Origin of the sequence: Curtobacterium sp. MCPF17_003, assembly GCF_003224385.1 — a bacterium.
Taxonomy (GTDB): Bacteria; Actinomycetota; Actinomycetes; order Actinomycetales; family Microbacteriaceae; genus Curtobacterium; species Curtobacterium flaccumfaciens.
Genome location: NZ_QKLC01000024.1, coordinates 1 through 40,686, shown reverse-complemented (window position 1 = coordinate 40,686; position 40,686 = coordinate 1). Strand labels below are relative to the sequence as shown.

Here is a 40,686-nt window from a genome sequence, read left to right as displayed (position 1 = left end):
AGATGTGTATAAGAGACAGTACCTGGCGAGATCGGGCGTACCTGGTCGGATCAACACACCAGGTACGCCCGGAACGACCAGGTACCCGAGGTCCACCGTGCGGGATCGGGCGTACCTGGCACGATCGGGCGTACTTGGCGAGATCGGGCACACCTGGTCCGATCAACACACCAGGTACGCCCGGAACGACCAGGCACCCGAAGTCCACCGTGCGCGAGCGGGCGTACCTGGCACGATCGGGCACACCTGGCGAGATCGGGTGTACCTGGTCGGATCAACAAACCAGGTACGCCCGGAACGACCAGGTACCCGAAGTCCACCGTGCGGGATCGGGCGTACCTGGCAAGATCGGGCGTACCTCGCGAGATCGGGCATACCTGGCGAGATCGTGCATACCTCGTCGGATCAACACATCGGGTACGCCGGAACGACCAGGTACCCGAGGTCCACCGTGCGCGAACGGGCGTACATGGGCGGAACGTGCAGCGCTCGAACGGGCCGCAGCGGCAGACCTCAGCCCGCGGCGAGGGCAGCGGCCGCGAAGTCGCGCACGGCGTCACGGGCCGCGGGCGGGTCGAGCACCACGGCACGACCCGGCAACCCGGCGACGAGCCGGACCACGCCGTCGAACCCGTGCGACGCCGCGAGCCGGATGCGCACACGCCCGTCATCGTCGGGCGCGTCGGCGGTGTCGGACAGGAAGTCGGCGACCAGGGGCAGCGACGTCGAGTCGAGTTCCACCGTGACGATGACGTCGTCGGCGGCCTGCTGGAACAGCGTGTCCGGGATCACGACCTGGTCGATCGTCTTCTCGGCCGGGCGGTCGTCGACGCGCGCCTCCGACATCCGGTCGAGCCGGAACGTCCGGAGCGCCTGCCGGTCGAGGTCCCACGCGCGGAGGTACCAGTCGGTGTCGATGGATTCGACCCGGAGCGGGTCGACCCGTCGGGTGCCGCCCTGGGTGCGCGGTCCGGCGTACTCGAAGACCAGGCCCCGGCCGTCGGACATCGCCCGGCGGATGGTGGCGAGGGCGACGTCGTGCAGGTCCTGCCCGACGGCGACGGTCGACGCCGCTCCCCCGGCACCGCGGGACAGCTTGGCCATGAGCGCACGGATGGCGTCACGGTCGGCGGCCTCGGGCAGCGCGGACAGGTACTGCAGGCCGGCGATGAGCGCCGAGGCTTCACGAGCCGACAGACGCGGTGAGTCGTCGATCGCCACCAGGTTGGTCAGCACGATCATGTCGTTCTGGTCGAAGTCGTCCCACGCGATGTCGAACAGGTCGCCGTGCTGGTACTGCATCGTCTCGCCGGGCACCCCGGACACCGCGATGAGTTCGACGGCACGCCGGATGCGGGCCTCGGGCACACCGAAGTGCCGAGCGGCCTCGGCCACCGAGACCCGCTCGCGGTCGATCAGGTACGGCACCAGGGCGAGCAGGAACGCGAGCTTGTCCTGCGCCTGCAGGGGTTGGGCGTCAGCCACGAACGGGGTCCTCTCCGGGGGCTGCGGCACCGTCGTCGTCGGTGTGGTCGCGCACGAGTGCACGGAGGCGCTCGTCGACCCGTGCCCGCAGGTCGTCGGGCTCGAGCACCCGGACCTCGGGCCCGAAGGCGGCGAGTTCCTCGGCGAGGATCTGCGGGTCGACGTGGTGCAGCACGAGCGCGCCGTCGGCGTCGGTCTCGGTGTCGCGGCGACGGGTCAGTCGGCGTTCGGCGTCGGAACCCGGCGTCACGGCGATGCGCGCGGTGCGCTCGGCCCAGATCCGCTCGAGTTCGGCGAGGGTGCGCTCCCCCGCGCCGACGGGAGCGGTGTGCTGCCCGACCTCGTACTGGGTGACCGGCCCGACGATGCGGGACAGCAGGTAGTTCTTGTCCGAGTCCGTCGCGAACTCGTGGGCGGCGAGCATCCACCGGCCGCCGTGCTGCACCAGAGCGAGTGGAGCCGCTTCGCGCCGACGCGCGTCGTGCTGCCCCGGCGTGATGTAGTCGAAGCGCACGGCTGCACCGCGGTCGAGCGCGGAACGGAGCGGCTCGAAGGAGGCATCCCGGGCGCGGAGCCGCGGAGCGTACGCGTCGACCCCGAGCTGCAGGGCACCGTCGTCGTCCTCGGCACCGGCCGAGCGGACCTTCAGCAGGCCACGGCGCGAGTCGGCGGACAGGGCGCCTTCGCGCCAGGCCATCGCGGCCAGGGAGAGCAACGCGGATTCGTCCGGGGTGAAGCGGACGTCGACCGGCAGGTCGTACTCGCCCTTCGGGATCCGGTACCGGAGCGTCTGGTTGTTGCCCGCGGCACCCGGGGTCTCGATGGTCTCGAGGGGGATGCCGAGCTCGCGGACGTCGTCCTTGTCGCGTTCGAACTGGCGCTCGAGCGAGGCGTTGTCGCCGCCGGGCGAGAACCGCTGCCGGTACCCCTGCACGTTGGCCAGGATCTCGGCCTTGGTCAGCCCGGACTCCGTCGAGAGCAGCGCGAGCACGAGGCTGAACAGCCGCTCCTCGGCGGGCACACGGGGCACACGGGTCGCTGGCACGAGCCGATCCTACGGCAGCGCGGGTGCACCGCAGTGCACCCGCGCCGTGGTCCGTGGACGGTCGGACCGGGTCAGTTCGAGATCGCCCCGAGCACGTCGATCACGTACGCGTACGCGGTCCCCTGCTGGTTGACGATGGCCAGGACCTGGTCGCCGACGTGGTGCCCGACGATCGCGGTCCGGACGCCCTCGTCGACCTGGCCCTTGGTGAGCGGGATGGCCTGCGCGCCGGAACCGTCGGTCCAGCTGGAGCCGGCGACGGACGGGTCGGCACCCCAGGTGACGGCGGTGTACTTGATGACCGCGGTGTCCTTGGCGGTGAGCTCGCGACCGTCGCCCTTGCGGAGCAGGTGGGTCTCGTTCGACTTCGGGGCGCTCCACGACGGGATCGTGATGCCGGGGGCTCCGGACGGCGCGAGCACGACGGCCGGCATCTTGTCGCCGGCGAGCTGCGGGGTACCGGTGGCGCGGGCGTCGAACGCGCGCTTGACGTCGATGACGGCGATCACGGCGTCCTCGGTCTTCTTCGACGAGGAGCTGCCACCGGTGCCGTCGGTGCCGCTCAGGGCGCTCTTCGGCAGGGCCACCGCCAGTCGATCGCCGACGTGGGCGCACTGCAGCGAAGCACCGAGGGCCCCGTAGTTGCTCGCACCGGCGGTGATCGGTGCCGTCTGGCCCGAGTAGCCGCTCGTCTGGGCGACCTCGCCCGTGGAGCCGTCGACCAGGGTGTACTCGACCAGGACGGGGGTGCCGTCGTCGATCGTGCGACCGCTGCCCTGCTTCAGCACGGACACCTGGGTGCCCTTGGTGGTCAGGCCCTTCGGCACGCTGACCTTCGGCTCCGAGCCGAACTTGCCGGTGGCGGTCACCGCTTCGGACGCGGCGCCGGGAGCGGCACAGCTCGAGGGCGTGGTGCCGGCACCGTTCGAGGCACAGGCGGTGAGGGACACCGCGAGACCGATGGTGACCAGGAGTGCGGGGATGGTGCGCACGGACCCTCTTTCCGTTCGATGCAGGACGGGCACGCCGTCAGCCTACCGTTCGTCCTCGACGGCCCCGGACGGAGCCGCAGCGGCATCCGACGGAGCCGCAGCGGCCCCGGACGGTGCCGCAGCACCATCCACCGCCGCCGACGACGCCTCGGCCGCCGCGACCTTCCGCGCCTGCGCCGCCGACTGCCGAGCCACCTTGCGGAGCTTCTTGTCGCTCGTCGCCCGCTCGCCCACGGCGCCGGGGGTCCAGGCCTCGATGTCCTCGTCCGAGAACTCCGCCTTGCCCGCGCGGCGCTTCAGGTTCGGCAGCACCGTCCCGTCGGCCAGGCGTCGTGCCGTGATGAGGAACCCGGTGTGCCCGACCATGCGGTGGTCCGGGCGGACGGCGAGGCCCTCGACGTGCCAGGTGCGCACCAGGGTCTCGCTCGGCATCGGGTCGGTGAAGCGTCCGGTGTCGCGCAGGGCCTCGGCCGTGCGGGACAGCTGCGTGACGGTCGCGACGTAGCAGACGATGAGTCCGCCGGGCACGAGGGCGTCGGCTGCGGCGTCCACGCACTCCCACGGCGCGAGCATGTCGAGCACGACGCGGTCGACGCTCTGCGGCTCGGTCGCGTCGGGCAGCGACTCGACCAGGTCACCGACGGTGACGGACCAGTTGTCCGGGACGGCTCCGAGGAACGTGCCGACGTTGCCCTTCGCGATGGCCGCGAACTCCTCGCGGCGCTCGAACGACTGCAGCTGCCCGGTCGGGCCGATCGCACGGAGCAGGAACAGCGACAGCGCCCCCGAGCCGACCCCGGCCTCGACCACGCGAGCACCGGGGAAGACGTCCGCGAAGGCCACGATCTGCGCGGCGTCCTTCGGGTAGACGATCGCGGCACCACGCGGCATCGACATCACGTAGTCGTTGAGCAGCGGACGGAGCGCGAGGTACTCGTCACCGGTGCTCGCCCGGATGACCGAGCCGTCGGGCTGGCCGATGACGTCGTCGTGCCGGAGCACCCCGCGGTGCGTGTGGTACTCACCCGCGGTCTCGAGCGACAGCGTGGTGAGCTTGCCCTTCGGACCGGTCAGCTGCACGCGGTCGCCGGCCCGGAACGGGCCGCGCGGCGGCGTGTGCGGTGCGCCGCCCGCGGTGTGCGGGAGCGCTGCGGTCGGGTCCGCGGTCGGAGCGGAGGCGCGGCTCGCGTGCGCCTCGTCGCGTGCGTCGTCGGTGTGGCTCATCGGGTGACCCCTTCGGTGTCCGCAGCGTGCGCCGGGTCCGGCACCGCGCCTCCAGTCCGTGCGGCCAGTGCCGGCGTCGTCAACTCGACCAGCCGGTCGACGTCGACCCCCGCCAGGGTGGTCAGGTGCACGTCGCCGCCGGCGATCTCGGACAGCGGGACGATGTGCTCGACGGCGACCGTGACGGCGCCGGAGGCGACGGCCGACGCGACGCCGGTCGCGGAGTCCTCGATCGCGACGCACGCGGTGGGCTCGACGCCGAGCTGCGCTGCGGCGGACAGGTACGCGTCCGGGAACGGCTTCGGGCGGTCGACGTCGTCGCCGGCCACGACGACGCGGAAGCCACGCTCGCCCAGGGCCTCGGCGGCGACGAGCGCCATCTTGCGACGGGACATCGTGACCAGGGCGGTCGGGATGCCGCGGGCGTGGAGCTCCTCGACGAGTTCACGGGCACCCGGCCGCCAGGGCAGTTCACCGGCGCGCAGGTGCTCCATCACGTAGTCGGTCATCCACTGGATGATCTCCTCGACCTCCATGTCGACGCCCCTGGCACGCAGGAGCTCACCGGAGCGCTCGAGACCGCTGCCCACCAGGGACAGGCCGTCCGCTTCCGTCCACTCGGCGCCGTACCGGGTCGTCAGGTCGACCTGGGACCGCTGCCAGATCGGCTCGGTGTCGATGATCGTGCCGTCCATGTCCCACAGCACGGCTGCGGGCGGGACGAGGGCAGGAGGATGCGCGGTCACGGGCGACGAGTCTACCGGGGCCGTTCCGCTGGGCGCGGACGCGCGCGTGCGCTGACACCCCCTGGGCCTACAGTGGATGCCTGAATCGTGTCCGGCCGGGGGCATCGCTCCCGCCCCGCTCCGCTCCACCACCAGGAGGTCCGCTCCGTGCCACAGCACTCCCCCTTCAGCGACGGTCGCTTGCTCGTCGTCGCCTTCGAGGGCTGGAACGACGCCGGCGAGGCCGCGAGCGGTCTGGCGCGTCGCATCGTCGAGTCGCTCGGGCTCGACGAGCTGCGCGAGCTCGACGGCGAGCGGTACGTCGACTACCAGTTCAACCGGCCCACCGTCGGCACCGACGACAACGGCGACCGCGGCGTGCAGTGGCCCCGGATCGTGCTGTACGGCCCCGGTGCCGAGGGTCGTCCCGTCATCGGCGCCACCGGCTCCCCCACCGACCGTGACGTCTTCGTGCTCGTCGGCCCGGAACCCTCGCGCACCTGGCGGGGCTTCTGCTCGGAGATTATCGACCTGGCGGACGTCTACTCGATCGATGCCGTCGTCTTCGTCGGGGCCATGCTCGCCGACGTCCCGCACACCCGACCGATCTCGGTCTTCGTGTCGAGCGAGAACGCCGGGGTCCGCGCCGCCTTCGACGTCGACCGCTCGTCGTACGAGGGCCCGACCGGCATCCTCGGGGTCCTCGCCGACGCGATGGACAAGGCCGGGCTGACCACGCTGTCCCTGTGGGCGTCGGTGCCGCACTACGTGCACAACTCGCCCTCGCCGAAGGCCACGCTCTCGCTGCTCGACAAGATCGAGGAGCTCACGGACGTCACGGTGCCGCGCGGGTCGCTGCTCGACGACGCCACCGAGTGGGAAGAGGGGATCGACGCCCTCGCCGCCGATGACGAGGACATGGCGTCCTACATCGGGCAGCTCGAGCAGGCGCGCGACACGGTCGACTCCCCCGAGGCGTCGGGCGACGCCATCGCGCAGGAGTTCGAGCAGTACCTCCGTCGCCGTGAGCGCAAGGACGGCAAGGACGGCGGCACCGCCGGTGGCGAGGGGCCGTGGCGGCCCCAGCAGCCGCCGCAGCAGTAACCGTCACCCCCTGACGGTCGGGAGGGGTGCGGTCACGACACCCCGCTCACCTCCGCCGGGTGGTCACGAACTGTCGGTTGCGGCCCGCCCGGACGACAGTTCCTGACCCCTCGGCAGCGCGCACGCGACGTGTCGCGACCGCTCGGCGTACGGGAGGCACGGGGCTGGCCCGCCACGGGCCTCCCTCCCGGCGGGGGCGTGCGGTCACAACAGCCCGCTCACCTCCGCCGAGTGGTCACGAACTGTCGGTTGCGGCCCGCCCGGACGACAGTTCCTGACCCCTCGGCAGCGCACACGCGACGTGTCGCGACCGCTCGGCGTACGGGAGGCACGGGGCTGGCCCGCCACGGGCCTCCCGCCCGGCGGGGGCGTGCGGTCACAACAGCCCGCTCACCTCCGCCGAGTGGTCACGAATCGTCGGTTGCGGCCCTCCCGGGCGACTGTTCCTGACCCCTCGGCAGCGCACACGCGACGTGTCGCGACCACCTGGCGGACGGGAGGCACAGGGCTGGCCCGCCACGGGCCTCCCGCCCGGCGGACGCGTGCGGTCACGACACCCCGCTCTCCTCCGCCGAGTGGTCGCGAACTGTCGGTTGCGGCCCGCCCGGACGACAGTTCCTGACCCCTCGGCAGCGCACACGCGACGTGTCGCGACCACTCGGCGGACGGGAGGCACGGGTCGGGCCCGCGACGGGCCTCCCGTCCGCCGCCACGCAAGGTCACGACACCCCGATCACCTCCGGCACCGACGCGACGGCCGGTGAGCCGAGGTCAGGCCAGGCGGATGCCGAGCAGCGCGTCGATCAGGTCGAGGAGCTCCGGCGTGCACGCCGTGCCACCCGCGATCGCCGTGTCGACCGCCGCGACGGCGCCCGGGGTGTCCAGGTCGTCGGAGACCCGCGCGCGGATGCGCGCCGCGACGTCCGCTGCGTCGTCGGCGTGCCCGGCTGTGGCTCCGGAGGCCCAGGCATCCCAGCCGGCGAGCCGGGTCTGGGCGCTCGTCAGCTCGGTGTCGAACCACTCCCAGTCGTCGGAGTACTTGTGCGACAGCAGCGCGAGCCGGATGGCCCGGGGGTCGGCGCCGTCGTCGAGCAGCCCGCGCACGGTGACGAGGTTGCCGAGCGACTTCGAGATCTTCGTCCCCTGGTAGGCGATCATCCCGGTGTGCACGAACGCGTTCGCGAGGGGCTGGTGCGCGAGGGCAGCAGCGTGCCCGGCGCTCATCTCGTGGTGCGGGAAGACGAGGTCGCTCCCGCCGCCCTGCACGCTGATCGGCAGCCCGAGGCGATCACCGGCGATGACGCTGCACTCGATGTGCCAGCCGGGGCGACCGGGGCCGATCTCGGTGTCCCAGGCCGGCTCACCGTCACGCGCGGCGCGCCACAGCAGCGGGTCGAGCGGATCACGCTTGCCCGGACGTTCCGGGTCGCCGCCGCGTTCGGCAGCGAGGGCGAGCATCGTCTCGCGGTCCAGGCCGCTCTCGTCACCGAGGGTCCACGCGTCGGTGGGGCGGTTCACGTCGAAGTACAGGTCGTCGCCCTCGGCGCCGTCGGTCGGGACCTCGTACGCGTAGCCGGTCTCCTGCAGGAACGAGACGGCCTCGGCGACGCGCTCGACCTCGTCGGTGACGGCCACGAAGTCGTCCGGCGGCAGGATCCGCAGCGACTCCATGTCGCGGCGGAACAGGTCGACCTGCTCGGCCGCCAGGGCGCGCCAGTCGACGCCGTCGCGGGCGGCACGCTCGAGCAGCGGGTCGTCCACGTCGGTGACGTTCTGCGCGTACTCGACGTCGAGGCCCGCGTCACGCCAGGCGCGGCCGAGCGTGTCGAACGCCAGGTAGGTCGCCGCGTGGCCGAGGTGCGTGGCGTCGTACGGCGTGATGCCGCAGACGTACAGCGCAGCGCGGTCCTCGTCGCGGGCGGGGTCCACCGGCTTGCCCGTTGCGGTGTCGTGGACGACCGGTCGGGGCGCGGCGCCGGGGACGTCGGGGACGGATGGGGCCTGCCAGGCCCTCACGGCTGGATCACTCCGAGCGACAACAACACGATGAGCACGATACCGAGTGCGATCCGGTAGACGACGAAGGGCATGAAGCTGCGCTTGCTGATGTAGTTCATGAACGCCGCGATCACGACGAACCCGACCACGAACGCGACGACGGTGGCGATGAGCGTGTCGGCGAGTCCGAACGGTGAGCCGTGGTCGCCGAGGCTCGTCGCGGCCTCGTAGAAGCCGGACAGGAACACCGCCGGGATCGCCAGCAGGAACGCGAAGCGCGCGGCCGCCGGCCGGGTGTACCCGAGGGCGAGACCCATCGACACGGTCGCGCCGGAACGGGACACACCGGGCACCAGGGCGAGCATCTGCGCCAGGCCGATGAGCAGCCCACCGCGGAACGTCATCTGCTCGATGCGTCGCTCCTTGCGGCCGACACGGTCGAGCACCCCGAGCACGACACCGAACACGATGAGGACGACCGCGACGATCCAGAGGGACCGGAACGTGGTCTCGATCGAGTCCTTGAGCAGGAGCCCGGCCACCCCGATCGGGATCGTGCCGAGGATCACCAGCCAGCCGAGGCGGACGTCGGGGTCGCCCTTCGGCACGTCACGCTTGACCACCGACCGGAACCACCGCCCGACGATCCGGGTGATGTCCTTCCAGAAGTAGATGAGCACCGCGGTCTCGGTGCCGAGCTGCGTCACCGCGGTGAAGGCCGCACCGGGGTCCTTCGCGTCGGGCAGGAAGAGCCCCACGATGCGCAGGTGCGCGCTGGAGGACACCGGCAGGAACTCGGTGAGCCCCTGGACGAAGCCGAGGAAGATCGCCTCGAGGATGTGCATCGCACGGGCCTTTCAGGGGGGAGGTCGGTCAGGGCACCGCCACGACGGCGACCATGAACAATATCAGTACGTGGCGAGCAGGTCGCCCAGCACCCGCCGACCGAACGCCAGCGAGTCGAGCGGCACCCGCTCGTCCACGCCGTGGAACATCGCGGGGAAGTCGACACCGGCCGGCAGCTGGAGCGGCACGAACCCGTACCCCGCGATGCCGAGCGTCGAGAGCGCCTTGTTGTCGGTGCCGCCGGACAGCAGGTACGGCAGGACAGGTGCGCCCGGGTCGTGCCGGCCGAGGACGTCGCGGACGGCGTCGACCAGCGGGCCGCCGAAGTCCTGCTCGAGGCCGATGTCGCGGAACGACATGACCACCTCGACGTCGGGTCCGGCGAGCTCCCGCACCCGCTCGAGCACGGTCTCCTCGTCACCCGGCAGGCAGCGGATGTCGACCAGGGCCTCGGCGGTGTCCGGGATCACGTTGTGCTTGTAGCCGGCGGTCAGCACCGTCGGGTTCGACGTGGTGTGCAGCGCGGCGTGGATGAACCGCGACGCCGAGCCGGTGGCCAGCGCGACCTCGTCCGGGCCGGTGACCGTCGGGTCGACCCCGAGGAACCGCGCCACCTCGGCGACCATCGCGTCCGTCGTGGCCGAGAGCCGGACGGGCCACTCCTCGCTGCCGATCCGGGCGACCGCCGCCGCGAGCTTCGTGACGGCGTTGTCGCGGATCACGTGCGAGCCGTGGGCGGCGGTGCCGCGCGCGATCAGCTTCACCCACATGAGCGCCTTCTCGCCGGTCTGCAGCAGGTAGGCGCGACGGTCACCGAGCGTGATCGAGTACCCGCCGACCTCGCTGATCGCCGCCGACGCCCCCGCGAAGACCTCGGGGTGCTGGTCGACCACGTGGTGGGACCCCAGGACTCCCCCGGCCTCTTCGTCGGCGAAGTACGCGATCACCAGGTCACGCTCCGGCGCACCGTGCTGCTCGATGACGTCGGCCAGCGACGTGAGCATCATCGCGTCCATGTTCTTCATGTCGACGGCGCCGCGACCCCACAGCGATCCGTCCTTGACCACACCACCGAACGGGTCGACCGACCAGTTCGCCGGGTCGGCCGGCACGACGTCGAGGTGCCCGTGCACCACGAGCGCCGGCTTGTCACGGTTCCGGCCGGGTACCCGTGCCACGACGCTCACCCGGTCCGGCTCGGACTCGAACAACTGCGGCTCGAGACCCAGGGCGCGGAGCTTGTCCTCGACGTAGTGGGCCGCCTCGGTCTCCCCACGGGACTTCCCCTCGCCCCAGTTCGTCGTGTCGATGCGGATGAGGTCGCGGGCGATCGCCGCGGTGGCCTCGAGCTCGGGCACGGACTGCGGCTCGGAGGGCTCCGGGTTCGTCATGGCTCCACGGTATCGGTCGGCACCGACCCCGTCGCCGAGTCCCGACACGCAGGACTCGCCCGGGATGCGCGACCGTGTTCATCGCGCGTTCAGACCCGTGCTAGTGTCTTCTCTCGGCAGGAACGCCGGGTTCAACCCGGGAATCAGACACCAGACACCCTGTCCGGGTGGCGGAATTGGTAGACGCGCTAGCTTGAGGTGCTAGTGCCCGTATTAGGGCGTAGGGGTTCAAGTCCCCTCTCGGACACAGAATGCATGCCCCCCGACCTTTCGGTCGGGGGGCATTTTCTGTTGTGTCTTCTCGGCGAGTGCCGCCATCGCTGCGCTCAGGGCGTCACCGCCTCGGGCACCACTTCGCTGCGCTCAGGGCGAACCGCGCGCCACTTCGCTGCGCTCAGGGCGATCGAGGCAGGGGCAGGAGTGGCTCTGCACGCAGGCCCGTCCGGACGGGAGGCGCGGGGCGGGGCCGCCACGCGCCTCCAGTCCGGAGCGTGCACACGTCGCAGGCCGGTGCGAGGTTGTGCACTCCGTGTGACGGAACAAGGTCGCACCGAGTGGGCAACGCCGCACCAGGCTGCAAGCCCGGCGGCCTGCGCGGTCACCGCGAGCGGCGCACCCGCCGCACCACCAGCACGACGGCACCGAGCGCCGCCAGCCAACCCCAGTTCGCGACCACCGGGTCGAGCACCTGGTGCCGCCAGTCCCGCCGACTCGACCCCAGGCGCGACGCAACAGGGCGGTTCCCACGTTCCGCCGCGACGCCGGTCTCGCTGATCACCCGGTCCGGCCGACCCCTGAATGCATCGGTCACCCGGTGCGTCGCGACGTCCAGGCGGTCCCCGACGACGAGCAGCATCCAGTGCGCCAGACGCCCCTCGCTGAACCGCCGGTAGGCGTACCGCCGGACGATCCCGGCGACCCCGTGCAGGGGCTGCGCGGTGCCGAACACCGGCGTCACGTGGGCGTGCTCGATCGAGCGCTCCCGGCCGTGCGCACCGTCCTGCTGCGGCGGGAGGTCCCAGTGGGCACCGGTGGCCGAACCGGCCTCGCGCGAGAGCTTCGGCACCGAGGGACGGTCCGCGAGGTCGAGGTCGCTCCCCCACCCCGGGATGCGGGCGCGGAGTTCCTCGGCCGAGGGCACCCGACGGGGCGGATCGGCGATGTACGGGGTGTGATCGGGCGCGGCGTTGTCGGGCACGGTGTGCTCCTTCACGGGACGATGACGGTCTTGATGCAGTCGTCGAGCTTCGACGAGAACAGGTGGTACCCCTCGGCGATGTGCTCGAGCGGGATGCGGTGCGTGATGATGTCGCTCGGCTTCAGGTGTCCGGCCTGGATGTGCTCGAGCAGACGGGGCCACTGCCGCTTCACGGGCGCCTGGTTCATGTGGATCGTGACGCCCTTGTTCATGGCGTCGCCGAACTTCACCAGGTTCGGGATCGGGCCGTAGGCGCCCATCGCGGACACCGTGCCGCCCTTGCGCACGCCGTCGATCGCCCAGTTCAGCGCGACCGGCGATCCGCCCTGCAGCTTGAACTTGGTGGCGGTGACCTGCTGCACGAAGCTGCCGTCGGCTTCGGCACCGACGGCATCGATCACGCTGTCCGCGCCGAGGAAGTCGGTCTGCTTCTTCATCTCGAGCACGACGTCGTCGACCTCGGCGAAGTTGATCGTCTCGGCGTGCGCGAACGTCCGAGCCTTCTCGAGGCGGTACTCGAACTGGTCGACGACGATGACCCGCCCGGCACCCATCAGCCAGGCGGACTTGGCGGCGTAGAGCCCGATCGGTCCGGCGCCGAGCACGACGACGGTGTCGCCCTCGCGGATCGACGCCAGCTGGGCGCCGAAGTACCCGGTGCCCAGGGCGTCGGTCATCATCAGGGCGTCGTCGTCGTCGAGCCATTCCGGGATCACCTGCGGACCGACGTCGGCGAACGGCACCCGGACACGCTCCGCCTGCCCGCCGTCGTAGCCGCCGGTGGTGTGCGAGTACCCGAAGATCCCGCCGACCGCCGTGGCGTTCGGGTTCACGTTGTGGCAGTTCGTGAACAGGCCGCGGGCGCAGAACCAGCAGGTCCCGCACGAGATGTGGAACGGGACCATCACGCGGTCCCCCACGCTCAGTGTCTCCACCGACGACCCGACCTGCTCGACGACGCCGATGAACTCGTGGCCGAACGTGTGTCCGACGCGGGTGTCGGGCATCATGCCGTGGTACAGGTGCAGGTCGGATCCGCAGATCGCCGCCCGCTCGACGCGGATCACCGCGTCGTTCGGATGCTCGATCCGGGGATCCGGCTTCTCCTCGACACGGACCCGGTAGGGCCCGCGGTAGGTCATGGCGCGCATGGGCGCTCCTCTCGTTCGGCACGTCCACGCTGGCGCGGCGCACGTTGGAACGGACCCAGGTCTGCAGATGGCGGACAGGCGGTGGTCGTCCGCACAGACGGACGGGAGGCGCGGTGCCAGCTGGCACCGCGCCTCCCGTCCGATCCGTGGGGGCGTCTCGCTCTTCGACGCCTCGACGACGTTGCGGCCTGTTGCCGCGTTCGGTCTCCTAGCTCTTCGACGCCTCGACGAAGTTGCGTCGCGGGTCGGTTTCCTTGATGAGCGAGGTCGCGTCGCGACCCGACACGGCACCGGTGATCCAGCCGATGATGATGCGGGCCTTCCGGTTCAGGGTCGGCATCGCGTACACGTGGTACGCGCGGTGCGCGAGCCACGCGAACAGGTTGGTCATCTTGATGCCCTTGATGTTCGCGGCACCCTTGCCGACACCGTACGACGCGACGGTGCCGATGGAGGGGTGGCGGTACTCCTCGAGGGGCTTGCCGGTGATGGTCGCGACGATGTTGTCGGCGGCGACCACGGCCTGGCGCACGGCGTTCTGCGCGTTCGGCGGGTAGAACGCCGGCTGCTTGTCGGCGGTCAGGTCGGGCACCTGCGCGACGTCACCGAGGCCCCAGACGCCCTCGACGACCTGGTGGGTGTCCTCGGCCTCGACCTGGAGCTTCGCGTTCGCGGCGAGGTGGCCCTTCGGCCCGCGCGGCAGGTCGGAGGCGTCGAGGAGCGGGTTCGGCTTGACGCCCGCGGTCCAGACGAGCAGACCGGTGGCGAACTCGTCGCCGTCGGAGAACTTGACGACGCCGCCCTCGGCGCTCGGCATGGTGGTCTTCAGGCGGACGTCGATGCCACGGGCACGGAGCGACTCGAGCGTCCACTTGGACAGCTCCGGGCCGACCTCGGGCGCGACGCGGTCGAGGGCATCGATGAGCACCCAGCGGGGCTGCTCGCCGGCGAGCGACGGGTAGGTCTTGATGGCGGCCTGCGACAGGTCGAACAGCTCACCGATCGCCTCGACGCCGGTGTAGCCACCGCCGACGAAGACGCTGGTCAGCAGACGTCGACGCTCGTCCTCGTCGCGGGTGGCAGCGGCCTTCGCGATGTTGTCGAGGAGCTTGGCGCGCACGTAGGCGGCCTCTTCGACGCTCTTGAAGCCGACGCCGTACTCCTCGAGCCCGGGGGTCGGGAAGGTGCGGGTGACGGAACCGAGGGCGACGACGAGGTGGTCGTAGCCGAGGGTGCGGTCGTCGCCGCCGGCGGTCGCGATCGAGACGGTCTTGTCGGCCGAGGAGATCGCGGTGACCTTGCCCTGGATCACCCGGGTCTTGCGCAGTGCACGGCGCAGCTCGACGGTGACGTCCTTCGGCGCGATGTGGCCACCGGCGACCTCGGGCAGGAACGGCAGGTACGTGTAGTACGTGTTCTGGTCCACCAGCGTGATGCGCATGGGCACCGTGGCCGCGTGCTTCTGGAGCTGCTTGACCGTGGTGTAGCCAGCGGAGCCGCCGCCGAGGACGAGGACGTGAGGGATCGAGTCTGCCATTCCTCCGGTCTACCGGACTTTGGCTTGGCGCGTCATGAGTTCCGCGGCCTGTCGCGGAGCCGCCACCACGCGGTCTCGGCCAGTTCGGGCCCCGTGAACACCCCGTGCGGGGTGCGGCGGGACTCGGTGAGCGAGAAGCGGCGGAGTCGGTAGCCGCCGCCGAAGCGGTCGATGATCGCCTCGGGTGACGCCTCGGGGTCGCGCTTGACGTACCAGGTGCGGTCGTCGACCGGCTCGATCACGCCGCGGTCACCGTCGTCCGCCGATGCGGGAGCGCAGGACGTCGATGCGCTTCTGGATCTGCTCGATGCTCGCCTGCGCCACGGCCGGGCCACCGCTGATCCGCCGGAGTTCGGCGTGGATCGCACCGTGCGGCTCGTTCGAGTGCCGGGACCAGATCGACACGAGCCGGGCGAGCTCGGTGCGCTGCTCCTTGATCGTCATGTACATCGGGCGATCGGGCTCGGGCGCCTTCGGCAGGCCGTCCTTGGCCGTGCGGCCCTTGGAGCGCTTGGCCTGGGTCGCCTGCCGGGCGCGGAGGAGGTCGCGCACCTGGTCGGGTTCGAGCAGCCCGGGGATGCCGATGAAGTCGAGCTCCTCGAGGGAACCGACCTCGCCGCCGGTGCCGAACTCACCGCCGTCGTAGAGGACGCGGTCGAAGGACGCCTGCGAGTCGAGCGCCTCGAACGGCTGGACCTCGAGCAGGCTCTCGGACGCGCGGTCTTCCTTGTTGGCCTCGGCGACCATCGCGTCTTCGGGGTTGTACATGCCGTCGTCGGCGTCCTTCGGGCGGTCGAGGGCGTGGTCGCGCTCGAGCTCGAGGGTGGCGGCGAGGGCCATCAGCCCGGGAACGCTCGGCAGGAAGACGCTCGCGGTCTCACCACGGCGACGGGCACGCACGAAGCGGCCGATCACCTGGGCGAAGAACAGCGGCGTGCTCGCACTCGTGGCGTACACGCCGACGCAGAGCCGTGGGACGTCGACGCCCTCGGAGACCATGCGGACGGCCACCATCCAGCGGGAGGTGTCGTCGGCGAACGCGCTGATGCGGCTTGACCCGGCGGCTTCGTCGGACAGCACCACGGTGGGACGCTCCCCCGTGATCTGCTGCAGGATCCGGGCGTAGGCGCGCGCCGTGGTGGTGTCCGTGGCGATGACCAGACCGCCGGCGTCGGGCACACCACGACGGACCTCGGTCAGGCGCTTGTCGGCAGCCGAGAGCACGGCCGGCATCCACTCGCCCTCGGGTGACAGCGCGGTGCGCCAGGCCTGGGCCGTGATGTCCTTCGTGACCTGTTCACCCAGGGAGGCCGACATCTCGTCGCCCATCCGGGTCTTCCAGCGCATCTGTCCGGCGTAGGCCATGAACAGCACCGGGCGGACGACGCCGTCCTTCAGCGCCCGGCCGTAGCCGTAGTTGTAGTCGGAGATCGAGGTACGGATGCCCTGCTCGTCGGGGGCGTACTGCACGAACGGGATCGGTGCGGTGTCGGACCGGAAGGGGGTCCCCGACAGCGAGAGCCGACGCGTGGCGCCGGAGAACGCCTCCCTGATGCCGTCGCCCCACGTCAGGGCGTCGCCACCGTGGTGGACCTCGTCGAGGACGACCAGGGTGCGGCCGCCCTCGGTGATGCGCTTGTGCACCTCGGGGTTCATGCCGACCTGGGCGTACGTGATCGCGACGCCCTGGTAGTGCCGGCCGAACATGCCGTCGCCGTTCTTGAACATCGGGTCGATCCGGATGCCCACACGGTCGGCGGAGTCGGCCCACTGGCGCTTCAGGTGCTCGGTCGGGGCCACGACGACGATGCGGTCGACGGTGCCGCGGGCGAGGAGCTCGGTCGCCAGCCGCAGCGCGAAGGTGGTCTTGCCGGCGCCGGGGGTCGCCGCCGTGAGGAAGTCGCGAGGTTCCTTCTCGAAGTACTTCGTGAGCGCTTCGATCTGCCAGGCGCGGAGCTTCGATGCCGTGCCCCAGGCGGCCCGGTCCGGGAACGCCGGCGACAGGTGCTGGACGGCCGAGTTGCCGGCCGCTTCGGCCAGGGCCGCGGCGTCGGCTTCGTCACGGGCGGCGTCACCGTGCGCCTGCGCCGTCTGGTGCGCCTGCGCCGTTTCGTGCGCCTGGGTGCCGTCGTGCGTCGACGACGATCCGCCTGCGCCGGACTGGTCGTCACCCGACTCCGCCCACAGCGTGGCGGGCTGCTGGTCTTCGTACTCCGCTGCGCTCACTGAACCCGATTCTACCGCCACCGTCAGTCCTGCCGAGCGTGCGGGACGCCGCCGTCAGGGGTCCGGCGGACCAGGGATGCCGGTCGCAGCACGCCGGCGCCGAAGCGTGCGGCGACCGCGTCGACCGTGGTCTCGGTGTCACGCCACGGCGCGTCGTCGTCCCACAGGGCGTTGCTCGCGGCCGCGGGCACGAGGTTCTCGCCACGGACCCCGATCAACCGGATCTGGTTGCCCGGTCGGTGCAGGACGTCGTACAGCTCGACGGCTTCGCGGTGCAGGCGCTTCGCGACGTCGGTGGGCTCCGCCAGGGTGCGCGACCGGGTCAGGGTGCTGAAGTCGGTGTAGCGGACCTTGAGAGCCACGGTCCGGGCCTGCACGTCGGCCTGGCGCAGGCGGACGGCGACCTTGTCGGCCAGGCGCAGGAGCTCTCGTGCGACGTCGTCGCGCTCGGTCAGGTCGCGGCCGAACGTGACCTCGTGCCCGATCGACTTCTCGCCGACGCCGGTGTCGACCACGCGGGGGTCGCGACCCCACGACAGGTCGTGCAGCCGCTGCCCACCGGCCGGGCCGAGTGCCGACACCAGCGACCCGAGCGGGGTGTTCGCCAGGTCGCCGACCGTGCGGATTCCCCGGCGTTCGAGCGTCTCCTGCGTCTTGCCGCCGACGCCCCAGAGCGCGGACACCGGCTGCGGGTGCAGGAACGCGACGGTGTCGGCGGCGGGCACCACGAGCAGACCGTCGGGCTTCGACCGGCTGGAGGCGAGCTTCGCGACGAACTTGGTCGACGCTGCACCCACAGAGCAGTGCAGGCCGGTCTCGGCGAAGACCGTGCGGCGGATCGCCTGGCCGATCTGCCACGGCGTGCCGTACAGCCGGAGGGCGCCGGCGACGTCGAGGAACGCTTCGTCGATGCCGAGGCGCTCGACCCTCGGGGTGAACCGGTCGAAGATCGCCATCACCGCGGCGGACTGCGCCCGGTACTTCTCGAAGTGCGGTTCGACGATGACGGCGTTCGGGCAGCGGCTCTTGGCGACGGCCATCGGCATCGCCGAGTTCACGCCGTAGCGACGGGCTTCGTAGGTGGCGGCGGTGACGACGGAGCGGTCGGAGTCGTGCCCGACGATGACCGGCAGGCCCACGAGGTCGGGGCGGTCGAGCAGTTCGACGGAGGCGAAGAAGGCGTCCATGTCGACGTGCAGCACGGTCGCCGAGACGTCGTCCAGCGGTGCGTCGGAGACGAGGCGGTTCCGTCCGTCCTGCTTGCTCACACCGAGATGATGCCAGGCGCCGCCGACATCGCCGCGCCCGTGGCCGGTCGCGATCGGACGGTGCGAGGGTCCGGACGTGGTGCGAGGGGGCGCGGGTGCCACCACGTGCGGAACCTCGCACCGGAGTGCCCCGGAGCGCAGTGCCTCGCACCGTGCGAGCGCCGCGCTCAGCTGAGCGGGCCGAGCACCGACGCGGCGATCGTCCGCGCCGCGGAGTCCCGCGACGACGGGTGGTACTGCCCCGCCCGGACGTCACGCGCCAGCCGCGCCAGCTCGCTCGACGACCGGAACGCCGAGCCGCCGACCACGCGCATGGCCTCGTCCACAACGTGCTGCGCGGTGTCCACCGCGCGCGCCTTCGTGCCGACGAGCAGCGGGAACCAGCGGGCTCCGAGGTCGTCGAGCTCGTCGACCGACCGCGCCAGCGAGTCGACCTGCAGCGTGATCGCGTCGACCGCACCGCGCAGGTCGGCGATCGCCCGGCGCACGTCGGGGTCCTGCGACCGCGGGGTGCCGTCGGCCGCGGTGCGACCCGCCACGGCGGCCGTCGCGAGCGCGATCGCCCGCTCCGCGACCCCGGCGTACACCGAGGCGATGAGGAGCTCGAACGACGCGAAGATCCCGAACACGAGCGGGTCCTGGTTCGGCCCGACCGGCAGCGACCGGACCATGCGGTCGGCGGGGACGTGCACGCCGTGCAGCTTCGTGGTGCGGCTCTGCGTCGCACGCATCCCGAGCGTGTCCCAGTCGTCCAGGTGCTCGACGTCGCCGTCCGACCGCAGGACGAACCCGTGCACGAGCCGTGGCTCCGGCCCCGAAGTGTCCTTGCCGAAGACGCTCATGACGTCCCACGCCGGTGCGAGGGACGTGAACACCTTCGTGCCGGTGAACCGGTACCCGCCGTCGCCGTCCGGCTCGGCCGCCGTCGACGAGTCGAACAGCACGGCGTCGTTGCCGGGTTCGCTCACCCCGAAGGCGAGCAGGTGGTCGTCCGCAGCGTGGTCGGTGACGGCCTGGAGGAACGACTCGCCTCGCGCACGCACGGCGCGGGCCGCCTGCACCCACACCTGGTGCATGCCGAGGCCGAGTGCCGTCGCCGGCGCGGCCTGGGCGAGGGCGCGCTGCACCCGCGCGGTGCCACGGAGGCCGAGGCCCGCCCCGCCCTGCTCGACGGGGACGCCGATCCGCAGGTAACCGGCGGCGCGGAGCTCGTCGAGGTCCTCGGTGCAGAACGCGTTCGCGGCGTCGTAGCCGGGGGCGCGCTCGGCGATGCGGTCGAGCAGCTCGTCCGGCACCGGCCAGCCGACGGCGTCCGTGTTGGCCTTCGTCATGCCACGAGACTAGGGTCCGGAACGTGTCAGATCGTCATCCTTGGACCAGGTACGTCGCAATCGGTGACTCGTTCACCGAGGGGATCGGGGACCCCGACCCCACCGTCCCGGGCGGCAACCGTGGCTGGGCGGACCGCGTCGCCGAGGTGCTCGCACACCAGACCGACGACTTCGCCTACGCGAACCTCGCGATCCGCGGGCGGCTGCTGCAGCAGATCATCGACGAGCAGGCCGAGGCCGCCCTCGCCCTGCACCCGGACCTCATCACGGTGTCCGCCGGCGGCAACGACATCATCCGCCCCGGCTCGGACCCGGACGAGCTCGCCGAGCGCGTGGACCGGCTCGTCGCCGACCTGCGCCGCGACGGAGCCACCGTCGTGCTGTTCACCGGCCCGGACGTCGGGATGACCCCGGTGCTCGGCATGGTCCGCGGCAAGACGGCGATCTACAACGAGAACCTGCACGCCATCGCCCTGAAGCACGGCGCCCTGGTGGCGAACACGTGGGCACTCCGGGTGCTCCGGGACCCGCGGATGTGGGCTCCGGACCGCCTGCACCACTCCCCGATGGGCCACTCGACGATCGCCGCGGCGGTGCTCGACACCCTCGGCGTGCCGCACGGGCTCGAACCGTTCAACCCGGACCCCCTCGAAGCTCGGCCGTGGCGTGAGGCCCGCGCCGAGGACCTCGGCTGGGCCAGGGAGTACCTGGTGCCGTGGGTGGTCCGGCGCATCAAGCACACCTCGTCCGGCGACGGGGTGTCGGCGAAGCGACCCGAACTGCGGATCGTCACCGAGCACCCCTCCGACACCCCGTAGGCGCGGAGCCGCGGGCCCTCAGCCGGCGGGGCGCCGCAGCGTGAGCGGTCCGTCGTGCAGCGGCTCGGTCTGCCAGCTCGTCGTCGTCGATCCCGTGGTGGGGTCGACCCGGACGTGCGCGAGGTGCGGGGTCTCGACGAACCGCACGTCGACACGGACCGTCCCGTCGTCCGCGACGGCACCGCTCGCGGCGAGTGGGCCCTCGACGGCCCACTCCCCCTGCCCGACCGGCACCGACAGCGAACCGCCGTCGACGTCGAGCGTGAGTCGCCACCCGTCGCCGTCGCGGGCCAGCGGACCGACGTCGGCGAGGCCCTGCAGCGCACCACCGTCCACGGCGGGCAGTCCCAGGGCGGCGAGCCGGGCCTCCAGGGCGGATGCCGATGCCGCGTCGGACGCGCGGTCGACGGCGGGCAGCAGGTGCTGCCAGACCGCGTCGAGGACGGCCTGCATGTCGAGGCTCTGGCCGGTCATCGCGAGCACGACGTCCTGCTCCGGCAGGACGACGCAGAACTGACCGTAGGCGCCGTCGCCGCGGAATCCGTGGCGGGCCATCCAGAACTGGAAGCCGTAGCCCTGCGACCAGTCGGGGTTGGCTTCGTCCGGGTTGGCGACCTGCGTGCTGGTCGCCTGCTCGACCCAGTCGGCGTCGAGGATCCGCTCGCCGTCCCAGACGCCGCCCTGCAGGTACAGCTGGCCGAGCTTGGCGACCGCGTCCGTCGGGGCGTAGCACCCGCTGTACCCGAGCTCCGCCCCGGTGTCGTCGCGGCGCCAGGCGAGGTCGCCGATGCCGAGCGGGTCGAGCAGGTGCGGGCGGAGCCAGGCGACGAGGGAACCACCGGTCACCCGCCGGACGATCTCGGCGAGGGTGTACGTGCACGGCTGGTTGTAGGCGAAGACCGTGCCGGGCTCCTCGTCCGGCGGGAGCAGCAGGAACCCGCGCACCGTGTTCGTCGGGTCGAGGGCCTCGGCACGGTCGATCGTCTCCTCGCGGTGACCGCTCGCCATCGCGAGCAGGTGCCGGACGCGGATGCGGCGGCTGCGTTCGTCGGTGACGTCGGCGTCGAGCTCCGGGAAGTACGACAGCACCGTGGCGTCGAGGTCGATCAGGCCCGCCCTGACGGCGATGCCGACCCCGGCCGCGGTGAAGCTCTTGCTCAACGAGTAGAGCAGGTGCACGCGATCGGCGGCGTAGGGCTGCCACCAGCCCTCGGCCGCCACCTGGCCGTGCCGGAGCAACATGATGCTGTGCGGCTCGACGTCGGGCGTGGACTCGAGGGCGTCGAGCAGGGCGGTCACGCCGCCGGGATCGATGCCGAGGGCGGCGGGGGTGGTCCGGGGGAACGTCGTCATCGTCGTCACCCGACCGACTCTACGGTCGGTGGCCGACGGGCGTCACGCCCCCTGGAACGGGTTCGTCCAGCGCCACCAGACGCCGGGGTCGTCGATCGTGCGCTCGAGCACGAGCGGCACCGTGACCGGGTCGTGGTCGGAGATCCGGAACCGGACCTGCCCGACCCGCTCGCCCTTCGTGCCGAAGGTCACCTGCTGCAGCTTCGCCTTCGCGGTGACGGTCGTCTTGCCCCACACGAGCACCTCGGCCGCCTTCGTCGTGACCGCGTCGGCCTCGTCGTGCCACGGGGTCGAGAAGGTGCCGAACGTCTGCCCCTGGTGGGTGAGCGTCACCACCTGGAAGTTGTCCGCCACGGACCGCAGCAACCGCTGAACGTCGACGTCGAGCGAGTCGTGGTCGACACCGCCGAGCATCACGCCGACGACGGTGACGTCCTTGCCGCCGCGCTCGTACGTCGCCGCGAACAGCAGACAGGCGCCGGCTTCGTCGAGGGTGCCGGTCTTGATCCCCTCGATGCCGTCGAGGCCGAGGAGCTTGTTCGAGTTCTCGATCTGCCCCGCACCGGGCACGGTCACCTGCTTCGTCCCGACGACCTGCTGCACGACCGGATTCGCGAGCGCGAGCTGACCGAGCGCCACCAGGTCGGTCGCGGTGGACCGGTTGTCCGCGTCGAGCCCGGTCGGCTCCTCGATCGTGGTGTCGTCGAGGCCCTGCCGGTCGAGCCACGCGTCCGCGGCACGGTCGTACGCCTCCAGCGACCCGAACGCCCAGATGGCGAGGGCCCCGGCGTAGTTGTTCGCCGACTTCATCAGCATGACCTGCAGGGTCTGGTACTCGGACAGCTTCAGTCCGGGTGGCATCGGCGCGACCTCGCCGTTCACCGCCGCGTACTTGGCGTACAGCCCCTGCATCTCCGGGTTGAAGGCGATCGAGGGCCCCGGCTCGCCCCGCTCGAGGGGCTTCGCGTCGAGGACCACGAGAGCGGTGACGATCTTCGAGATGCTCGCGATCGGCCGGGGCTTCGTGTCGCCGCTGGTCCGCAGGCTCTCCGGGAAGTCGGTCGCCTCGACCGCCGTGGCACCGTAGCCGGGGAACCGCAGGTCCGGCACGCTCGTCGTGGGTGCCGAGTAGGTGGTCGTGCGCGCGCTCGCCGGGGCGAACGGCACGACCGCCGCAGCGACGAGGTAGCCGGCCACGAGGAGCAGGACGGCGACCACCGAGATCGTGACCGGCCTCCGGACGGCGGAGCGGGGGCGACGGACGACTGGTGACACGGGACCCGAGCGTACCGGTCCGCTCCGAGGCCGAGGCTGCGACGGGCTGGTCGGGCTGCCGTTCCGGAGCCGGGGTCGCTGCGCCGTCGGAGTCGGCCGCGACGACAGCGCTCCATCGTTCGCCCGCCGTGTTCCGGGTCCCGACGATGCGTGTGACGGCCGTGTAAACGATGGTCCTACCGATGGACCGAGCAGACCAACCGGCCCTACGGTCGAGGGCATGCACCGTGGACGGACACTGAGCCCGCTCGCACAGCACCAGCGAGGGGCGCCGGTCGTCGTTCGAGTGGGCATGGAACGCCACCCGGCGTCCGTGCACCTGTCCGCAGCGACCGACTTCGACATCTCGCAGGTGGTGGACCTGGTCACCGGTGTCCACGCCCGCATCCGCAAGGCCGACTTCGAGGAGCCCGCCCGATGACCACGCGGCACACGTCGACGGCACCCGACGGACTGCTCGAGGCGCTCGACGCCTACGAGACCGCCCTGCTGGCGAACGACCTCGACGCGCTCGACACCGCCTTCGTCGACTCCCCCGACACGATGCGCGGCGACGACCGTGGCCTGCTCGTCGGGCACGACGCGATCAGCGCGTTCCGCGGGGCGCGGGGTGGGGTCGCGACCCGGTCGCTGACGCACGTCGAGGTCCGCCCCCTGACCGAGGACCGCGCCCTCGTCGTGTCGGTGTCCCGGTTCGCCGCGGGTGGGCATGGCCTCCAGACCCAGCTCTGGCGCCGCGACGGCGGCGCCGGCGACGCCGGCCCGCGCTGGCGCATCGAGGCGGCCCACGTCACCGGCCGACCCAAGGCCGTCGACACCTCCGTCTGGCGGGCCGTCGGCGACCCGCTCGTCGCCCCCACCGCCTCCGGATCGCTCGACGGCCTGACCGTCGCCGTCAAGGACCTCTACGCCGTCCCCGGCCAGCCGGTCGGCGCGGGCAACCCGACGTACCTGCGCGAGGCACCGGTCGGGACGGCACCCGCCGCAGCGGTCGCCGCGTTCCTCGCCGCCGGCGCCTCGATCCGCGGGATCGCGCGCACCGACGAGTTCGCGTACAACCTGACGGGGCGGAACGCGCACCACGGCACGCCGTCGAACAGCGCGGCTCCCACCCGACTGCCCGGAGGCTCGTCCAGCGGATCCGCATCGGCCGTCGGCCTCGGCACGGCCGACATCGGGATCGGCACGGACACCGCGGGATCGCTTCGGGTCCCCGCCTCGTACCAGGGACTCTGGGGCCTCCGGACGACGCACGGCACGGTGTCCCGCGACGGGCTGCTCCCGCTCGCGCCGTCGTTCGACACCGTCGGGTGGCTCACGCGGAGCCCCGGGGTGCTGCTCGCCGCCCTCGACGCCACCGTCCCGCCACGGTCCGCGCCGGGCGGGGCGCCCGACCCGACCGTGCTCGTCGTCCCCGAGGAACTGCTCACACTCGTCGAACCGGCCGTCGCCCGGGCCTTCGCCGCCTTCCTCGAGGCGCTCGACGAACCCGTCGCGACCGGTCGGCTGCGCGACCTCGGCATCCCGGACCCAGCAGCGCTGCAGGAGCAGATGCGGCTCGTCCAGGCCGCCGAGGCGCTCGCCGCCCACGGCCCCTGGATCGACGCGCACCCCGGCGCCCTGAGCACCGTCGTCGGTGACCGGTTCCGGGCGGCACGGGCGAACGACCCCGACGCGACCGCGGACGCCGTGGCACGCCTCGACGAGGTCCGTGCGACGATCCGCCGTGCCCTGGACGGTCGGACCCTGCTGTTCCCGACCGTGCCCGGACCCGCACCACTGCTCCACGCGGACACCGCGACGCTCGAGCGAACCCGGACCGCCACGACGGCGATGACCGCGCTCGCGAGCGTCGGCGGGCTGCCCGCGGTGAGCGCGCCGGCGCTGACCGTGGACGGCGCGCCGGTCGGCGTCTGCCTGGTCGGTGGGCCGGCCACCGACCGTGCCCTGGTGATCCGCGCCGGGCGCATGCTGCCCGACCAGGCCGCCCCGGGCCTCCCGACCGTCTCGGTGGTGTGCTAGGAGGCGAGCCGCCGGGCGTGGGTGACCGCCCACAGACCCACGGCGCTCGCCGCGGCGACGTTGAGCGAGTCGACGCCGTGGGCCATCGGGATCCGGACGGTCGTGTCGGCCGACGCGATCGCGGCCGGCGTCAGCCCCTGACCCTCGGTGCCCATCACGAGCGCGACCTTGTCGGGCAGGTCCGCCACGAAGGCGTCGAGGTCGACCGACTCGTCGGTCAGCGCCATCGCGGCCAGGTGGAAGCCCTGCGCGCGGAGTTCCTCGCCCGCGGCGGGCCAGTCGCCGATGCGGGTCCACGGCACCTGCAGGACCGTGCCCATGCTCACGCGGACGCTCCGGCGGTACAGCGGGTCGGCGCACCGCGGACTGACGAGCACCGCGTCGGCGCCGAGGCCGGCGACGCTGCGGAACACCGCGCCGACGTTCGTGTGGTCGACGATGTCCTCGAGCACGACGACGACCTTCGCGTCCCGCACCACGTCGGCGACGCTCGGCAGGTCGGGGCGCTGCATCGCGGCGATCGCACCGCGGTGCATGCGGAAGCCGGTGAGCTCCTCGAGCAGGGCGTCGGCACCGACGAACACGGGACCGTCGTGCTCCGCGACCAGGGGCAGGACGCTGTCGAGCCACTTCTCCTGCACCAGGATGCTCCGCGGCACCTGCCCGGCGCGGACCGCGCGCTCGATGACCGTGTTCGACTCGGCGATGTACAGGCCGCCCTCGGGCTCCGAGACCCGGCGGAGCGCCACGTCGGTGAGCCGGGCGAAGTCGTCGAGACGGGGATCGTCGAGGGAGTCGATGCGGACGGGGTGCACTGGGCTCGTTTCGGTGTGGTGCGGGGGTGTGGGGTGGGGCCGGCGGGCCGGCGGGCCGGCGCTGGCGCGGGTCCGCCGATGTTCCGCTCCGCCTGGGAAGCGACCGGGACGGTCGGGTGTTGAGGGTACCGTGAACAGGGTGCTGGATGATGCTGCGTCGACGACCGGACCGACCACCGGGGCGGCCGCCGGGTCGGTGACCGCCGACGACCTGGACCGCGTCGTCGAGGTGCTCGCGGGCAAGCGCATCGCCGTGCTCTCCGGTGCCGGTCTGAGCACCGACTCCGGCATCCCCGACTACCGCGGCGCCGGGCGGGTGGTGCGCAAGCCGATGACGTTCCAGGAGTTCCTGGCCGACCCCGCGAAACGCCAGCGCTACTGGGCCGGATCGCACCTGGGCTGGCGGAGCTTCGCGTCCGCCGTGCCGAACGACGGGCACCGGGCGCTCGCCGCACTCGAGGACGCCGGGATCGTCGCCGGGGTCATCACGCAGAACGTCGACGGCCTGCACCTGCGCGCCGGGTCCCGCCGCGTCGTCGAGATCCACGGCTCGATGGACCGCGCCGTGTGCCTGTGGTGCGGCCAGGTGTTCTCCCGCTCCGACCTCGCCACCACCATCGACCGGGCGAACCCCTGGATCGACGAGCCCGGGTCCGTGCAGCTGCAGCCGGACGGCGACGTCGAGATCACCGACGTCAAGCGGTTCGTCGTTCCCGCGTGCTCCGTGTGCGGCGGCGACCTGAAGCCCGACGTCGTGTTCTTCGGCGAGTTCGTGCCGGCCGAGAAGTTCCGCGAGGCCGTGTCGATCGTCGCCGACGCCGACGCGCTGCTCGTCGTCGGTTCGTCCCTCACCGTGAACTCGGGCGTGCGGCTGGTCGACCACGCCGCGCGTCGCAAGAACCCGGTGGTCATCGTGAACCGCGGCGAGACCCGCAGTGACCGCCGGGCCGCCGTGAAGCTCGACGCCGGCACCACCGAGACGCTCGTGCACCTGGCGGAGCGGCTCAGCGCGGCGGCATCGACCGACTAGCCGGTCGCGGTCGACGGACGCGCCTGCCGGGCGCGTCTGCGAAGATCGTCGGGTGACGACCCTCCTGTACCTCGTCCGGCACGGCGAGACCGACTGGAACGCGCAGCGCCGCATCCAGGGCTCGACGGACATCCCGCTCAACGACACCGGTCGACGGCAGGCCGCCGAGGCCGCCGAGCTCCTGACCCGCCGGCCGTTCGACGCCGTGGTCGCGTCCCCGCTCTCGCGTGCGGCCGAGACGGGCGCGATCATCGCCGACCGCCTGGGCCTCGACGCGCCGACGACGTACCCGGGCCTGGCGGAGCGCTCCTACGGCGAGGCCGAGGGGCTGACCGACGACGAGGTGTCGGCACGGTACCCGCACGACGACATCCCCGGTCGGGAGTCCCGCTCCGCGCTGCTCGCCCGCGTCACCGAGACCCTCGGCGAGATCGCGGTCCGGTTCGATGCCGGCGTCGTCGTGGTCGCGACCCACGGGGCGGTGATCCGCACCGTCGTGAACGCCGCTGCCCCCGGCACCGCCGACCGCCGCCACACCCCGATCCGGAACGGGTCCATCCACTCGTTCCGGTGGGACCCCGAACGCTTCCACGCGGAACTCGTCCGGTTCGACGACCCGATCGACGACGTGTCCGACGCCACCGGTGGGTCGGCGTTCGAGTACCAGAACCCCTTGGAACGCCGGGGCTGACCGGGGGCTAGGCTCCGACGCACCCGCACACCGGGTGAGGGGAGCCACATGTCCGACGACGGAACCAGCCGACACGGCCAGCATGCCCTCGACCAGCAGGACGACGACCTCGACCGGGTGTTCGGTCCCGAGACGGCGAGCGTCCCGAACCGCACCCGGGCGCGCACCTGGTTCATCATCGGCGGGAGTGTCCTGGCGGTCGCCGCGGTCATCGCGGTGGTGCTCGGCTCGATCATCGGGAGCGTCCAGAACGGCATCGGCGGGGTCTTCCCGCGGCCGGACGTCGCGCTCGACCGGTTCGACACGCGGGTGAGTGCCCTGCCCGGCGTCACCGACGTGCGGCACCACACACCGTCGAAGACCGCGTTCGCGAGCTACGACGCCGTCGCCACCGTCCGCGCCGACCCCACGCTCGACACCGCTGCGCGGGGCGAGCTGGTCGCAGCCATCAGTCGGGCTGCCGACGAGTCGGGCGGCAACGGGGTCCGGGTCGTCGTGATCGCCGACCTCGGCAACCTCGAGATCGGCGTCACCGGTGCCGGCGAGGTCGCGGCGAAGCGCCTGGCACTGGCGGACACGCTCGACCACATCGGCGGTGTCACCGAGGTCCGCTGCTCGTGGGAGCGCGGCGGGGACGCCTCCGACGCCGAGGGCGACCAGTCCATCGTCGTGCGGACCCCGGGACGGGGTGCCGCGGTGCCGCCGATCGTGTCGCGGGTGACCCAGGAGACGCACAGGGTGTTCCCCGGGGCGGACGTGCAGGTCATCGCGCCGGAGTGATCGTACGGTGGTCCTGCGGTGGCCCCGGGGTGGTCGCCCGTGGTTCCGCGGGCGACGTGGAACCAGCGCCAGCCCTCAGCCCCGCCGGTCCCCCACGGCCCGCTCGACGGCCCGGACGACCTGCTCCGCCGAGTCCCGCCACCGGAACCGGCCGGCACGCTCGATCGACTGCCGCGAGGCCTCGTCCCACCGTTCCTCGACCCGCCGGACGGCAGCGGCGACCGCGGACGGCGACGCCGGGTCGAAGTACTCCGCAGCGGAGCCGCCGATCTCCCGGAAGATCGGGATGTCGCTGACGACGACGGGGGTCCCGACGCCCATCGCCTCGACGAGCGGGATGCCGAACCCCTCGTCGTACGACGCGGTCGCCAGCGCCGTGGCCGAACGGAGCACGGACAGGTACTCCTCGTCGGTGGCACCGTCGTGGAACACGATCGCCCCCGCGGGAGCGAGCCCCTCCAGCCGTGTCCGGTCGGCGTCGGACACCCGCGACATGCAGTGCAGCGTCCAGTCCGCCCCGAGGAGCGGGAGCGCCGCCGCGAGCGTCTCGACGTTCTTGTAGGGCATGAACGAGCCCATGTAGACGAGCGAGCGTTCGCGTGGCGCTCCGGTCGCCCGCGGTGTCGCCGGGTCGGCCGCGTTGTAGGCGACCGTCACGGGCCGCTTCGTCAGCCGGTGCTCGGCGATCAGCCCGGCGGTCGTCTCCGACACCGTCACCACCCCGTCGGCGCCGTTCAGCAGGAACCGCTGCGGCGCCCAGGACAGGTGGAACGCCCGCCAGCCGAGCCGCAGCGGCCACGAGAACTCCCGCGGGGGTGTGCGGTTGCGGTAGTAGATCAGGTCGTGCAGCGTCAGGACGAGCGCGTACCGACGACCCCGCGAACCCATCGTCTGCATCGGCGAGAACACCGCGTCGAGCCCGAGCCGGTTGACGCGCCGGGCGACCAGCGGCTCCCCCGCGTCCGTCGGTGCGGGCAGCAGCTCCCACGGCAGGTCGCTCGGCAGCGACTCGAGCTGGCGCTCGTCGCTGACGAGCAGCACGTACTCGTGCCGCTCCGGCAGGTGCGCGACGACCCCGGCGGTGAACCGGCTGATGCCGTCGTGCCGGCCGATCCGCACGTACCGGCAGTCGATGCCGATGCGCAGGCGCGTCACGACGCGTCCGCCGTCCGGGAGGCCCGCCCCGCCCCCGACGGTCGGCGGTCCGTGGCGGCCGCGCCGCGTCCAGTTCGTCCCTGCCGTCCGGCACGTCCGGTCGTGTCCGCCATCCGGCGGAGCACCGCCGCCGCGGCCGGAGCCGGCGTCTCGTAGTGCACCAGGTGGCCGACACCCGGGATCACGACGAGCTCGGCGTCACGGAGACGCTCGGCGAGTGCGCGCTGTTCGGGGACGGCGGTGATGTCGTCGTGCTCGGCCGCGACGAGCAGCACGGGCACGTGGATCCGGTCGGCGTACTCGGACACGTCGTGGGTGACCGAGGTGCGGAACGCCTCGAGCACGCTCGTGCGGTTCGCGAAGGCCGAGAAGTAGCGGTCGTGCTGGTCGTGCACCCATCGGCGGACGGCGGGGTCGTGGGACTTCAGCATCGCGATGCTCATCGCCCGGACGATCGCGCCGTTCCGCAGGATCCCGAGCCCGATCGGCTTCGGCAGCACCGCGCCGGCGCGGTAGTACCCGATCGCGATCGCGGTCCCGACGGCACGCGGTCCCTGCAGGGCCGGGGCCGCGATGGGGTTGACGAGGACGAGCAGTCGGGTGTCGAGCCCGGCGGCGACGGTGGCCGACACCACGATCGACCCGAACGAGTGCCCGAGCACCACGGTGTCGCGGCCGAGCCCGAGCGCGGCGTGGAACCCGTTCAGCCAGACCACGTACGCGTCGATGTCCGACACCGGCAGCGGATCGGACACGCCGAAGCCGGGCAGGTCCGGCACGATCACGCGCGCACCCTGCAGGTGCGCGGCGATGGTCTCGAGACCGTGGTGGTCCCCGCGGAACCCGTGCACGGCGAGCACGGTGCGATCCGAGTCCTCGGGCCCGTAGACCCAGTAGTGCGTGGTCCGGCCGTCGACCTGGACGGCCCGGTGCACGACCGGGGTGGCGGCCATCAACGACTGGTACGGGGAGAGCACGGGCGGTTGCATCCGCGCCAGTCTAGGGAGCGAACCGCACGAAACCCCGGACACCCGCAGCATCTCGCGCCTATCGTGTCCGGGGCGGGCCGCAAGACCGGTCCGTCGACGACGACGAGGAGCACGGTGACCTTCACAGCCCCGATCCAGCTGCCCGGCCTGACGCTCGACCCGCAGTGGTACAAGCGCTCGGTCTTCTACGAGTGCATGATCCGGTCGTTCGTCGACTCCAACGGGGACGGTATCGGCGACATCCAGGGCGTGATCGGCAAGCTCGACTACCTGCAGTGGCTCGGCGTGGACGCCCTGTGGCTGCCGCCGTTCTTCCAGTCGCCGATGCGCGACGGCGGCTACGACATCGCCGACTACAAGGCGATCCTGCCGGAGTTCGGCACGCTCGACGACTTCCGCGAGCTCGTCACGAAGTCGCACGAGCGGAACATGCGCATCGTGATCGACATGGTGATCAACCACACCAGCGACCAGCACGAGTGGTTCCAGCAGTCCCGCGAGGACCCGGACGGCCCCTACGGCGACTTCTACGTCTGGCGGGACACCGACGAGGACTACTCGAACATCCGCATCATCTTCGTCGACACCGAGGAGTCCAACTGGACCTTCGACCCGGTCCGACGACAGTTCTTCTTCCACCGCTTCTTCTCGCACCAGCCCGACCTGAACTTCGAGAACCCGGCGGTCATCGAGGCGATCTACGACGTCGTCCGGCACTGGCTCGACATGGGCGTCGACGGGCTCCGGCTCGACGCGATCCCGTACCTGTTCGAGTCGGAAGAGGGCAACGGCGAGGGCGAGCCGGAGACCCACGAGTTCATCAAGAAGCTCCGCGCGATGGTCGACGACGAGTACCCCGGTCGTGTGCTCCTGGCCGAGGCGAACCAGTGGCCGCGCGAGACGGCGGCGTTCTTCGGCACCGACGAGGAGCCCGAGTGCCACATGGCGTTCGACTTCCCGGTGATGCCGCGCATCTTCTACTCGCTCCGTGCCCAGCACGCCGCCGAGCTCAAGGCGATCCTGTCCGAGACCCTCGACGTGCCGGCCAGCGCGGCGTGGGGCGTCTTCCTCCGCAACCACGACGAGCTCACGCTCGAGATGGTGAGCGAGGAGTACCGGCAGGCGATGTACGGCTGGTACGGCTACGACCCGCGGATGCGCTCGAACATCGGTATCCGCCGTCGTCTCGCGCCCCTGCTCGACAACTCCCGCGCCGAGCTCGAGCTCATCCACGCGCTGCTGTTCTCGCTGCCCGGATCACCGTTCCTGTACTACGGCGACGAGATCGGGATGGGCGACAACATCTGGCTGCCGGACCGCGACTCGTCGCGCACGCCGATGCAGTGGACGCCGGACCGCAACGCCGGCTTCTCGACCGCCGACCCGGGCAAGCTCTACCTGCCCGTCGTCCAGTCGCTCGTGTACAACTACGCGCAGGTCAACGTCGAGGCGCAGCTCGCCCAGTCCCGCTCACTGCTGCACTGGGTCCGGAACGTCATCCACACGCGGAAGGCCCACCCGGTGTTCGGCCTCGGGTCCCTGCACGTGCAGGAGACCTCGAACGACTCGGTGCTCGCCTTCGTCCGCTCGTGGGAGGGCTCCGGCCAGCAGTTCGGCCCGTCCGCCGAGGACGTCCTGTGCGTGTTCTCGTTCGCGACGAACCCGACCTCGGTCACGGTGTCCGCTCCGCAGTTCGCGGGGCGTCCGCTCTACGACCTGTTCGGCGGCGGCTCGTTCCCGTCCTTCGACGAGGACGGCAACGTGACGCTGACCATGGGCACGCAGTCGTTCTACTGGCTGCACGTCGGCGCGCCGACCCGGTAGTCGGGGGTGTCGGTGCGTCCCGTTAGCCTGACCGCGTGACGTTCCCCACAGCACAGCTCGACGCGCCCGCTCCGTCCCAGGACCTCACGGGTCGCCCCTGGTGGCACGCGCTGGGCGTCTTCGACCTCGAGACCACCGGGGTCGACGTCGAGACGGCCCGCATCGTCACAGCCCACGTCGGCCTCATCGACATGACCGGGGCCTCCATCGTCGAGGGTGCCTGGATAGCCGACCCCGGCGTGCCGATCCCCGAGGGCGCCGCCGCCGTGCACGGCTACACGACCGAGCGCGCCCAGGCCGAGGGGCGTCCCGCGGCCGAGGTCGTGGCCGAGATCATCGCCGCGATCGAGGCCGTGTTCGCACGGGGCATCCCGCTGGTGATCTACAACGCCCCGTACGACCTCACCGTCCTCGACCGCGAAGCGAAGCGGCACGGGTTCGCCTCCCCCGTCATCGGCAACGTCGTCGACCCGCTGGTGATCGACAAGGCACTCGACACCTTCCGCAAGGGCAAGCGCACGCTCGAAGCCGCGTCCGAGCTCTACGGCGTCACGCTCGACGACGCGCACGACGCCGGAGCCGACGCGATCGCTGCCGGGCGTGTCGCCCAGGCCATCGCGGGCAAGTACCCGGACGAGCTCGGCATCTCCGCCGAAGAACTCCACCGCAAGCAGGTCGGCTGGTGTGCCGAGCAGGCCACCTCGTTCCAGGACTACATGCGCAAGAAGCGCGACCCGACGTTCACCGCCGACGGCCGCTGGCCCCACCGCAACGGCGCCTGACCCCGCACGGCCCCCGCAAGACACCGGTGTTCGCGCGCCGAACACCCGCAGAACGCGGCGTGACGCGCCAACACCGGTGTTCCGCATTCCGGGGCACACCGCACCCGCCCGCGGCCGCACAACGCGAACGGGCGGCCCTCCCGGAGGAGGACCGCCCGTGGGCGCTGCGTGGGGGCTTCTTACTTGCTGAAGCCCTTGAAGCGCTGGTTGAACTTCTCGACGCGACCGGCCGAGTCGAGGATGCGCTGCTTGCCCGTGTAGAACGGGTGCGAAGCGGACGAGATCTCGACGTCGATGACCGGGTAGGTCGCACCGTCGAGCTCGATGGTCTTGTCGCTGTTCGCGGTCGAACGCGTCAGGAACGTCTCACCGGAGGCCAGGTCACGGAAGACGATGGCGCGGTACTCGGGGTGGGTGTCGGTCTTCATGGAGATTCCTCGATAGCGGTGATGGGATTGCGCGAACTGCGCGGGAAGTCGTCGGCTTGCGCCAGCCGTCCACGATACCAGAGAGACGGCGGGATCGCAGCGCTACGCGGCGCGTGCCGTGTAGCGACCGGCGTCCTTGGTGACCGAGAGGTCGATGCCGAACGCCTCGGTCAGGGTCTGGTCCGTCAGGACCTCGTCGATCGGGCCTGCGGCCTGCACGTGGCCGTCGGCGAGGACGAGCGCGTGGGTGAACCCGGCCGGGATCTCCTCGACGTGGTGGGTCACGATGACGATGGCCGGCGAGTCCGTGCTCTGGGCGTAGCCGCCGAGGGTGCGGACGAGGCTCTCGCGGGCGCCGAGGTCGAGCGACGCGGCCGGTTCGTCGAGGAACAGGATCTCCGGGTCGGTCATCACGGCACGGGCGATCTGCACGCGCTTCTGCTCGCCGTCGCTGAGGTCGCCGAACGTGCGGTCGGAGAAGGACCCCAGGCCCCACTCCTCGAGCACGCGCTGCGCACGGCGGACGTCGAGCTCCTCGTACTCCTCGTTCCAGCGACCCGTCACCGAGTACGCCGCGGTGAGCACGACGTCGATGACCTTCTCGGTCACCGGGATGCGGCGTGCCAGCGCGGTCGACGCGAAACCGATGCGCGGGCGGAGCTCGAACAGGTCGGCGCCGCCGAGTTCGGTACCGAGCACCTCGACGTCGCCCGAGGTCGGGAACGTCTGGGCGCCGGCAATCTGCAGCAGCGTGGTCTTGCCGGCACCGTTCGCGCCGAGCACGACCCAGCGTTCGTCGTCCTGCACCTCCCACGAGATCGCGTCGAGGATGGTGGCCCCGTTGCGGACCACGGAGACGTCTGACAAGCGCACGACCGAGGGCATGCGACCAGCCTACGGGTTCTGGCCGAGCACCTGGTCGTAGACCTGCCGTGTCCTGGTGGCGATCGCGTCCCAGGTGAACTCCGTCTCGACACGGAGCCGTCCGGCGCGCCCCATGAGCTTCGCCAGCCCCTCGTCGGCGAGCACCTCGGTGAGGGTCGCGGCGAGGTCGGCCACGAAGCGGTCGGGATCGGTCGGGGTGCCGGTGCCGTCCTGCACCTGGTCGATCGGGACGATGCGGCCGGTGAGCCCGTCGGCGACGACCTCGGGGATGCCCCCGGTGCCCGTGCCGACGACCGGGATGCCGCACGCCATCGCCTCGAGGTTCACGATGCCGAGCGGCTCGTAGACCGACGGGCACACGAACACGGTGCCCGAGGACAGCACGTTCACGATCTCCTGGTGCGCGAGCATCCGGTCGATCCAGACGACGCCCTCACGGTCGGCCCGGAGCCCGTCGACGAGCTCGGTGACCTCGGCCAGGATCTCGGGGGTGTCCGGCGCGCCGGCGCACAGCACGATCTGCACGTCCGACGGCAGCGACGCCACGGCGCGGAGCAGGTACGGCAGGCCCTTCTGCCGGGTGATGCGTCCGACGAACACGACGCTCGGGCGCGTCGGGTCGATGCCGAGGGCGCGCACGGCGTCCTCGTCGACGGTCGGCTTCCACGCGTCGATGTCGATGCCGTTGTAGACGACGTGGACCTTCGCCGGGTCGATCGACGGGTACGAGCGCAGGATGTCCGCGCGCATGGCCTTCGAGACCGCGATGACGCCGTCGGCGTGCTCGAACGCCTCGCGCTCCATCCAGCTGGACAGGCGGTAGCCGCCGCCGAGCTGCTCGGCCTTCCACGGGCGGAGCGGCTCGAGGCTGTGGGCGGTGACGATGTGGGGGATGCCGTAGGTCAGCTGCGCGATCCGGCCCGCGGAGTTCGCGTACCAGGTGTGCGAGTGCACGAGGTCGGCGCCCTCGACGTCGGCCGCGATGGCCACGTCGGTGCCGAGGGCCTGCAGCGCGCCGTTCGCCTGGCCGAGGCCGTCCGGGGTCCGGTAGCCCCACACGTCGGGTTCGTCACGGAAGGCCCCGAAGGCCCGGACACGGACTTCCGTGTCCGTCCCCGACCGCAACGCGGCGGTGAGTTCGGACACGTGGACACCCGCTCCGCCGTAGACCTCCGGCGGATACTCCCTGGTCAGCAGATCGACTCGCACTGGTTCAACGTAACCGGTTCCCAGTGCTGACGCCTACTGTGAGCGGCATGGCACCAAAGAAGGTCTTCGGCATCGTGCTCGCCGGCGGCGAGGGCAAACGACTCATGCCGCTCACGGCCGATCGCGCGAAGCCCGCCGTCCCGTTCGGCGGCAACTTCCGTCTCATCGACTTCGCACTGTCGAACCTGGTCAACTCCGGTCTGCAGAAGATCGTCGTCCTGACCCAGTACAAGTCGCACAGTCTCGACCGGCACGTCGCGGAGACCTGGCGCATGGAGGGGCTTCTCGGCTCCTACGTCGCGTCCGTCCCCGCGCAGCAGCGGCTCGGCAAGCGCTGGTTCGCCGGCTCGGCCGACGCGATCCTGCAGTCGCTCAACCTGCTGCGCGACGAACGCCCCGACATCGTCGTCGTCGTCGGTGCGGACCACGTGTACCGGATGGACTTCCACCAGATGGTCGAGGCGCACATCGCCTCCGGCCGCAGTGCCACGGTGGCGGCGATCCGTCAGCCGATCGGGCTCGCCGACCAGTTCGGCGTGATCCAGGTGGCCGACGACGACCCCACGAAGATCGAGGCGTTCCTCGAGAAGCCGAAGGACGCCGTCGGTCTGGCCGACTCCCCCGGCGAGATCCTGGCCTCGATGGGCAACTACGTGTTCAACGCGGACGCCCTCGTCGACGCGGTCCTGCGGGACGGCCAGCTCGAGACCTCGGCCCACGACATGGGCGGCGACATCGTCCCCGACTTCGTGGACCGCGGCGACGCCGGCGTGTACGACCTGCAGCGCAACGAGGTCCCCGGTTCCACCGACCGCGACAAGTACTACTGGCGTGACGTGGGCACCATCGACTCGTTCTTCGATGCCCACATGGACCTCATCGCCCCGGTCCCGGTCTTCAACCTGTACAACCAGGACTGGCCGATCTTCAACCAGCAGACGAACCTGCCGCCGGCGAAGTTCGTCCGCGACGCGAACGGCAACACCGGGTCCACGGTGGACTCGCTCGTGTCGCTCGGCTGCCTGGTGTCGGGTGCGCAGGTCGAGCGCAGCATGATCGGGCCCTGGTGCTCGATCGACTCCGGCGCGAAGGTCCTCGACTCGATCGTGTTCGAGCGCGCCACCATCGGCGCCGGGGCGGTCGTCAACCGCGCCATCCTCGACAAGGACGTCGTCCTCGCACCGGGTGCGCAGGTCGGCGTCGACCGGGAGGCCGACGAGGCGCGCGGCTTCACCGTCACCGAGTCCGGCATCACCGTGGTCGGCAAGGGCGTCCGCGTCGACGCGTAGGGCAAAGCATCCGGGGCGCAGCCCCGGACGGACGGCCTGGAGGCACGGCTCGCGTCACGGACGCGGCCGTGCCTTTGGTCTGTCGGTACCGTTGGTGCGTGCCCCGCTTCCTCGTCGTCCTCGATGCCGATTCCACCCTCCTCGAGGACGAGGTGATCGAACTGCTCGCCGACAGCGCCGGGACCCGGCCACAGGTGGCGGCGATCACGGAGCGCGCCATGCGCGGGGAACTCGACTTCGCCGAGAGCCTCCGGGAGCGTGTCGCGACCCTGGCGGGCCTCCAGGCAGACGTCTTCGCCCGGGCACAGCAGGCGGTCCGTGTGACGCGGGGCGCTTACCAGCTCGTCCGTGGGGTGCACGCCGCCGGCGGCACCGTCGGCGTGGTGTCCGGCGGGTTCCACGAGGTGCTCGACCCGTTCGCCGAGCAGCTGGGCCTCGATCACTGCCGGGCGAACCGCCTCGAGGTCACCGACGGCGTGCTCACCGGCCGCGTGCTCGGTGACGTGGTCGACGCGCACGCCAAGGCCGTCGCGCTCCGCGAGTGGGCGGATGCGGACGGGGTGGACCCGGCACGGACGATCGCGATCGGCGACGGCGCGAACGACCTCGAGATGATGCGCGTCGCGGCGCTGTCGGTGGCGTTCGACGCGAAGCCGCGCGTGCGGGAGCAGGCGGACGTCGCGGTCGTCGACCGTGACCTGTCCGCCGTGCTCGCGACGCTCGGCCTGCGCGGCTGAGCCGTCCGGGGGCTCGACGCGTCCGGTTCTTCGCGCTCAGCGACAGTTCACGCTCACGACGGCCCGTGAGCTGTCGCTGCGCGCGAAACGACGTCCCGCGTCGGGCTAGTGCCCCATCCCGAGGCCGCCGTCGACGGGGATGATCGCTCCGGAGACGTACCCGGCGCCGTCGCTCGCCAGGAACAGCGTGGCGTCCGCGACGTCGTCGACCGTGCCGTAGCGGGCGGCCGGGATCGCCTTCTTGAACTCGGCCTGCAGCTCGTCGGAGAGCGCGGCGGTCATGTCCGTCTGGATGAAGCCGGGCGCGACGACGTTGGCGGTGATGCCGCGCGAGCCGAGCTCACGCGTGATGGACCGGGCCATGCCGACCAGAGCGGCCTTCGAGGACGCGTAGTTGACCTGGCCGATCTGGCCGTAGGCGCCCACGACGCTCGACATCAGCACGATGCGGCCGAACTTGGCCTTCATCATGCCCTTCGTGGCGCGCTTGACGACGCGGAAGGTGCCCGTGAGGTTCGTGTCGACCACGCTGGTGAAGTCGTCCTCGGACATGCGGAGGAGCAGCTGGTCGTTCGTGATGCCGGCGTTCGCGACGAGGACCTCGATCGGACCGAGCTCGGCCTCGACCTGCGTGAACGCGGCGTCGACGGAGGCCGTGTCGGTGATGTCGGCCTGCACCGTCAGCGCGCCCTCGGGACCACCCTGACCGCTGCGTGACGTCACGGCGACCCGGTGGCCGGCTGCGACGAACCGCTCGGCCAGCGCGTGTCCGATACCGCGGTTGCCGCCGGTGATGAGGACGGTACGGGGGGTGCTCATGGTCGCTCCGTTCGGTGGGATCTGCTCGGCACGCGGTGCCGGGGACCCGGCGGACACGCCCGGACGAGCGTACCGGAGCGGACGACCCCGCCGGTTCGCGCGCGGCGCACCCACGATCGGTCCGGCGGGATTAGGCTTGACCCCGGGTAGACGGAGACCATCTGTATGAAGAGCACGCACACGAGCATCACGTCGCTGCCGGACACACCGGAGCAGGACCGGGCGCACCGCCTGTCCCGCTACGTCTGGCAGATGGCCATCCGAGTGGTCCTCTTCATCTCCGCAGTGCTCGTGTACTCGATCTGGCACTCGTGGTTGGCGGTCATCCCGATCGTCCTGGCCGCGGTGATCCCCTGGGTCGCCGTCGTCATCGCGAACGCCGGCAGCCGGACCGAGAGCGACATGATCTCCCCCGCCGGGTCCATCGAGCTCTACGACGCCGTCGACCCGCGTCTCCGCGAACAGCAGGAGGACGCCCGGGCGCAGGCCTACCGTGACGAGCAGGACCGCCTCCGCCAGCAGGCGCAGCACGCGCAGGACGAGTGGCAGCGCAACGGCGACCGATCGAAGATGTGGGGACCCCGCTGATGGGTGCGACGTTCGACCTGCAGACGGAACCCGGATCCACCCCGGTCTGCTCACGCGCCGGTTGCGTGTCGACGGCCGGGTGGCGTGTGAACTGGCGCAACCCCCGGATCCACGCGATCGACCGCGTGAAGATCTGGGCCGCGTGTGAAGAACACCGCGACTTCCTCGCCGACTACCTGCGGTCCCGCTCGTTCCCGGTGCGGGTCACCGGCATGCACGAGGACGTCGACCACCTCGACGACGAGCGCGAGTCGACCGCGGCGCCGAAGAACGACGTCGGGGTGCGCTCCACCGGCACCTCGCGATGACCGACGGCTTCGACCCGCAGTCCCGGTACGGCCGTAAGCACGCCGCCAAGCTGCAGCGCGCGTCCGCCCAGTCGGGTGCCCCGGCGCAGCAGCACGACCCCCGCGAACCGTTCGTCGGCTGGCGCTTCGTCCGGAGCCGCCGCTGGCTCGGCTACTTCGCGATCGCCGTCGCCTTCGCCGTCGTGTGCGCACTGTTCGGCATGTGGCAGTGGGACCGCCGCAACGAGGCCGTCCGGCAGAACGAGCAGGTCGCGCAGAACTACGACCACACCCCCGTCCCCCTCGACCGGGCGCTGCCGGAGGCCTCGAGCTGGCAGGACGAGCAGGAGTGGCTCCGGGTCGCCGTGACCGGCCGCTACGACGTCGACTCGCAGCTGCTCGTGCGCAACCGCGTGCACAACGGGCAGCCCGGGTTCGAGGTCCTGACGCCCCTGGTCACGGCCGAGGGTCGCGCCTTCATCGTCGACCGTGGGTGGGTGCCGACCGGCAACGCCCAGGACGCCCCCGACCACGTGCCCGCTCCCCCGTCCGGCGAGGTCACCGCGATCGTCCGCCTGCAGCAGAGCGAACCGCGCATTCCCGGCCGGTCCGACCCGAAGGACACCGACCAGGTGCAGTCGGTCACCCTGGCCGACGTGGCGGACAAGGTCGACGACCCGATCTGGACCGGTGCGTACGGGCAGCTCGCCTCCGAATCCCCCGCTCCGGCCGAGGCCCGCCCGCTCGGCTGGGAGCGTCCGAACGCCGACACCGGGCTGCACCTGAGCTACTTCATCCAGTGGTTCATGTTCGCCGCCGGGGGCTTCGGGTTCCTGGCGTACGTGATGGTGCAGGAGTACCGGAACCTCAACCAGGACGACCCGGAGGAGCGCGAGCGCGCCCTCGAGCGCGAACGCCGCAAGAACGCGAAGCCGAAGACCGACGCCGAGATCGAGGACGAGCTCATCGCATCACGTCGCTGACGCGGCGGCTGCGGCTGCGGCTGCGGCTGCGGCAGCGCTACCGGGTACGGACGACGCCGTCGTCTCCCCAGGACGCCGCCGGATTCGGCGGTGTCTCGCCGACAGCGAGGCGTCCCGCCTGCGCGACGGCGTCTCCACGGCCCGACACGGGGCCACGCGGCGAACGGGAGGCCCGGGGCAGCGCCGCCGCGGGCCTCCCGTCCGTCAGCAGCGCACGTCGACGGCCGCTCGCCGCTCCCGACGACCGGTCACGACCTGCCGCAGGTGCGCCCGCGGGCGGTCGCATCTCGTCGAGCGCCACGTCGCCTGCCGACGGTTGGTGACCACTGCGCGCAACTGAGCGGGGTGTCCTGACCGGGCGGACGCGACGAAGGTCCCCCCGCCCGGTCAGGACACCCCGCTCAGT

General features: G+C 71.6%; 38 protein-coding genes and 1 tRNA gene. 15 read left to right on the top strand and 24 right to left on the bottom strand.

From position 1 onward, the window contains the following. Positions 1-513 precede the first annotated feature (513 nt). From DEJ30_RS16745 to DEJ30_RS16725, 5 genes are all read right to left on the bottom strand, one after another. Positions 514-1,485 (bottom strand): YafY family protein, encoded by a 972-nt coding sequence (locus DEJ30_RS16745; RefSeq protein WP_110862793.1) that lies wholly within the window; start codon positions 1,483-1,485, stop codon positions 514-516. After that, positions 1,478-2,530, bottom strand: a complete 1,053-nt coding sequence (locus tag DEJ30_RS16740; RefSeq protein WP_110862786.1) for a YafY family protein — start codon at positions 2,528-2,530, stop codon at positions 1,478-1,480. The genes DEJ30_RS16745 and DEJ30_RS16740 overlap by 8 nt, the downstream gene beginning before the upstream one ends. Positions 2,531-2,601: 71 nt before the next feature. Beyond that, entirely contained in the window at positions 2,602-3,522 is a 921-nt protein-coding gene (locus tag DEJ30_RS16735; RefSeq protein WP_110862785.1) for an FKBP-type peptidyl-prolyl cis-trans isomerase, read from the bottom strand. A gap of 42 nt (positions 3,523-3,564) precedes the next feature. Continuing rightward, complete coding sequence (locus DEJ30_RS16730) at positions 3,565-4,746, bottom strand: tRNA (adenine-N1)-methyltransferase (RefSeq protein WP_110862784.1); 1,182 nt, start codon at positions 4,744-4,746, stop codon at positions 3,565-3,567. Next, a complete protein-coding gene (locus DEJ30_RS16725; RefSeq protein WP_258370029.1) occupies positions 4,743-5,492 on the bottom strand; it encodes an HAD family phosphatase in 750 nt (249 codons plus the stop codon). The genes DEJ30_RS16730 and DEJ30_RS16725 overlap by 4 nt, the downstream gene beginning before the upstream one ends. A 147-nt stretch (positions 5,493-5,639) precedes the next feature. Between DEJ30_RS16725 and DEJ30_RS16720 the strand changes: the two genes are divergently transcribed. Further along, positions 5,640-6,575, top strand: coding sequence for a proteasome assembly chaperone family protein (locus DEJ30_RS16720; protein WP_110862782.1), 936 nt, complete (start codon positions 5,640-5,642; stop codon positions 6,573-6,575). A gap of 771 nt (positions 6,576-7,346) precedes the next feature. On the opposite strand, the gene mshC is transcribed toward DEJ30_RS16720, so the two are convergent. From mshC to DEJ30_RS16705, 3 genes are all read right to left on the bottom strand, one after another. Continuing rightward, positions 7,347-8,591 (bottom strand): cysteine--1-D-myo-inosityl 2-amino-2-deoxy-alpha-D-glucopyranoside ligase, encoded by a 1,245-nt coding sequence (gene mshC / locus DEJ30_RS16715; RefSeq protein WP_110862781.1) that lies wholly within the window; start codon positions 8,589-8,591, stop codon positions 7,347-7,349. Further along, positions 8,588-9,418: an undecaprenyl-diphosphate phosphatase gene (locus DEJ30_RS16710; RefSeq protein ID WP_110862780.1), complete on the bottom strand. Its 831-nt coding sequence runs from the start codon at positions 9,416-9,418 to the stop codon at positions 8,588-8,590. Before DEJ30_RS16710 ends, mshC begins: the two co-directional genes overlap by 4 nt. A 63-nt stretch (positions 9,419-9,481) precedes the next feature. Continuing rightward, positions 9,482-10,810: a M20/M25/M40 family metallo-hydrolase gene (locus DEJ30_RS16705; protein ID WP_110862779.1), complete on the bottom strand. Its 1,329-nt coding sequence runs from the start codon at positions 10,808-10,810 to the stop codon at positions 9,482-9,484. A gap of 161 nt (positions 10,811-10,971) precedes the next feature. On the opposite strand from DEJ30_RS16705, the gene DEJ30_RS16700 reads away from it, so the two are divergent. Next, positions 10,972-11,057 (top strand) — tRNA-Leu (locus tag DEJ30_RS16700). A 351-nt stretch (positions 11,058-11,408) separates the two neighbouring features. Here the strand turns inward: DEJ30_RS16700 and DEJ30_RS16695 are convergent. The 7 genes from DEJ30_RS16695 to DEJ30_RS16665 form a co-directional block, all read right to left on the bottom strand. Beyond that, positions 11,409-12,008, bottom strand: coding sequence for a hypothetical protein (locus DEJ30_RS16695; protein WP_258370028.1), 600 nt, complete (start codon positions 12,006-12,008; stop codon positions 11,409-11,411). A gap of 11 nt (positions 12,009-12,019) precedes the next feature. Beyond that, on the bottom strand, positions 12,020-13,159 hold the full coding sequence (locus DEJ30_RS16690) for a zinc-dependent alcohol dehydrogenase (protein ID WP_110862778.1): 1,140 nt from the start codon (positions 13,157-13,159) through the stop codon (positions 12,020-12,022). Positions 13,160-13,367: 208 nt separating this feature from the next. Beyond that, positions 13,368-14,696 (bottom strand): NAD(P)/FAD-dependent oxidoreductase, encoded by a 1,329-nt coding sequence (locus DEJ30_RS16685; protein ID WP_110862777.1) that lies wholly within the window; start codon positions 14,694-14,696, stop codon positions 13,368-13,370. 32 nt (positions 14,697-14,728) lie between these two features. After that, entirely contained in the window at positions 14,729-14,938 is a 210-nt protein-coding gene (locus DEJ30_RS16680) for a hypothetical protein (RefSeq protein ID WP_017887301.1), read from the bottom strand. A 7-nt stretch (positions 14,939-14,945) separates the two neighbouring features. Beyond that, on the bottom strand, positions 14,946-16,736 hold the full coding sequence (locus DEJ30_RS16675; RefSeq protein WP_110862791.1) for a DEAD/DEAH box helicase: 1,791 nt from the start codon (positions 16,734-16,736) through the stop codon (positions 14,946-14,948). 209 nt (positions 16,737-16,945) lie between these two features. Continuing rightward, on the bottom strand, positions 16,946-18,190 hold the full coding sequence (gene dinB / locus DEJ30_RS16670) for a DNA polymerase IV (protein WP_110862776.1): 1,245 nt from the start codon (positions 18,188-18,190) through the stop codon (positions 16,946-16,948). A gap of 167 nt (positions 18,191-18,357) precedes the next feature. Beyond that, entirely contained in the window at positions 18,358-19,521 is a 1,164-nt protein-coding gene (locus DEJ30_RS16665; RefSeq protein WP_110862775.1) for an acyl-CoA dehydrogenase family protein, read from the bottom strand. Positions 19,522-19,544: 23 nt separating this feature from the next. Between DEJ30_RS16665 and DEJ30_RS16660 the strand changes: the two genes are divergently transcribed. After that, entirely contained in the window at positions 19,545-20,339 is a 795-nt protein-coding gene (locus tag DEJ30_RS16660; protein ID WP_110862774.1) for an SGNH/GDSL hydrolase family protein, read from the top strand. Positions 20,340-20,357: 18 nt separating this feature from the next. Here the strand turns inward: DEJ30_RS16660 and DEJ30_RS16655 are convergent, their stop codons facing one another. After that, on the bottom strand, positions 20,358-21,692 hold the full coding sequence (locus tag DEJ30_RS16655; RefSeq protein ID WP_181420192.1) for a serine hydrolase: 1,335 nt from the start codon (positions 21,690-21,692) through the stop codon (positions 20,358-20,360). Between the two features lie 42 nt (positions 21,693-21,734). Continuing rightward, complete coding sequence (locus DEJ30_RS16650; RefSeq protein ID WP_181420191.1) at positions 21,735-22,967, bottom strand: D-alanyl-D-alanine carboxypeptidase family protein; 1,233 nt, start codon at positions 22,965-22,967, stop codon at positions 21,735-21,737. 292 nt (positions 22,968-23,259) lie between these two features. On the opposite strand from DEJ30_RS16650, the gene DEJ30_RS18570 reads away from it, so the two are divergent. Both DEJ30_RS18570 and DEJ30_RS16645 read left to right on the top strand, forming a co-directional pair. Beyond that, positions 23,260-23,388, top strand: a complete 129-nt coding sequence (locus DEJ30_RS18570) for a hypothetical protein (protein WP_258370030.1) — start codon at positions 23,260-23,262, stop codon at positions 23,386-23,388. Beyond that, positions 23,385-24,989 (top strand): AtzH-like domain-containing protein, encoded by a 1,605-nt coding sequence (locus tag DEJ30_RS16645; protein WP_110862771.1) that lies wholly within the window; start codon positions 23,385-23,387, stop codon positions 24,987-24,989. The genes DEJ30_RS18570 and DEJ30_RS16645 overlap by 4 nt, the downstream gene beginning before the upstream one ends. Here the strand turns inward: DEJ30_RS16645 and DEJ30_RS16640 are convergent. Then, entirely contained in the window at positions 24,986-25,804 is an 819-nt protein-coding gene (locus DEJ30_RS16640; RefSeq protein ID WP_110862770.1) for an RNA methyltransferase, read from the bottom strand. The two genes, DEJ30_RS16645 and DEJ30_RS16640, sit on opposite strands and share 4 nt — an antisense overlap. A gap of 196 nt (positions 25,805-26,000) precedes the next feature. Between DEJ30_RS16640 and DEJ30_RS16635 the strand changes: the two genes are divergently transcribed. Genes DEJ30_RS16635 through DEJ30_RS16625 form a run of 3 tightly spaced genes read left to right on the top strand, consistent with a single transcriptional unit; the run spans position 26,001 to position 28,305 of the window. Continuing rightward, a complete protein-coding gene (locus DEJ30_RS16635) occupies positions 26,001-26,834 on the top strand; it encodes a Sir2 family NAD-dependent protein deacetylase (protein ID WP_110862790.1) in 834 nt (277 codons plus the stop codon). A 52-nt stretch (positions 26,835-26,886) separates the two neighbouring features. After that, the gene (locus tag DEJ30_RS16630; protein WP_110862769.1) at positions 26,887-27,525 is read left to right on the top strand and encodes a histidine phosphatase family protein; all 639 of its coding nucleotides are present in this window, start codon (positions 26,887-26,889) and stop codon (positions 27,523-27,525) included. Positions 27,526-27,573: 48 nt separating this feature from the next. After that, positions 27,574-28,305 carry a hypothetical protein gene (locus tag DEJ30_RS16625; protein ID WP_110862768.1) on the top strand — a complete coding sequence of 244 codons (732 nt, stop codon included), beginning with the start codon at positions 27,574-27,576 and terminating at the stop codon, positions 28,303-28,305. Positions 28,306-28,380: 75 nt separating this feature from the next. On the opposite strand, the gene DEJ30_RS16620 is transcribed toward DEJ30_RS16625, so the two are convergent. Together DEJ30_RS16620 and DEJ30_RS16615 are read right to left on the bottom strand one after the other, a co-directional pair. Beyond that, positions 28,381-29,451: a glycosyltransferase family 1 protein gene (locus tag DEJ30_RS16620; protein WP_110862789.1), complete on the bottom strand. Its 1,071-nt coding sequence runs from the start codon at positions 29,449-29,451 to the stop codon at positions 28,381-28,383. A gap of 5 nt (positions 29,452-29,456) precedes the next feature. Beyond that, positions 29,457-30,449 carry an alpha/beta fold hydrolase gene (locus DEJ30_RS16615; protein ID WP_258370027.1) on the bottom strand — a complete coding sequence of 331 codons (993 nt, stop codon included), beginning with the start codon at positions 30,447-30,449 and terminating at the stop codon, positions 29,457-29,459. A gap of 114 nt (positions 30,450-30,563) precedes the next feature. Between DEJ30_RS16615 and treS the strand changes: the two genes are divergently transcribed. Both treS and DEJ30_RS16605 read left to right on the top strand, forming a co-directional pair. Continuing rightward, positions 30,564-32,273 carry a maltose alpha-D-glucosyltransferase gene (gene treS, locus DEJ30_RS16610; protein WP_110862788.1) on the top strand — a complete coding sequence of 570 codons (1,710 nt, stop codon included), beginning with the start codon at positions 30,564-30,566 and terminating at the stop codon, positions 32,271-32,273. A 35-nt stretch (positions 32,274-32,308) separates the two neighbouring features. Continuing rightward, complete coding sequence (locus tag DEJ30_RS16605) at positions 32,309-33,055, top strand: 3'-5' exonuclease (RefSeq protein ID WP_111223637.1); 747 nt, start codon at positions 32,309-32,311, stop codon at positions 33,053-33,055. Between the two features lie 179 nt (positions 33,056-33,234). On the opposite strand, the gene DEJ30_RS16600 is transcribed toward DEJ30_RS16605, so the two are convergent. The 3 genes from DEJ30_RS16600 to glgA form a co-directional block, all read right to left on the bottom strand. Further along, a complete protein-coding gene (locus tag DEJ30_RS16600; RefSeq protein ID WP_017887280.1) occupies positions 33,235-33,483 on the bottom strand; it encodes a type B 50S ribosomal protein L31 in 249 nt (82 codons plus the stop codon). Positions 33,484-33,585: 102 nt separating this feature from the next. Then, a complete protein-coding gene (locus tag DEJ30_RS16595) occupies positions 33,586-34,368 on the bottom strand; it encodes an ABC transporter ATP-binding protein (protein ID WP_110862767.1) in 783 nt (260 codons plus the stop codon). Between the two features lie 9 nt (positions 34,369-34,377). Further along, positions 34,378-35,577, bottom strand: a complete 1,200-nt coding sequence (gene glgA / locus DEJ30_RS16590) for a glycogen synthase (RefSeq protein ID WP_027465670.1) — start codon at positions 35,575-35,577, stop codon at positions 34,378-34,380. 47 nt (positions 35,578-35,624) lie between these two features. Between glgA and DEJ30_RS16585 the strand changes: the two genes are divergently transcribed. Continuing rightward, a complete protein-coding gene (locus DEJ30_RS16585) occupies positions 35,625-36,866 on the top strand; it encodes a glucose-1-phosphate adenylyltransferase (protein ID WP_027465671.1) in 1,242 nt (413 codons plus the stop codon). 98 nt (positions 36,867-36,964) lie between these two features. Beyond that, positions 36,965-37,603 (top strand): phosphoserine phosphatase SerB, encoded by a 639-nt coding sequence (gene serB / locus DEJ30_RS16580; RefSeq protein WP_110862766.1) that lies wholly within the window; start codon positions 36,965-36,967, stop codon positions 37,601-37,603. 105 nt (positions 37,604-37,708) lie between these two features. On the opposite strand, the gene fabG is transcribed toward serB, so the two are convergent. Next, positions 37,709-38,422: a 3-oxoacyl-ACP reductase FabG gene (fabG, locus tag DEJ30_RS16575; RefSeq protein ID WP_027465673.1), complete on the bottom strand. Its 714-nt coding sequence runs from the start codon at positions 38,420-38,422 to the stop codon at positions 37,709-37,711. 165 nt (positions 38,423-38,587) lie between these two features. Between fabG and DEJ30_RS16570 the strand changes: the two genes are divergently transcribed. Genes DEJ30_RS16570 through DEJ30_RS16560 form a run of 3 tightly spaced genes read left to right on the top strand, consistent with a single transcriptional unit; the run spans position 38,588 to position 40,280 of the window. Beyond that, entirely contained in the window at positions 38,588-39,010 is a 423-nt protein-coding gene (locus DEJ30_RS16570) for a DUF3099 domain-containing protein (protein ID WP_051596733.1), read from the top strand. Further along, positions 39,010-39,318, top strand: a complete 309-nt coding sequence (locus tag DEJ30_RS16565; protein WP_371830589.1) for a hypothetical protein — start codon at positions 39,010-39,012, stop codon at positions 39,316-39,318. The genes DEJ30_RS16570 and DEJ30_RS16565 overlap by 1 nt, the downstream gene beginning before the upstream one ends. Further along, positions 39,315-40,280 (top strand): SURF1 family protein, encoded by a 966-nt coding sequence (locus DEJ30_RS16560; protein WP_110862765.1) that lies wholly within the window; start codon positions 39,315-39,317, stop codon positions 40,278-40,280. The genes DEJ30_RS16565 and DEJ30_RS16560 overlap by 4 nt, the downstream gene beginning before the upstream one ends. Positions 40,281-40,686 lie beyond the last annotated feature (406 nt).

Excerpts from the sequence above, each read along its gene's own strand:
- DEJ30_RS16730 (WP_110862784.1), bottom strand. The coding sequence starts at position 4,746 with ATGAGCCACACCGACGACGCACGCGACGAGGCGCACGCGAGCCGCGCC.
- DEJ30_RS16710 (WP_110862780.1), bottom strand. The coding sequence starts at position 9,418 with ATGCACATCCTCGAGGCGATCTTCCTCGGCTTCGTCCAGGGGCTCACC.
- DEJ30_RS16705 (WP_110862779.1), bottom strand. The coding sequence starts at position 10,810 with ATGACGAACCCGGAGCCCTCCGAGCCGCAGTCCGTGCCCGAGCTCGAG.
- DEJ30_RS16690 (WP_110862778.1), bottom strand. The coding sequence starts at position 13,159 with ATGCGCGCCATGACCTACCGCGGGCCCTACCGGGTCCGTGTCGAGGAG.
- DEJ30_RS16685 (WP_110862777.1), bottom strand. The coding sequence starts at position 14,696 with ATGGCAGACTCGATCCCTCACGTCCTCGTCCTCGGCGGCGGCTCCGCT.
- DEJ30_RS16665 (WP_110862775.1), bottom strand. The coding sequence starts at position 19,521 with ATGACGAAGGCCAACACGGACGCCGTCGGCTGGCCGGTGCCGGACGAG.
- DEJ30_RS16655 (WP_181420192.1), bottom strand. The coding sequence starts at position 21,692 with ATGACGACGTTCCCCCGGACCACCCCCGCCGCCCTCGGCATCGATCCC.
- DEJ30_RS18570 (WP_258370030.1), top strand. The coding sequence starts at position 23,260 with ATGGAACGCCACCCGGCGTCCGTGCACCTGTCCGCAGCGACCGACTTC.
- DEJ30_RS16645 (WP_110862771.1), top strand. The coding sequence starts at position 23,385 with ATGACCACGCGGCACACGTCGACGGCACCCGACGGACTGCTCGAGGCG.
- DEJ30_RS16625 (WP_110862768.1), top strand. The coding sequence starts at position 27,574 with ATGTCCGACGACGGAACCAGCCGACACGGCCAGCATGCCCTCGACCAG.
- DEJ30_RS16615 (WP_258370027.1), bottom strand. The coding sequence starts at position 30,449 with ATGCAACCGCCCGTGCTCTCCCCGTACCAGTCGTTGATGGCCGCCACC.
- DEJ30_RS16600 (WP_017887280.1), bottom strand. The coding sequence starts at position 33,483 with ATGAAGACCGACACCCACCCCGAGTACCGCGCCATCGTCTTCCGTGAC.
- DEJ30_RS16595 (WP_110862767.1), bottom strand. The coding sequence starts at position 34,368 with ATGCCCTCGGTCGTGCGCTTGTCAGACGTCTCCGTGGTCCGCAACGGG.
- DEJ30_RS16585 (WP_027465671.1), top strand. The coding sequence starts at position 35,625 with ATGGCACCAAAGAAGGTCTTCGGCATCGTGCTCGCCGGCGGCGAGGGC.
- fabG (WP_027465673.1), bottom strand. The coding sequence starts at position 38,422 with ATGAGCACCCCCCGTACCGTCCTCATCACCGGCGGCAACCGCGGTATC.
- DEJ30_RS16570 (WP_051596733.1), top strand. The coding sequence starts at position 38,588 with ATGAAGAGCACGCACACGAGCATCACGTCGCTGCCGGACACACCGGAG.
- DEJ30_RS16565 (WP_371830589.1), top strand. The coding sequence starts at position 39,010 with ATGGGTGCGACGTTCGACCTGCAGACGGAACCCGGATCCACCCCGGTC.
- DEJ30_RS16560 (WP_110862765.1), top strand. The coding sequence starts at position 39,315 with ATGACCGACGGCTTCGACCCGCAGTCCCGGTACGGCCGTAAGCACGCC.